Source organism: Methylocapsa sp. S129 (assembly GCF_009765995.1).
In the GTDB taxonomy this organism is placed as follows: Bacteria; Pseudomonadota; Alphaproteobacteria; order Rhizobiales; family Beijerinckiaceae; genus Roseiarcus.
Genome location: NZ_LMUI01000004.1, coordinates 1 through 55908 on the forward strand (window position 1 = coordinate 1; position 55908 = coordinate 55908).

Annotated in this window: 54 protein-coding genes and 1 pseudogene (1 of these 55 only partly in view); 17 read left to right on the forward strand and 38 right to left on the reverse strand. The window is 63.1% G+C overall.

Annotation, left to right across the window (positions count from 1 at the left end):
• Positions 1-92 precede the first annotated feature (92 nt).
• The 7 genes from GSQ90_RS00035 to GSQ90_RS00065 form a co-directional block, all read right to left on the reverse strand.
• Complete coding sequence (locus GSQ90_RS00035; RefSeq protein WP_158812434.1) at positions 93-878, reverse strand: coniferyl-alcohol dehydrogenase; 786 nt, start codon at positions 876-878, stop codon at positions 93-95.
• Between the two features lie 265 nt (positions 879-1143).
• On the reverse strand, positions 1144-2187 hold the full coding sequence (locus GSQ90_RS00040) for a branched-chain amino acid ABC transporter permease (RefSeq protein WP_158812435.1): 1044 nt from the start codon (positions 2185-2187) through the stop codon (positions 1144-1146).
• Complete coding sequence (locus tag GSQ90_RS00045) at positions 2184-3080, reverse strand: branched-chain amino acid ABC transporter permease (RefSeq protein ID WP_158812436.1); 897 nt, start codon at positions 3078-3080, stop codon at positions 2184-2186. The genes GSQ90_RS00040 and GSQ90_RS00045 overlap by 4 nt, the downstream gene beginning before the upstream one ends.
• Positions 3077-3802, reverse strand: coding sequence for an ABC transporter ATP-binding protein (locus tag GSQ90_RS00050; RefSeq protein WP_158812437.1), 726 nt, complete (start codon positions 3800-3802; stop codon positions 3077-3079). Before GSQ90_RS00050 ends, GSQ90_RS00045 begins: the two co-directional genes overlap by 4 nt.
• On the reverse strand, positions 3799-4539 hold the full coding sequence (locus GSQ90_RS00055; RefSeq protein ID WP_246731339.1) for an ABC transporter ATP-binding protein: 741 nt from the start codon (positions 4537-4539) through the stop codon (positions 3799-3801). Before GSQ90_RS00055 ends, GSQ90_RS00050 begins: the two co-directional genes overlap by 4 nt.
• A 22-nt stretch (positions 4540-4561) precedes the next feature.
• Positions 4562-5887 (reverse strand): ABC transporter substrate-binding protein, encoded by a 1326-nt coding sequence (locus GSQ90_RS00060; RefSeq protein ID WP_158812438.1) that lies wholly within the window; start codon positions 5885-5887, stop codon positions 4562-4564.
• Positions 5888-5934: 47 nt separating this feature from the next.
• The gene (locus GSQ90_RS00065) at positions 5935-7386 is read right to left on the reverse strand and encodes an aldehyde dehydrogenase (RefSeq protein WP_158812439.1); all 1452 of its coding nucleotides are present in this window, start codon (positions 7384-7386) and stop codon (positions 5935-5937) included.
• A 290-nt stretch (positions 7387-7676) separates the two neighbouring features.
• Here GSQ90_RS00065 and GSQ90_RS00070 point away from each other — a divergent pair, with 290 nt between their 5' ends.
• On the forward strand, positions 7677-8600 hold the full coding sequence (locus GSQ90_RS00070) for an AraC family transcriptional regulator (protein ID WP_158812440.1): 924 nt from the start codon (positions 7677-7679) through the stop codon (positions 8598-8600).
• A gap of 14 nt (positions 8601-8614) precedes the next feature.
• Here the strand turns inward: GSQ90_RS00070 and GSQ90_RS00075 are convergent, their stop codons facing one another.
• The 5 genes from GSQ90_RS00075 to GSQ90_RS00095 form a co-directional block, all read right to left on the reverse strand.
• Positions 8615-8938 (reverse strand): type II toxin-antitoxin system PemK/MazF family toxin, encoded by a 324-nt coding sequence (locus GSQ90_RS00075; protein WP_158812441.1) that lies wholly within the window; start codon positions 8936-8938, stop codon positions 8615-8617.
• Positions 8935-9156, reverse strand: a complete 222-nt coding sequence (locus tag GSQ90_RS00080) for an antitoxin MazE family protein (RefSeq protein WP_158812442.1) — start codon at positions 9154-9156, stop codon at positions 8935-8937. The genes GSQ90_RS00075 and GSQ90_RS00080 overlap by 4 nt, the downstream gene beginning before the upstream one ends.
• Before the next feature lie 170 nt (positions 9157-9326).
• A complete protein-coding gene (locus tag GSQ90_RS00085) occupies positions 9327-9968 on the reverse strand; it encodes a ThuA domain-containing protein (RefSeq protein WP_158812443.1) in 642 nt (213 codons plus the stop codon).
• Between the two features lie 52 nt (positions 9969-10020).
• Positions 10021-11118: a Gfo/Idh/MocA family protein gene (locus GSQ90_RS00090; RefSeq protein ID WP_158812444.1), complete on the reverse strand. Its 1098-nt coding sequence runs from the start codon at positions 11116-11118 to the stop codon at positions 10021-10023.
• Entirely contained in the window at positions 11115-12359 is a 1245-nt protein-coding gene (locus GSQ90_RS00095) for an ROK family transcriptional regulator (RefSeq protein ID WP_158812445.1), read from the reverse strand. Before GSQ90_RS00095 ends, GSQ90_RS00090 begins: the two co-directional genes overlap by 4 nt.
• Positions 12360-12569: 210 nt before the next feature.
• Between GSQ90_RS00095 and GSQ90_RS00100 the strand changes: the two genes are divergently transcribed.
• From GSQ90_RS00100 to GSQ90_RS00110, 3 genes are all read left to right on the forward strand, one after another.
• Positions 12570-13823: an extracellular solute-binding protein gene (locus tag GSQ90_RS00100; RefSeq protein ID WP_158812446.1), complete on the forward strand. Its 1254-nt coding sequence runs from the start codon at positions 12570-12572 to the stop codon at positions 13821-13823.
• A gap of 240 nt (positions 13824-14063) precedes the next feature.
• The gene (locus tag GSQ90_RS00105; protein WP_246731340.1) at positions 14064-14969 is read left to right on the forward strand and encodes a carbohydrate ABC transporter permease; all 906 of its coding nucleotides are present in this window, start codon (positions 14064-14066) and stop codon (positions 14967-14969) included.
• A 58-nt stretch (positions 14970-15027) separates the two neighbouring features.
• The gene (locus tag GSQ90_RS00110) at positions 15028-15876 is read left to right on the forward strand and encodes a carbohydrate ABC transporter permease (protein WP_158812447.1); all 849 of its coding nucleotides are present in this window, start codon (positions 15028-15030) and stop codon (positions 15874-15876) included.
• Positions 15877-15971: 95 nt separating this feature from the next.
• On the opposite strand, the gene GSQ90_RS00115 is transcribed toward GSQ90_RS00110, so the two are convergent.
• Entirely contained in the window at positions 15972-18449 is a 2478-nt protein-coding gene (locus tag GSQ90_RS00115) for a hypothetical protein (RefSeq protein ID WP_246731341.1), read from the reverse strand.
• Between the two features lie 419 nt (positions 18450-18868).
• Positions 18869-19528, reverse strand: a complete 660-nt coding sequence (locus tag GSQ90_RS00120; RefSeq protein WP_210254782.1) for a DUF2239 family protein — start codon at positions 19526-19528, stop codon at positions 18869-18871.
• A gap of 112 nt (positions 19529-19640) precedes the next feature.
• Here GSQ90_RS00120 and GSQ90_RS00125 point away from each other — a divergent pair, with 112 nt between their 5' ends.
• Complete coding sequence (locus GSQ90_RS00125) at positions 19641-19976, forward strand: GIY-YIG nuclease family protein (RefSeq protein WP_158812449.1); 336 nt, start codon at positions 19641-19643, stop codon at positions 19974-19976.
• Between the two features lie 598 nt (positions 19977-20574).
• Positions 20575-21336: a DUF2161 family putative PD-(D/E)XK-type phosphodiesterase gene (locus GSQ90_RS00130; protein WP_158812539.1), complete on the forward strand. Its 762-nt coding sequence runs from the start codon at positions 20575-20577 to the stop codon at positions 21334-21336.
• Here the strand turns inward: GSQ90_RS00130 and GSQ90_RS00135 are convergent.
• From GSQ90_RS00135 to leuD, 3 genes are all read right to left on the reverse strand, one after another.
• Positions 21248-21730: a DUF992 domain-containing protein gene (locus GSQ90_RS00135; RefSeq protein ID WP_158812450.1), complete on the reverse strand. Its 483-nt coding sequence runs from the start codon at positions 21728-21730 to the stop codon at positions 21248-21250. The two genes, GSQ90_RS00130 and GSQ90_RS00135, sit on opposite strands and share 89 nt — an antisense overlap.
• A 178-nt stretch (positions 21731-21908) precedes the next feature.
• Positions 21909-23087, reverse strand: a complete 1179-nt coding sequence (locus GSQ90_RS00140) for a lytic murein transglycosylase (protein WP_158812451.1) — start codon at positions 23085-23087, stop codon at positions 21909-21911.
• A 74-nt stretch (positions 23088-23161) separates the two neighbouring features.
• On the reverse strand, positions 23162-23767 hold the full coding sequence (gene leuD / locus GSQ90_RS00145) for a 3-isopropylmalate dehydratase small subunit (RefSeq protein WP_158812452.1): 606 nt from the start codon (positions 23765-23767) through the stop codon (positions 23162-23164).
• A 141-nt stretch (positions 23768-23908) separates the two neighbouring features.
• Here leuD and GSQ90_RS00150 point away from each other — a divergent pair, with 141 nt between their 5' ends.
• Genes GSQ90_RS00150 through GSQ90_RS00160 form a run of 3 tightly spaced genes read left to right on the forward strand, consistent with a single transcriptional unit; the run spans position 23909 to position 25400 of the window.
• A complete protein-coding gene (locus GSQ90_RS00150; protein WP_158812453.1) occupies positions 23909-24670 on the forward strand; it encodes a heme ABC transporter permease in 762 nt (253 codons plus the stop codon).
• The gene (gene ccmD, locus GSQ90_RS00155) at positions 24667-24825 is read left to right on the forward strand and encodes a heme exporter protein CcmD (protein WP_158812454.1); all 159 of its coding nucleotides are present in this window, start codon (positions 24667-24669) and stop codon (positions 24823-24825) included. Before GSQ90_RS00150 ends, ccmD begins: the two co-directional genes overlap by 4 nt.
• Positions 24822-25400 carry a DsbE family thiol:disulfide interchange protein gene (locus GSQ90_RS00160; RefSeq protein WP_158812455.1) on the forward strand — a complete coding sequence of 193 codons (579 nt, stop codon included), beginning with the start codon at positions 24822-24824 and terminating at the stop codon, positions 25398-25400. Before ccmD ends, GSQ90_RS00160 begins: the two co-directional genes overlap by 4 nt.
• Before the next feature lie 17 nt (positions 25401-25417).
• Here GSQ90_RS00160 and apaG read toward each other — a convergent pair whose 3' ends face one another.
• Positions 25418-25810 (reverse strand): Co2+/Mg2+ efflux protein ApaG, encoded by a 393-nt coding sequence (gene apaG, locus GSQ90_RS00165; protein WP_158812456.1) that lies wholly within the window; start codon positions 25808-25810, stop codon positions 25418-25420.
• A 110-nt stretch (positions 25811-25920) separates the two neighbouring features.
• Here apaG and argE point away from each other — a divergent pair, with 110 nt between their 5' ends.
• Positions 25921-27087: an acetylornithine deacetylase gene (gene argE / locus GSQ90_RS00170; protein WP_158812457.1), complete on the forward strand. Its 1167-nt coding sequence runs from the start codon at positions 25921-25923 to the stop codon at positions 27085-27087.
• A gap of 201 nt (positions 27088-27288) precedes the next feature.
• A complete protein-coding gene (locus GSQ90_RS00175; RefSeq protein WP_158812458.1) occupies positions 27289-27696 on the forward strand; it encodes a PilZ domain-containing protein in 408 nt (135 codons plus the stop codon).
• Between the two features lie 29 nt (positions 27697-27725).
• Here the strand turns inward: GSQ90_RS00175 and carA are convergent, their stop codons facing one another.
• Entirely contained in the window at positions 27726-28928 is a 1203-nt protein-coding gene (gene carA, locus GSQ90_RS00180; protein ID WP_158812459.1) for a glutamine-hydrolyzing carbamoyl-phosphate synthase small subunit, read from the reverse strand.
• Between the two features lie 129 nt (positions 28929-29057).
• Between carA and GSQ90_RS00185 the strand changes: the two genes are divergently transcribed.
• Positions 29058-29510, forward strand: coding sequence for a GatB/YqeY domain-containing protein (locus tag GSQ90_RS00185; RefSeq protein ID WP_158812460.1), 453 nt, complete (start codon positions 29058-29060; stop codon positions 29508-29510).
• 59 nt (positions 29511-29569) lie between these two features.
• Here GSQ90_RS00185 and GSQ90_RS00190 read toward each other — a convergent pair whose 3' ends face one another.
• The 5 genes from GSQ90_RS00190 to GSQ90_RS00210 all read right to left on the reverse strand — a co-directional run bounded on the left by GSQ90_RS00190 (position 29570) and on the right by GSQ90_RS00210 (position 34149).
• On the reverse strand, positions 29570-30997 hold the full coding sequence (locus tag GSQ90_RS00190; protein WP_158812461.1) for a S41 family peptidase: 1428 nt from the start codon (positions 30995-30997) through the stop codon (positions 29570-29572).
• Complete coding sequence (locus GSQ90_RS00195; protein WP_158812462.1) at positions 30994-32388, reverse strand: murein hydrolase activator EnvC; 1395 nt, start codon at positions 32386-32388, stop codon at positions 30994-30996. The genes GSQ90_RS00190 and GSQ90_RS00195 overlap by 4 nt, the downstream gene beginning before the upstream one ends.
• Positions 32389-32430: 42 nt before the next feature.
• On the reverse strand, positions 32431-32913 hold the full coding sequence (gene rlmH / locus GSQ90_RS00200) for a 23S rRNA (pseudouridine(1915)-N(3))-methyltransferase RlmH (RefSeq protein ID WP_158812463.1): 483 nt from the start codon (positions 32911-32913) through the stop codon (positions 32431-32433).
• A 61-nt stretch (positions 32914-32974) separates the two neighbouring features.
• Positions 32975-33304, reverse strand: a complete 330-nt coding sequence (gene rsfS / locus GSQ90_RS00205) for a ribosome silencing factor (protein ID WP_371418313.1) — start codon at positions 33302-33304, stop codon at positions 32975-32977.
• A gap of 245 nt (positions 33305-33549) precedes the next feature.
• Positions 33550-34149 carry a nicotinate-nucleotide adenylyltransferase gene (locus GSQ90_RS00210; protein WP_158812464.1) on the reverse strand — a complete coding sequence of 200 codons (600 nt, stop codon included), beginning with the start codon at positions 34147-34149 and terminating at the stop codon, positions 33550-33552.
• A gap of 339 nt (positions 34150-34488) precedes the next feature.
• Here GSQ90_RS00210 and GSQ90_RS00215 point away from each other — a divergent pair, with 339 nt between their 5' ends.
• Complete coding sequence (locus GSQ90_RS00215; RefSeq protein ID WP_246731342.1) at positions 34489-35466, forward strand: aldo/keto reductase; 978 nt, start codon at positions 34489-34491, stop codon at positions 35464-35466.
• A gap of 138 nt (positions 35467-35604) precedes the next feature.
• On the opposite strand, the gene GSQ90_RS32250 is transcribed toward GSQ90_RS00215, so the two are convergent.
• The 6 genes and pseudogenes from GSQ90_RS32250 to GSQ90_RS00240 form a co-directional block, all read right to left on the reverse strand.
• On the reverse strand, positions 35605-36060 hold the full coding sequence (locus GSQ90_RS32250) for a hypothetical protein (RefSeq protein WP_246731343.1): 456 nt from the start codon (positions 36058-36060) through the stop codon (positions 35605-35607).
• 252 nt (positions 36061-36312) lie between these two features.
• Positions 36313-37206: pseudogene (locus GSQ90_RS32790) on the reverse strand (methyltransferase domain-containing protein); the annotation flags it as partial.
• Between the two features lie 106 nt (positions 37207-37312).
• Entirely contained in the window at positions 37313-38560 is a 1248-nt protein-coding gene (locus GSQ90_RS00225) for a tetratricopeptide repeat protein (protein ID WP_158812467.1), read from the reverse strand.
• Between the two features lie 342 nt (positions 38561-38902).
• Positions 38903-39979, reverse strand: coding sequence for a peptide chain release factor 1 (gene prfA, locus GSQ90_RS00230; RefSeq protein WP_158812468.1), 1077 nt, complete (start codon positions 39977-39979; stop codon positions 38903-38905).
• A gap of 49 nt (positions 39980-40028) precedes the next feature.
• A complete protein-coding gene (ptsP, locus tag GSQ90_RS00235) occupies positions 40029-42293 on the reverse strand; it encodes a phosphoenolpyruvate--protein phosphotransferase (protein WP_158812469.1) in 2265 nt (754 codons plus the stop codon).
• Between the two features lie 278 nt (positions 42294-42571).
• Positions 42572-44158, reverse strand: a complete 1587-nt coding sequence (locus GSQ90_RS00240) for an ABC transporter substrate-binding protein (protein ID WP_158812470.1) — start codon at positions 44156-44158, stop codon at positions 42572-42574.
• A gap of 314 nt (positions 44159-44472) precedes the next feature.
• Here GSQ90_RS00240 and GSQ90_RS00245 point away from each other — a divergent pair, with 314 nt between their 5' ends.
• From GSQ90_RS00245 to GSQ90_RS00255, 3 genes are all read left to right on the forward strand, one after another.
• Positions 44473-45219, forward strand: a complete 747-nt coding sequence (locus GSQ90_RS00245) for an electron transfer flavoprotein subunit beta/FixA family protein (protein ID WP_158812471.1) — start codon at positions 44473-44475, stop codon at positions 45217-45219.
• 1 nt (position 45220) lies between these two features.
• Entirely contained in the window at positions 45221-46165 is a 945-nt protein-coding gene (locus tag GSQ90_RS00250; protein ID WP_158812472.1) for an electron transfer flavoprotein subunit alpha/FixB family protein, read from the forward strand.
• Positions 46166-46272: 107 nt separating this feature from the next.
• Positions 46273-47154, forward strand: a complete 882-nt coding sequence (locus GSQ90_RS00255; RefSeq protein WP_158812473.1) for a 3-hydroxybutyryl-CoA dehydrogenase — start codon at positions 46273-46275, stop codon at positions 47152-47154.
• Positions 47155-47163: 9 nt separating this feature from the next.
• Here GSQ90_RS00255 and hemW read toward each other — a convergent pair whose 3' ends face one another.
• Together hemW and GSQ90_RS00265 are read right to left on the reverse strand one after the other, a co-directional pair.
• Positions 47164-48363, reverse strand: coding sequence for a radical SAM family heme chaperone HemW (hemW, locus tag GSQ90_RS00260; RefSeq protein WP_158812474.1), 1200 nt, complete (start codon positions 48361-48363; stop codon positions 47164-47166).
• Positions 48364-48421: 58 nt separating this feature from the next.
• A complete protein-coding gene (locus GSQ90_RS00265; RefSeq protein ID WP_158812475.1) occupies positions 48422-49396 on the reverse strand; it encodes a S1C family serine protease in 975 nt (324 codons plus the stop codon).
• A gap of 211 nt (positions 49397-49607) precedes the next feature.
• Between GSQ90_RS00265 and GSQ90_RS00270 the strand changes: the two genes are divergently transcribed.
• Positions 49608-50840 carry an AGE family epimerase/isomerase gene (locus tag GSQ90_RS00270; protein WP_246731345.1) on the forward strand — a complete coding sequence of 411 codons (1233 nt, stop codon included), beginning with the start codon at positions 49608-49610 and terminating at the stop codon, positions 50838-50840.
• 23 nt (positions 50841-50863) lie between these two features.
• Here GSQ90_RS00270 and cysK read toward each other — a convergent pair whose 3' ends face one another.
• The 6 genes from cysK to ubiE form a co-directional block, all read right to left on the reverse strand.
• Positions 50864-51853 carry a cysteine synthase A gene (cysK, locus tag GSQ90_RS00275; protein ID WP_158812476.1) on the reverse strand — a complete coding sequence of 330 codons (990 nt, stop codon included), beginning with the start codon at positions 51851-51853 and terminating at the stop codon, positions 50864-50866.
• Positions 51854-51958: 105 nt separating this feature from the next.
• Positions 51959-52411: an Rrf2 family transcriptional regulator gene (locus GSQ90_RS00280; protein WP_158812477.1), complete on the reverse strand. Its 453-nt coding sequence runs from the start codon at positions 52409-52411 to the stop codon at positions 51959-51961.
• 1 nt (position 52412) lies between these two features.
• On the reverse strand, positions 52413-52874 hold the full coding sequence (gene dut / locus GSQ90_RS00285; protein WP_158812478.1) for a dUTP diphosphatase: 462 nt from the start codon (positions 52872-52874) through the stop codon (positions 52413-52415).
• A complete protein-coding gene (gene coaBC, locus GSQ90_RS00290) occupies positions 52871-54139 on the reverse strand; it encodes a bifunctional phosphopantothenoylcysteine decarboxylase/phosphopantothenate--cysteine ligase CoaBC (protein ID WP_158812479.1) in 1269 nt (422 codons plus the stop codon). The genes dut and coaBC overlap by 4 nt, the downstream gene beginning before the upstream one ends.
• Positions 54140-54185: 46 nt before the next feature.
• The gene (gene ubiB, locus GSQ90_RS00295) at positions 54186-55754 is read right to left on the reverse strand and encodes a 2-polyprenylphenol 6-hydroxylase (RefSeq protein ID WP_158812480.1); all 1569 of its coding nucleotides are present in this window, start codon (positions 55752-55754) and stop codon (positions 54186-54188) included.
• A gap of 2 nt (positions 55755-55756) precedes the next feature.
• Positions 55757-55908, reverse strand: partial view of a bifunctional demethylmenaquinone methyltransferase/2-methoxy-6-polyprenyl-1,4-benzoquinol methylase UbiE gene (ubiE, locus tag GSQ90_RS00300; protein ID WP_158812481.1) — the end only. Its footprint extends 610 nt past the window's final position; the window shows 152 of its 762 coding nt (coding positions 611-762); its start codon lies beyond the right edge, outside the window — the gene reads right to left on this strand; its stop codon occupies positions 55757-55759.

The window sequence follows — 55908 nt, forward strand, 5'->3', positions numbered from 1 at the left end:
CGATTGGCCGACTTGATCGAAGGATATGCAATCGCTCAACGCAAATCACTCGTGTGAATCCCGTAGCGCGAAGCGGGAGAAGGGCTGCTCGCTCAGAACCCCAGCGTCCCAGCGTTGACCACCGCCTCGAGCCCCCCGTCGACCGGCAGATTGGCGCCGTTGATCCAGCGCGCCCCATCCGAACACAGGAACAGAATCGCCGGCGCAATGTCCGACGCGACGCCAGCCCGGCCGACCGCCGAAATATCGCCATCGACGCGCGCGTCGCCGAACACCGCGCGAAATTCACGCAGGATCGGCGTCGCGACGGGCCCCGGACTGACCGCGTTCACCCTGACGCCGCGCGCCTTGAAGGGGTCCTGATGCGCGGCAAGCTGGGTCCACAGCAACAGGGCTTCCTTCGACACTGGATAGCCTTCCGCGTCGTTGATCGCATAATTGCCCGCGACTTCCGGCGCGTCGGGAAAGCCCGCGACGCCGACCAGCGCCTTGGCGCGTTCGAGATTCGCGCGCCATCCATAGCCGGCGATCGAGGCGACATTGACCACGGCGCCGCCCTCGCGCAGATGCGGCGCGGCGGCCAGCGACAAGGCGCGCAGGCCATAGAAATTGATGGCGAGCGTCTTGGCGGCGCCCAACGTGCCTGAAACGCCCGCGACATTGCAGAGCGCGTCAAAACGCGCCGGCAAATGCGCGACGATTTCATCGACGCCGGCCTGGGTCGAAAGATCGCCTTCGATGAAAGAAGCGATTGGCGCGGCGGGCATGCGTCGGTCGACGCCGATGACATCGGCGCCGAGCTGCAACGCGAGTTCCGCCGTACGGGCGCCGATCCCCGAGGAGACGCCCGTCACGATGATCGTTTTGCCATATAGCATGAACGTTTCCTCGTTGTGCGCGCATGGGTCAGCGCCCGTGCTGCTCTTCTCCCTCCCCCCTTGTGTCCCGACAAACGCGAAGCGTTTGCGGAGGGAGGGCCGGGGTGGGGGGGTCGCACTGGACTATCTGAAAATAATCTCGCCTCACTGCGATAGGTCAGCGCGACCCCCCTCCCTAACCCTCCCTCCGCAAACGCTTCGCGTTTGTCGGGACACAAGGGGGGAGGGAACACGTACTTTCCGTCACTTTAGTTCATAGACGCTATTACGTTGAACCTGACTCAGTCGACTTCGATGTACCCATCGGCGCAGTCTCGTCGATCTTCAACCAGCGGCCGACCGGCAACAGACGCAGGCCCAGACGCTGGTCGACCCAGCCCCAAAGGCCCTTGGGCAGAAACAGCGCGAACAGCAGCGCGGCGGCGCCAAGGCCGACGAGATACCAGACGCCGGTCGCGCCGAACCAGGCCTCGATCGCAAAGAACAGGATCGCGCCAAGAATCGGGCCCTCGAACGTGCCAAGGCCGCCAACCAGCACCATGAAAATCATATAAGCGGTCCATTGGACGCTGAAATAGGTTCTCGGCTGGAAGGTGATGGTGGTGGCGAGCCAGAGCGCGCCCGCCAAAGCGACGCCAAAAGCGGCGAGCACGAAGATGATCTGCTTGGTGCGCATGACCCGCACGCCGACCGACGCAGCCGCGTCTTCATTGTCGCGGATCGCCTGGATCGCGGCGCCGAGCGGCGAGCGCAGCAACGCAAAGAGGATGCCGATCAGGCCGACCATGGCGCCCAAAGCGGTCCAATAGGTCAAAGCGTGGCGAGTCTCTGCGGCGTAAGCGTTGAGCGCGATCAGCGAGGTGCCCGTTTCGCCGCGCACCAGATTGTCGAGATTGACGAGCAAATGCGCGAGCGCCGCGACGACCCACATGCCGATTGCGAATTCGCCCGCCTTCAGGCGCAACATGAAGACGGAAATCGGCCATGCGATGAGACCGACAAGGACGGCCGCGAGCACGAGCGCGGGATAGACGCTGACGCCCGCATCCGCCAGACGCACCGCGCCATAGGCGCCAAGACCGAAGAAAGCCTGCTGGCCGATCGAGACAAGGCCGCCATAGCCGGCGAGCGCGTTCCATGTGACGGCGAGAATGACGTAGATGAACAAAGTCGTCAGCTTGTCGATGGCATTGGCGCCGAGAAAGAGCGGCCCAGCGGCCAATAGGATCGTCAACGCCACGGCGACGGCGACCGAGCCGATCGACAGGCCGCTCCAGCGCACGACGCGAATGGGGCTCTGGCGGCTCATGCGCTGCGCCTCAGAGAATTCAGGAACGCTGCGCCGGCGCCGCCCCAGAACAGGCGCGCGAACAGGATGACGAGAAATATCCCATGGCCGGCGATGAAGAAGCCTTGCGGATTGATCTGCGCGCCAATGTTTTGCGCGACGCCCAGCACAATGCCGCCGATCAGCGTGCCCCAGAGCGAACCGGCGCCGCCGATCACCGCCGCCTCGAAGGCGAAGATCAATTGCGGCGCGCCGGCATAGGGATCGAAAGTCGCGCGCATCGCCAGCGCCGCCCCGGCAAGGCCGACGGTCGCCATCGCGATCGCGGCCGCGGTGGCGTTGACGAGGCGCGCATTGACGCCGATGAGGCCGACCGTGTCGGCATCCTCGGCCGTCGCGCGGATCGCCCGCCCCAGCTCGGTGCGCGACAGAAATAGTTGCAGGCCGCCGAGCAGGATCACCGCGGTGGCGAAGATCAACGCCGAGAGCTGCCCGATTTCGATATCGTCGCTGAGCGACCAGGAATCATAGGAGAACGAGCCGATATAGGGCGCCAGCGAGCGCGTGTCGGCGCCGAAGAATTCGAACAGCAGATTGTCGATGACGATCGACAGGCCGAAAGTGCTGAGGATCGGCACGAGAATGCCGGCGCGGGAGCTTCGCTCAAGCACGGCGCGCTGCAGCGCCCAGCCGATCGCCGCCATCGCCGGCACGACGATGATGAGTCCCAGGAACGGCGATACGCCCCATTGGTCGGCCAGCAAGAACAATCCGAATGCGGCCAATATCGCGAAGCTGCCATGGGCGATGTTGATGATTCCCATCACGCTGAACATAAACGAAAGGCCGCAGGCGATCAGCGCGTAATAGCCGCCGAGCAGCACGCCCTGGATGATCTGATTGACCCAGATCATGCAGCGGCTCCCGCGCCCGTCTTGTTGAGGCCGAAATAGGCTTGCGTCACCTGTTCGCGCGTGAGATCGGCAGCCTTCCCCTCTAATGCGATTCTTCCCTCGAGCATGCAGATCACCCGTCCCGCGACGCGCAGCGCGCGGGTCAGATCCTGCTCGACCAGAACGATCGTCGTGCCCGAATTCAGCAGCGTCTGCAGCGAGGCGTAAACGCGATCAACCGCCAGCGGCGACAGGCCGAGAGAGACTTCGTCAAGCATGAGCAGTTCGGGATTGGTCATCAAGGCGCGCCCGATCGCGGTCGCCTGCTGTTCGCCGCCTGACAAAGTTCCCGCGCGCGCGTTGCGGCGCGCCTTGAGGTTGGGAAAGGCCTCCATCACCGCGTCGATCGTCCAGGCGCCCGGCCGCCCCGCCGCGCGCGCCAGCATCAGGTTCTCCTCGACGCTCATTTTGGCGAACAGGCGCCGCCCTTCGGGCACGAGCGCAATCCCTTGCGCCACGCGGCTATGGGCTGGCATATGCGTGACGTCAGCGCCGTTGAAGGACACGCGCCCGCCTGTCGCGGCATGCGCCCCGGCGATCGCACGCAGCAGCGTCGTTTTCCCCGCGCCATTGGCGCCGACAAGCGCGATCGTCTCGCCGCGCTCGATGTTGAAGCTGACCGCGCGCACCGCCTGCAAAAGACCATGGCGGACATCGAGCGCATCGACCGCGAGCAGGTTCAATGCACGCTCCCGCCGAGATAGGCCGAGATCACCGCGTTGTCGGCCATCACGGCGCGCGGTTCGCCGTCTGCGATGATGCGCCCGGCATCCATGCAGATCAGCCGCTCGGCCACTTGCAAAAGAATATGGACGATATGCTCGATCCAGACGATGGCGAGGCCGCTGGCGTGCAATTGACGGATCGTCGCGACGAGTTCACTCGCCTCGCCGTCGGTGAGGCCGCCGCCGATTTCATCGAGCAGCAGAACGCTGGGATTGGCGCCCAGCGCACGGGCGAGCTCAAGCCGCTTGCGGTCGAGCAGGCCGAGCGTTTCGGCGCGCCGATTGGCGAGGCGCATCATGCCGCATAAAGAAATAGCCTCGATCGCGCGCGCATGCGCCGCCTCGCGATGCAACTGGCCGCCGTTGGTCGCGGCGACGAACACATTTTCGAAGACGGTCATGCCGCTGAACGGCTGCGGGATCTGATGGGTGCGCACAATGCCCAGCCGGCACCGCTCGGACGCCGGCAGGCCGGTCACGTCGGCGCCGCGGAAATGGATCGTTCCCGATGTGGGGGGATGCGCGCCGGCAAGGACGCTGAGCAGGGTCGTCTTGCCCGCCCCGTTCGGCCCGACGATGCCGACGGCCTCATGGGATCGCAGCGAGAAATCAATCGCGTCCAGGACCACAAGCGCGTTGAAGCGCTTGTGAATCCCGGACGTCGAAAGAACAACGCCGTTTGACTCCGCCGTCACCGCTCTCTTTTCCGCGTCCCGATCACTTCTGATTATAAGCTATCAGCTTGGTCTCGATCGGCACATTCGGATCGGTCACATGCTCGGTGATGACGAGATCCAGCTTGAACTTCGAGCCGGCTTTCGCCTTCACCCATTGCCCGCCGATGATCGGCCCAGGCGAGATATTGGGGAACGGCCCAGAGGTGAAGTCGACCTTGCCTGCCATCGTCACGGTATTGAGCGCGCCAAGCGCCTTGGCGACGCTGCCCTTGGCTTTGGGATCCGCGCTCGCCTTCAGCGCGGCGACGCCGGCGTCGAGCAGCGCCATGCTGGCGCCAAGCTGCTGGGTCCATTGCTTGCCCGAGGATTTCTCGTAACCGTCGGCCAATTCATCGCCCGAAACGCCGGTGAGCGACGATTTGTAGGGAAACGCCTTATGCCAATAGGCGGCAGTGGCGAGGTTGAAGCCGAGGTCGCCGAGCGAATCGACCTGGCTTGGGAACAGGCCGGTCTTGGCGACCTGCGCGATTTTCACCATTTTCGTATAGCCCTGCTGGGCCGCCTGGCGCCAGAAAGCGGCAAAGTCCGGCGGAATCGGAAACGTGTTGAAAATCTCACATTTCTCCGCCTTGAACTTGGCGATCTGGGCGGAATAATCGGTCGTGCCGTCCTCGTAGGGGCCGGGATCGACGATGGTGAAGCCCGCTTTGGCGAGGCCTGGCGCGAGGTTTTCGCGAATGGCGTTGCCGTCGGCGTCGTTGGGATAGAGCACGCCGACTTTCTTGTTGGTCTCCAGGCTGTTCCACAGCGAGACATAGGTCTTGAAGAATTCGCCGCCGCCAAAGCCGAAATGATAGGTCCATTTGAACGGCGAGGGCTGGCCCGGCTTGCCGCCGCGCCCGAAATACCAGGCCTCCCAGGGCATCACCGTCGACAGGCATGGCACGCCCGCCGCCTCGCAGGCGTCGGCGACGGGATTGATCGTCTCGGGTGTCGAGATCGGCAGCATCAGGTCGACCTGATCGCTGTTGATCAGCGTCTTGGCGAGCTGGCTCGCGCGTGAGGGATCAGATTGCGTATCGCGGTCGAGGATCTGGACCTCGTAAGTCTTGCCGCCGATCGTCAATCCACCGGCCAGCGCCTTGCGCGCAAGCTCCAGGACATAGCCGTCCGTTTCGCCAAAACCCGCCAGGGCGCCGGTGCGCGGACTGACGAAGCCGATCTTGAGGACATTCTCCGCGCCGGCGGCGAAAGCGCCGCGGCCGCCAAGACTGAGCGCGAGACCGCCGGCGCCGGCCCCGGCGAGCAATTGGCGGCGCGAGGGTCCCCGCCCGGCGCCCAAGGATCCAATCAAATCATGCGTCATGTTCCTCTCCCTTTTCTTCGTCATTGAAGCGCCGCCAGGCGCTCGTTTCAAATCGGATAATGCCCAGGCAGGCTGGCGATCGTCAGCCAGCGCAGTTCGGTGAACTCATGGATCGCGGCCTTGCCGCCGAAGCGACCATAGCCGGACGACTTCACCCCGCCGAACGGCATTTGCGGTTCGTCGTTCACCGTCGCGCTATTGATATGGCAGATGCCCGATTCGATCCGGCGCCCGACATCGAGCGCGCGTTGGACATCGCCGCCGAACACCGCCGCCGCCAGGCCATATTCGGTGTCGTTGGCGACGCGGATCGCCTCTTCGACGCCCCTGACGCGAACGATCGCGGCGACAGGCCCGAAGGATTCCTCCGTATAGATTCGCATCGCTGGCGTGACGTGATCGAGCACGGTCGCGTCCATCAGAATGCCGTTGGCGTGACCGCCGGCCAGCAATTGCGCGCCTTTCGACACGGCGTCCTTGATCAGTCGGTCGATGCGCTCGACCGCCTCATGGCTGACGATCGAGCCGAGCGGCGTATTGCCTTTGCGCGGATCGCCGGCCACCAAAGTCACGGCTTTCTTTGCAAATTTCGCGGCGAAAGCGTCGCCAACGGCCTCGTCGACGACGACCCGTTCCGTCGCCATGCAGATCTGACCTTGGTTCATGAAGGCGCCGAAAGCGGCGGCTTTCACCGCTTCGTCGAGATCGGCGTCGTCAAGCACGATGAACGGCGCCTTGCCGCCGAGCTCCAGCAGGACCGGCTTTAAATGACGCGCCGCCGTCTCGGCGACGAGCCGCCCGACGCGCGTCGAGCCGGTGAAATTGACGCGGCGGACCGCGGGATTGGCGATCAGCGCCTCGACGACCCTGGGCGCGTCAGCGGGCGCATTGCTCAAGACGTTGACGACCCCCTCGCCAAGCCCCGCGTCGCGCAAAGCCTCGCCGATGAGCTGATGGGTGCGCGGGCAGATCTCGGAGCTCTTCAGCACCACCGTATTGCCGCAGGCGAGCGGCATCGCGACGGCGCGCACGCCGAGGATGACCGGCGCATTCCAGGGCGCGATCCCCAGCACGACGCCGACCGGCTGACGCACCGCCATCGCGGTCATTCCTGGCCTGTTGGAAGGGATGATCTCGCCGCCGATCTGCGTCGTCATCGCCGCCGCCTCCTGCAGCATGCCGACAGCGAGGTGAACGTTGAAATGCGCCCAACCGGCCGTCGCGCCGATCTCCTGGGCCATCGCCTCGACAAAATCAGGGGTGCGCGCTTCGAGATTGGCGCCGGCGCGGACGAGGCGGGCGCGGCGCTCGCCGGGCCCGAGCGCCGACCATGCGGGAAAGGCTGCGGCCGCGGCGGACACGGCGCTCGCGGCGTCGGCGATCGTGGCGGCGGCGGCGCGCGTCGCGATTTCCCCGGTCATCGGATTGAGCCGTTCGAATGTCGCGCCGTTCGAAGCGGGAAGGTCCTTGCCCTGAATCATCAGCGCGACATCGGTCATGGCGTTTCTCCCTCGGCGATGCGCAATCGATCGCCAGTTGTTCGGACACGCAGCGGCGCAACTAACGCTTGAGCGCGCAGGCGAGGCGAGGCGTCGTAAGATGGATCGATGAGAGAGGGTCGGACGAGCCATAGCTCAGACCGACTTCTCCTGGCTGGCGTTTCCTCAAGTTTTTCGGCCCCGGCGCTTTGTCCAGATTTCGAAGACACTAAGCCTCAGGCTTCGTGATGCCGTAATGCATTATTCTACAAAAATATTGCACTTTCCTCCAAGTTGTTCAAAAACCGGCTATGACCGCCGCGTCGCCGCTCCGTCCTCCTCGCCCATATCGCCCTTTGGGTCCGGTCGGCTCGGTCGTCATCGGCTCGGCTATGGAAGCCGCCTTCGTGCGGCGAACGTGGTCGATCGCGCCTCAGAAGCAGGGGCCGCGCGGCCATGCGTTTTTCGTCGTCAACGGCCGCGCCTCCTTTGGCGGGCGAGATGGCGAGGCGATCGCGCTAAAGGCGCCCTTCACGCTTTGGCTGCCGTCCTCCTCACACGGCGAATTTCGCCTGGAGGCGGGCGGCGAGGGGATCGCGCTTTCGGTGCTTGACGATTTTCTGTGGCGTATTGTCGGCGGCAGCGGGCTCGCCGCGCATTTGCGGCCGCTGCTCGATCGGATCGCGATCGCGACAGCGGACCGGATCGCGCCTCATCTCCATGAGCTTGAGACCTCATTTTCGGCGCTTGCGCGCGAATCGCACGACCAGCAGCCCGGCGCATCAGAGATGATGGGATTGCACCTCGGCGTCATTCTGATCGGCTTGTGGCGCGCGTCAGGACTCGACGCCTTGGGCGACCTGCGGGGCGCCGGCGCCGGCACGGCGCAGCGTTTTCGCCAGCTTGTCGAACTTCACTATCGCGAGGGATTGAGCATCGGTGGCTTCGCGCGCCTGCTTGGCGTCACACGCTCGCATCTGCATGACGCCTGCGCGCGCAGCGTCGGCGCGACGCCGCTCGGGCTGATCCATGCGCGGCTTATCGAAGAAGCGTGCCGGCGCCTGAAGGAGACGGAATTGTCGGTCGAGCAGATCGGCTACAGCCTGGGCTTTCGCGATCCCGGCTATTTCAACAGGTTCTTCAAGCGACAGCGCGGCCTCGCGCCCGGCGCCCATCGCAAGGCGGCGCGGACGCGCGGCGGCGAGGACGCCTCGTCTTTCGCCGCGTGGCCGTGAACGCGCCCAAAAGATCAGGCGAAGCCGAAGAACAGGGCGAGCGACCGGTTGACGGAAATCATGGTTTCATCATCAACGCGGCCGAACGGTTCTGCGAGCTTGTCACGCTTCACTGTCATGGCCTTGTCCACCATAATCTGCGATGGTTTGCGAAGGCCGTTCCCCGGCGTCGGACGCACAGTCAAACGGATCAAAGGCGCATCGACCAGCGTGCCGGAAAGCAACAACACCGTGAGCGTGGCCGTAGTGGCGAATTGATCCGACTGCACGACAAGGGCGGGACGGGGCTTGCCGAAATCTCCGGACATGGCGACAGTCACGAGATCGCCGCGCCTCATTCGTCCGTCTCATCCAGATCGGCAAGAGCCGCGGCCATGAACTCCTGCAAATCCCGATCGGCGGCGTCGGCCTTCGCCACCACTAGGGACTGACGGCGGCATTCCTCTGCGAATCCGGGCCTCCGGGTGTCGGGAACCCAGATTTGCAACGGACGCAGCCCCGCGGCCCGCAGGGTTTCCCGGCGCTTCTGAACCCGCTCACTTACGGGCGTTGGCATGGCGTCACCTCCGGGTAATTTCGTTACATGTAACGACGCGATGCGCCGTCGTCAAGGAATCACTGCTTTTTTGTCGCGGGAGCCGATCGCGAAAGTCAGGAATTCCGTTTCAGGCGCAACGCCGCTTCCCACCCTCCGCGGCGTTTCAAACGGACCCCAGACGAGCAGCCTCAGCGCGCCGCCCAAAGCAATCCGCGATGCAGGATCGTGCGCATTTGCGGCACGTCGAATTCGCTCGCGACATGGCCGAGCGAAGAATAGAACACGCGGCCCGCGCCATGTCGGCGCTTCCAGACGACCGGCATGACGACGCCTTTCGTCCAGGGCGCATGTTCACCCGAAAAGGTCGTGGTGGCGAGAACCTCATTGGAGGGATCGACATGCATGTAATATTGCTCTGAACGATAGGGGAAGCCGGTCACGCCCTCCATGATCGGATCGTCCGGGCGCGCGATGTCGACGCGATAGTCGATGATATTGCCGGGATGGGCGACCCATTGGCCGCCGCACATGAACTGGTAGTCGACCGCCTCGCGGAACGCGTCGCACATGCCGCCGTGATAGCCCGCCAGACCGACGCCGCTACGCACGGCGGCGGTCAAATTGTCCAGCTCCTCCTTCTCGATCTTCGACATCGTGTAGATCGGCACGATGAGGCTCATGTCGGCGATGGCCGGATCGGCGAAAGCCTCGGTGGTGTTTTCGACATAGACCTTGAAGCCGTCGCCCTCGAGCATGGCGCCGATGATCTCGGCGCCCTTTTCCGGCTCGTGCCCGCTCCATCCGCCCCAAACGATCAGCGCCTCGCGCATGTCTTCACTCCTCCGTTTTTTCGTCTGTTTCGACGCGCCTTCGGCCGGCGCCTCAGTCGAGTTCGCCTGCGGCGAGCCCGATCGGGAGCATCGCCGGCCGCTCCGGACGGCTTTCGATCGCAACAACGGCGCCGGTATTGGACGAGCGTTGGAACGCCTCCATGACCTCCAGAACATGGAAGGCGAGCGCGCCGCTCGCCCGGTGCGGACGATTGGCGCGGATCGCATACGCCATATCGGCGACGCCGATGATGCGGTAATTGCCGTCGGCATAGGAATCCTCGGTGGGGATGACGCGCCAATCCTCGCCAATGCCGGCCATTTCGATGTCGCCGCCAAAATAATTGGGATCGGGAACGATGAGCGAGGCCTTGTCGCCGTAGATTTCGATCGGCGCGTGCTTGTGCTTGGGAACATCGAAGCTCATCGTGACGGTCACGACAGCGCCGCTGACGAAGGCGAGCGTTCCCGTGACATGGGTCGCCACCTCGACCGGAATAGTGGTTCCCTTGAGGGGCTCGCTGGTAATCAGGCGCTCACTGCGAAGTCGCGTCGCCATGCCGCTGACGCGCGCGACCGGGCCGAGCAGATTGACGAGATCGGTGATGTAATAGGGGCCCATGTCGAGCATCGGGCCGCCGCCGCAGAGATAGTAAAACCCAGGATTGGGGTGCCATCTTTCATGGCCCGGGCACATGAAGAACGCCGTGCCGCCGATCGGCTGGCCGATCGCGCCCTCGTCGATCAATTTGCGCGCGGTCTGATGGGCGCCGCCCAGGAACGTATCGGGCGCGCAGCCGAGCCGAACGCCTTTCGCCTTGGCGGCGGCGATCAGCTTGCCTGCCTCGTCGACATTGATTCCGAGAGGCTTTTCCGAATGAACATGCTTGCCGGCGGCGACCGCCCGCAGGCCGACCTCGACATGCGCTTTGGGCACGGTGAGATTGACGACGATCTCGATCGCGGGATCGGCGAGAAGCGCCTCGATCGATCGCGCGGCAAGGCCGAATTCCTTCGCCCGCGCCTCGGCCGCCGCCGGATTGGCGTCGGCCAGCGCCAGAATATCAAGGATTGGAAATCCTTTCGCCGCGTTCAGATAAGCGGGGCTGATGTTGCCGCAGCCGATGATGCCGACGCCGACGCGTTTCAATGCGAGTCTCCTGTGATCAAGCCAAGCGGGCCGCGATTGGGCGCCGGCCCCGTCGTTCCCCAGGGCGCGCCATAGAGGTCGCGCAAGGTCATCGCCGCCGCCCCGCGCCCCCAGATGCCGTCGCTCCATTCGCGCACGACGATTTCGGCGACATCGGCAAGGCTGGCGGGAACCAGCGCGGCGATGGTTTCGCGCAAAGGCCCAATGAAAAACGCGCTCGCCGCCATGGCGCGGCCCGCGACGATGACTTTGGGCGGCGCGAAAAGCGTGATCAGGTTGGCGATCGCAAAGCCGAGCGCCTCGCCGGCCGAAGCCAGGATGCCGATGCAGCGCTGGTCGCCGGCGGCGGCCAATTGCAACAACAAAGCCATGCCGCGGCCGTCGCGAAACGCCGCCTCATGCCCGCTGCCGCGCAAGGCGGCCTCGACCTCGCTGAGAACCGAGGCTTCGGAGGCCCAGGCGGAGAGGCGCCCGCCGCCGCTGCCGGGCGGGCGCACCATGACGTCGCCGAAATCCGGGCTGAGGCCGTTGGCGCCGCGAAACAATTCGCCATTATGCAGGATGCCGAGCCCCAGGCTGTGCTCGACGCTGACCACCAGAAAATCATTGAGGCCGCGCGCCTGACCGAACCAATGTTCGGCCAGCGTGACAAGATTGACATCGCTGTCGATCGAGACGGCGACGCCCAGGCGCTTTGTCAGGTCGGCGCCGAAATTCACATCGCGCTCGCTGAAAATCGGGCTCTGCCGGCAGACGCCCGCCGCCCGCTCGACAATTCCAGGCAGGCCGACGCAAATTCCAGCGATTTTCGCCATCGGCAATCGGGCGTCGCTGACGCATTGGCGCACGCCATCCTCGACGAGATCGGCGATTACCGGCGCCGGTTGCCGATCGATGCGGATCGGCAGGGTCAGGCTCTGCAAAACATCGGCGCAGAAATTGGTGGTCGCGACCGTGATCTGGTCGGGCGCGAGCTTCACGCCGACGACGAAAGCGGCTTCGGGATTGAGCCTCAGCATCACGCGCGGTCGGCCGCGGCCGGCGTCGCGCAAAGCGCCCTCCTGGATCGGTATGATCAGGCGGTCGTCGAGCAGGGCCGCGGTGATCGCCGAGACGGTGGTCGGACTCAATTCGGTGAATTGCGAGATTTCGACGCGCGAAATCGGTCCGAACCGGCGGATCGCGTCCATCACATGGAAGCGATTGATCGCACGCATCAACTCCGGGTCGGCGGTTTTCATCGCGTCTCTTGATCCGCTTTCACCGGCTATTTGTTTTGGCGCCGGAATTAATTTCACTCCGCCGGAAGGGTGTCAATGGCTGATACGGCACATTCTTTAGGGAATCGTGGACCGTCGCTTGACAGGCGTCGCAACTCAGGACAGATTTAATACGCATAGCGGATAAATACAATCAACGTCCGCCGCTGAACTTTCTCCGGGGAGGAGACCATGATTTTTCGGAAACTCGCGCTCGCATCACTCGGCGCCGCCCTTGGGGCGACCGTCGCCTTCGCCGATACGACCATCCGCGTCCTGCATGTGAACGACAACACCGCCGCGGTCGACCTCTGGAACAAGATCGCCCGCGACTTCGAGGCGCAAAACAAGGGCGTCAAGGTCGACATCCAATATCTGGAAAACGAGGCTTTCAAGGCCAAGTTGCCGACGCTGTTGCAGTCGGAAGAACGGCCGAGCATCATCTACAGCTGGGGCGGCGGCGTCATGCGCGCGCAAGCCAAGGCCGGCTTCCTCGACGACATCACCGCCGAGGCCGCGCCCTGGGCGAACACTTTGAGCGCGACCGCCGCCAAGGCGTTTCAAGTCGACGGCAAGACGGTCGGAATTCCTTTCGAAACCGGCGAGGTCGGCTTCTTCTACAATAAGAAGCTGATGGACAAGGCCGGCGTGAAGGCCGAGGACATCAAGAGCTGGGACGATTTTCTCGCCGCGGTGAAGAAGATCAAGGCCGCCGGCATTACGCCGCTCGTCGTCGGCGCCGGCGAAAAATGGCCGATCCATTTCTATTATTCCTATCTTGTCATGCGCATCGGCGGCGCATCGGCGCTGGCCGACGCCGCGGCCGGCAAGAACGGCGGCTTCAAAGGCGCGCCATTCGTCGAAGCGGGCGTGCGCCTGCGCGAACTCGCCGCACTTGAGCCGTTCCAGGCCGGCTATATCGGGACGACCCATACCCAGGCGGAGGGCATGTTCGGCGACGGCAAAGGCGCGATGGAGCTGATGGGCGAATGGCTGCTCGACTCGCAGGCCAGCAACGCGGCCGACGGCAAGGGACAACCGATCGACAATATCGGGCTGTTGTCCTTCCCGCTCGTTCCCGGCGGCAAGGGCGTGGCGACCGACATCCTGGGCGGCATCAACGGCTGGCTCGTCACCAAGAATGCGCCGAAGGAGGCCACCGCGTTCCTGAAATTCTTCAGCCAGGACAAATACCAGCGCCAGGTGGCGGCCAAGGGCTATTACATCCCGGTCGTCAGCGGAACCGAGACGGCGATCCAAAACCCCGTCGTCAAGCAGATCGCCAACCAGCTCGCGGCCTCGACCTATCATCAGAACTTCTTCGACCAGGATCTGGGTCCCTCGGTCGGCCGCGTCGTCAACGACATCTCGGCCGCCGTCGCCGCCGGAGAAATGAAGCCGGAAGCCGCAGCCGCTGCGATCCAGGATGCGTGGGACCAGCAATAGGATTGTCGTCCCGGCCAGATCCGGCGATTCTTTTGCTTGCGTTAATTTAAGAATCCATCCCCGTCATGGCCGGGCTTGTCCCGGCCATCCACGCGGCGCCGCCGCCAAAATCGAGAAACGTTAGCCGCGGCGTTACGGCGTGGATGCCCGGCACAAGGCCGGGCATGACGGGTCACGAGATGATCGCACGGCCCCGCCTTGTTCGGCGGGGCCGCTCATTCAAAGAGGCAAGACGCGGCATTGGCGACAACCCTAGCGAGCTCTGTCGAAACCTCGCGCCGCCCTGGCGGTCGCGGCTGGCTGACGATCCTGATTTTCCTGCCGCCCGCGCTGCTGCTGTTCACGATCTTCGTCGCGATGCCGATGGGCGAGGCCGCCTGGTACAGCTTCTACAATTGGAACGGTTATGGCCGGCCCGAGAATTTCATCGGCCTGAAAAACTATGCGTCGCTGATCGGCAATCATGCTTTCACACAAGCGCTTCTCAATAATTTCCTCATCATCGCGGTGTCGCTGGCGATCCAATTGCCGCTCGCTTTGGGCGTCGCGCTGATCGTTTCCAAGAAAATCAGGGGGGCCGTCGCGTTCCGCATGATTTTCTTCCTGCCCTATATCCTCGCCGATGTGGCGGCCGGCCTGATCTGGCGTTTTGTTTACGACGGCGATTATGGGTTGGTCTCGGGCATGACGAGCCTGATCGGCGCGCAACCGGTCTTCCTTCTCGCCGACAAGAACTGGGCGTTTTCGGCGGTGCTGGTCGTCATCGTATGGAAATATTTCGGCTTCCACATGATGCTCTACGTCGCCGGGTTGCAGAGTCTCGACAAGGCCCTGCTGGAGGCGGCCGAAATAGACGGCGCCAACGCCGTTCAGCGCTTCCGCCACATCACCTTGCCGCTGCTCGGGCCGATGATCCGCCTGTCGATTTTTTTCTCGGTGGTTGGCGCGCTGCAATTGTTCGACATGATCGTGCCGCTGACGGGCGGCGGTCCGTTCGACACGACCAATACGATGGTGTCCTATCTCTATTTCTTCGGCATCACGCGTATGCGGGTCGGTTTTGGATCGGCGGTCGGCGTCGTGCTGTTCCTTTTCTGCGTCACTTTCGCCCTCGGCTACAGACGGTTCTTCATGCGCGATGACTGAAAGCGGCGTTTCCCACCCATTCGTCATGCCCCACCCGCCCATCGCGTCGCGAAGGCCAATGACGCGATGGTTTTCGCAGCGCCCGCGCGGCGGCCTCGCCAGTCTCGCGCAATTCGCCGTGCTCGTCATCATCGCGGGCATCGTGCTCGTACCGCTTGTCGCGACTGTGCTTGGCGGCTTCAAGGAGCTGGGCGATCTGCGCGCCAATCCGTTCGGCCTGCCCAAGGTCTGGGTGTGGCGCAATTATTGGGACATCCTGTCGGGCGTGCGGTACTGGCAGATGCTCGGTAATTCGCTGGTCATCGCGCTGCTCACCGTCTTCCTGACGCTGGCGCTATCCTCGATGGCCGCCTTCACTTTCGCCCATCTGCATTTCTTCGGCGAGCGCTTCCTGTTGAGCTACATGCTGCTCGGGCTGCTGTTTCCCGCGGCGACGGCGATTCTTCCGCTGTTCATCAAGATTCGCGACCTTGGCCTGCTGAACTCCCATTGGGGCATCGTGCTGCCGCAAACAGCTTTTGCTCTCGGCATGGGCATTCTCCTGCTGCGCAACGCCTTCAAGCAATTGCCGGGCGAGCTGCTCGACTCGGCCTTGATGGATGGCTGCGGCTATTTCCGTTATTTCTTCTACATCACGCTGCCGCTATCGACGCCGATCCTTGCGACCGTCGCGGTGATCGCCTTTGTCAGCAGTTGGAATAATTATCTTTTGCCGCTCGTCGTTCTCAACAGTGAGAACCGCTATCCCTGGACGCTCGGGCTGATGGCCTATCAGGGCGAATATTCCACCGCCTGGCAATTGGTGCTCGCCTTCATCACGCTGACGATCCTGCCGGCGATCGTCATGTTCGTGATGGCGCAAAAATATATCGTCGCCGGCTTGACCGCCGGCGCGGTCAAGGGATGAGCGGCAGCGCGACTCAAGGTCGGACCGCGGATGAGGAATCCACTCTTGCGCGGCGCCAGGCGCTCCTCAGCAATCTGGATTAGTTGGCGCGAGGCCTACGCCGTTTGGATCGACGGTGGCGAGGCTGGAGCGGCCGTGGAGACTGCCTCGTCCCGGACCGCCGATCCCTGCCCCGTGAACGATGTGGCCGTCGGCGCGCTAACGCTGTTCGCCTGGCGGCTTGCGATTATTACGACGGCGCAGACGACATAGAAGCACGCGCCGAGCGCATATGTCTTGGCGATGCCGATTTCTATGGACAAGGCCATGCCCAGCACCGAAGCAAACATCGACGTAATTCCGTTGGCGCTCCAGAAGAACGGCAGAAGCTCCGCGTGACGGCGCCAGAGGCTTAGCCCGAGCGGGAACATCATCCCCATGCAGAACGCCGGAGGCGCCAGAAGCAGCACGGACACCAGAATGCGCATGTCGGTCGCTTCCGACCTTGCCCATGTGGTGATCAGAGGGGTCAACAACCCCGCCGCCACAAGCGCGGCGAGGAGGGCGACGATTCGAGCGATGACCGCGCTCGGCCTGGGCGCGTAGGCGCCGACCGTGGCGCTTCCTATTCCGCTAAAAAGGAGGATTGTGAAAAGCACGACGCCCAGCGCATAGACGGGATGTCCGAGGAAGACCATCAGCCGCTGCATCTGCGATATTTCGATCAGCATGAAGCCCATGCCGATCGCGCTGAAATAGGTTACGGGCGGAGTCAGCGTCGACAGCGGCATCCGCCTTGCGAGACGGACGAAGGGGATGACGATATAGTACACGCAGGCGAGAAGCGCGGCGATGACGAGCACCCCCGTCATGGTGATCGCCGCATTGTTCTTCATAGAGATCGGCGCGTGCATGGCGACAAGATCCCGGAAACGCGCCGTATAGAAGAAGAATGGATTGTCGTCGGTCGAGGGCGCGATATTTTCCGGCAACGACTCAAAGAAAGCGGCGTCCGCGTCGCCGGACAACAATGTCGACGTCACGGCGTCATAAGCGACGTCAGGCCCCAATAATATCTTGAAGCCTTGCGCCGCAAGCCTATCGCGAGCGCCTTGCCATTGCGCATCGGTGAAGGCGTCGGGGCGGGTGATCACCGTCACGATGTCGCCGACGTTCAGTGCGATGACATGCCGGGGCAGTTCGGCGGCGGACACGCCTTCGCGCTGGAGTGCGCTCGCCGCGATCGCCACCAGGCGATAGAACTCGCCGCGATGCGTGTCCGGCCTATACCAGCGAGACACTGACAACAGCCCGCCGGGCTTCAACGCCCGGTAGAAATCTTCCCATGCCTCCACGGTATAGAGGCGGTTTTCCGTGAGCGTCAGTCCTCCAGCCGCGGTGGCGGCCCAGGTGTCGATCAGCGAAATCTGGACCAGGTCATAGCGATCGGGTGAGTGGTTGATGTAGCTGCGCGCTTCAGCATTGACCAACGACACGCCGGGCTGACGATCGAGATGGCCTGAGAAATCGGCGAACTTGTCGGTGAGGACTTCGAAGATCGCCGGGTTGATCTCAATTCCGCGTATATGCTTGGCGCCGAAAAAGAGGCCGGAAAGAACATCGCGGCCGCCGCCGACGCCGACGACTGCAACGTCAACGGGCGGTTGCACCAGATAGGCGGCATTGATGACGTCGTCTTTCAAGTAGGAGAGTCTACCGATATCGCCATCCAGCCGCGTGATGACCGTGGCCGCATCCGCGTCGATGTCGAGGTAGTCCTGGTCTATTTTCATCTGCGGTGTGTGGGCGGCGCCCCAGCCGAACGGAGCGCTCTCTCCCCAAGCCGTCACTCTTACGCGCGAATAGGTGTTCCAGCGCTCGAACAGCGTTCCCGTCTGCGGTTTCCCTTTGGCCCAGAAGACGCCAAGATGGCTTTCGCCGGAAACCGCAAGCCCGGTATGCACGGCGGCCGCGGCGGCCAGCGTGAGCGCGACGACACCGCTCAGGCGCAGGCTGCGAACGTCGCCGCTGTCCCGCGCCGCTACCCACCCCGCGCCGGCCGCGAACGCGCCAATCCATAATGTGGCGCTCACCGGATCGACCACGAGCAACGCCAAGATGACCCCGAGGCATCCGAGCGCCGCTCCTGAAAGGTCGGCCGCGTAGAGCCATCCGCCGCCATAGGGCAGGCGTGTCAGCAACAGCGTTATGCAGATTCCGCTTTGGGTGAAAGGCAAGACGAACGCTAACGTCGTCATCGCCAGCACCGCCGTCAGGTATTCCCCGGGGACGATGGGCGGCAGACATAAGAAGGCGATCATTGCGCCAACGCCGCTGATCGCGAACCACGACGCGTGGCGCGCGAACTCCACTCCGACCCGTTCAGGGGCGTAGCGGGCGGGCTTGCTGTAAACCTGCATCGCTCCGCGCGTAAGGCCGAGCATGGCGAGCGAAATGGCGGCAAAGGCGAAGTGATAGTACAGCATGACGCTGAAAAAACGGGTTATCAGCACCTGATAAGACAGAGTCGCGGACGCCAATACGAAAATTGCAAAATAATAGCGGGGCTGGATGCGAGGAGATGCTTGAAGCAAGATAATGCTCCTCAATGGCGTTTTCGATCAATCGGCGCGGCCGTTCGCGCGAAGACTGAACGAAACTTCCTAATAAACCGATGACGGCGCTCCTCTGGCGCCGCCGATCTCACGAACGGCAAGCTTCCGTCGCGGTCCCTCTAAGCAGGCCCTGCAAGACGCGGCGGACTCAGGCAAGGCGGCCGTCAGCGGCGGCGCGAGCGGCGCCGGACGGAAATCCTCGATGGCGGCGCTGCGATGCTTGATGGCCGCCAAGCAGGCGTCGTCCAATGCGAAGGCCATGAACCTCGCGCCGATTTCTGCCGCACCTGCATCGCCCGGTCCCTTCGTTCGTCGTCCGGGCTGATCAGGAAGGCGCAGCCTTCGCCCAGAATCTTGCGCCGGGCGAACTGTTTCCTCCATCGGTTCGAGATCGGTCTTCATGGCTCCGGTCTTTCGGATCCCGCCGCGGCGGCTTCGCCCCACGCCAGCCTCTCGGCATAGGCGCGAACGTCCGCCGGCCATGTCGTCGTGTGCGCCGCGAAGCGGTCCCGATCGCTGGCGAACAAGGCGCGCGACGCCTCCTCGAAACCGGCGAGGTCGCCTGCCATCGCCGACATGAAGCGGTAGGCGGCTTCCTGCGCGGCGCGCGCGCGGCGCTCTCCGCCATTGTCGCGACGCGCCTCGTCCACCAACCGGCGCAGCGCCGCGGACGCGCCGCCCGGTTGTGAGGCCAGCCATTCCCAATGGCGCGGCAGCAACGTCACCTCGCGCGCGACGACGCCCAGCCTGGGGCGGCCGCGTCCCGGCGTCGGCGCCGCCTCGCTCATCCCGGACCGGGGTCGCGGCCGGGCCGGCCGATCCGCGGCCCTCGCTCTCTCGGCGAGGCGCGCGACGATCTCCGCTGTCGTTCCCCTCAGATCCAGATCGACCACGGCGCCGGTCGCATCGTCGAAGGTGAGGAGGGAGGCCTCCGCATCGCCCTCGGCCGCCGCCTTCACCGCCAGCGCGACATCGATCAGCGTACCGCTCGCGATGCGGCGGGAACCGTCAAAGGCGGTGCAGGGCTTGGACAGAAGATCGGACAAGGCTGGCTCCATCATCGGCGTCAGTCAATACCCGGATTAAAATAGATTTTCAATATTATCCGGCTATAATTGACAAATTCCGACGGGCGACGCTATGAGACGCCATTTGGAGCGGAGAACGGCGATGAAGAACGCGGACAGAAAGGCCGCCGTGGCGAGCTATAAGGAGCGCAAGACGGCCGCCGGCATCTACGTCGTCCGTTGCGCCGCGAGCGGCCAGCAATGGGTTGGCAGGGCCCCCGACCTCGCCACAATGTGGAACCGCCTTTCGTTCACGCTGCGCCAGAGCGCCAATACCCATCGCACGCTGCAAGCGGCCTGGCGCGCGCACGGCGCCGAAGCCTTCACCTTCGAGGAAATCGAACGTATTGATGATGAAGCCCTCGCCTATGTCCGTGAGAGGATATTGAAGGAGCGGCTCGCCTATTGGTGCGCGACCCTCGGCGCCGAAGCCATCTGAGTCTTCAACGTCAATTCCGCGCGAACGAAGAAACAGAGGCGGGACCGGGAGGCGCGAGAGCGGCGAATCTCAAGAGCGAGATGAGAATTGATTGAATCGAACCGATATCGGCGACGGCTTCGTTATTGAGCCATCGTTTCGCATGGCGGAGCGTGTTTCACCCTCGACCGTTTCAATCAAAAGTCACCAGGCTCTGAGCCAAGCCTCCGATTTTTTCCTGGCGCAATCCGCGTCGACAGTGGATCAATTCTCTCTCTCGTATTCTATTTTATAGAAATATTCCTGGACAGAACGGTTTTTGCAGAACATACTTCCGGCGCGCTTTCTCGTAGGCCGCAGCCGGGCCAACTTGTTTGGATCGGCTTTGGATCGGCGAAAAAAACGGCGTGGAAGGAAAACATGACTTAAGCTGTTGGAATCCTACGAAACGCGGAAGCTTTCGGTCCTTCCCGCAGGCAAATATCAATGACTTAGCGCCTGTTCGGCGCATCCCTTTCGGTTCATTTGCAGCATTTTGGAAGCCGAAAGCTTCCCAAGCGTATTTCGTCTCGGCGTTTGATTCTCGGCCCATGCGCCTGTCGCGCCGGAGGCTTTCTCCCTGGAAACTTCGCTCTATCTACCCGTCAAGCGCTTCCTCGAAGGCCTCGGTTTCGCCGTCAAAGGCGAGATCGGCCATTGCGACCTGGTCGCACTCGGCGCCGACGCCGCGCCCATCGTCGTCATTGGCGAATTGAAGCTCAGCTTCAATCTTGAGCTTGTGCTGCAAGCCGTGGAGCGCGCGCCCGCCTGCGATGAGGTCTGGCTCGCCGCCCCGCTCTCGGCGCGCGGCAAGGGGCGCGAAAACGACGCCCGCTTCCGCAATCTATGCCGGCGGCTCGGCTTCGGGATGCTGGGGGTTTCGCAGAACGGCGAGGTCCATATCCTCGTCAGTCCGGCCGCGCCGGAGCCGCGTCGGAATCCGCGCCGACGATCCCGGCTGGTCGAGGAACATCGGCGCCGGCAAGGCGATCCCGTCGCGGGCGGCGGATCGCGCGCGCCGGTCATGACCTTCTATCGCCAGCAAGCGCTCGCCTGCGCGGCGGCGATGACGCGCGGTCCGCGCCGGCCGCGCGATCTGAAGCCGTCGATCCCCGACGCCGCCAAAATCCTGCAAGGGAATGTCTATGACTGGTTCGCGCGCGCCGAGCGCGGCCTCTATGGCCTGACCGACGCCGGCCGGGCCGCGCTGGAGCGATGGCCCCAGCCGCAACCCGGGGAGAATGACGCCCTGGTCAGCGACCGGGACGAAGCGTCAGCGACGCGACGCCCGCGGCGAGAGCCAGTCCGGTCTGCGTCTGAATCGACAAAGGCTGGAGGGTGAACGAGCGATCAAGACCGCCGACCAGCGCGTTGGCGCCAATGCCCGCTCCGACCGTCGCCGAAGCGTCGACGCCGGCATAGTCGCCCGCGAGCGCATGCCGCCTCGGGCCCATCGTCGGGGCAAAAACGTCCCACGCCAGAGTGCCTCGATTGGTCTGGCCGATATCGAGACCGAATTTCCGGATCGTGCCGTAATAATGCTCGGTATAGCCGCGCGCCGAAGTGAACCGGCACTCCATTTCCTTGCTGGAGGCGATGATCATGCCCAGGCCTGCTGCGACTTCGCATCGCAACGCCCCAACCTTGACGTTCGACTGCTGCTGCGCAGACGCTGGCGATGCGGCGGCAACCGTAGCGGTCAAAGCGGCAATGCATAAAGCGGCGCGAATACTCATGGAAATCTCCCCGATTGGAGCAAGCCAATGCTGCTCAAGATCACAAAACACCGTGCACCCGAAAAAGTTCCATGCGCAGCGCGAGGATAGGGGGCGACTATGACGCGCGTCCGACACGAGATTCCTTGAAAACGCGCACGATTTGCGAAAAACCGGCGCCCAATTTTCGCCGTGCGTTCTAGCGTCGAAGCGCGGCGAGCACTTTGGCTGACGGACGCCCGTCGCGCTCGAGGCCATTCTTGCTCTCGAAATCGGCGATCGCGTCTTTCGTCTTTTTGCCGACCGAGCCGTCCGGCTCGCCAACGTCATAGCCGCGCGCGTTCAGGAGCTTCTGCAATTCGCGGCGCTCGGCGCGCGACAATCCCGGATCGTCGGTCGGCCATGGCGTCGCGAAGGGCCGGCCGCCGGCCAGCCTGTCGGAGAGGGAGGCGATCGCCAGAGCATAAGATTCCGAAGCATTGTAGGAGTAAATCGCATCGAAATTGCTGGTGACGAGAAAGACCGGACCATTGAGCCCGGCCGGGGCCAGCAGGCCCGCTTCGCCCTCGCCAAGCGGACGCCCGTCGATCCGCGTCAGGCCGCGCGCCGCCCATGTCGACATCGGGGCCTTGTTGCGCCGGCCCGACGGCCCGGAATAGCCGGCTGGCAATTTAACTTCGAACCCCCAGGGCGCGCCGGGCCGCCAGCCCGATTTGCGCAGGTAATTGGCGGTCGAGCCCAAAGCGTCGGCCGCCGAATCGACAATATCCCGCCTGCCGTCGCCATCAAGGTCGACCGCCAGCCGCAGGAATGTCGAGGGCATGAATTGCGTCTGTCCGAATGCGCCGGCCCATGAGCCGTTCAACCGGTCGGCCGGAACATCGCCATTGGCGATGATCTTGAGCGTCGCCATCAGCTCGCCGCGAAAATAGCTCGCGCGTTCGCCCAGGCACGCCAGGGTGCTGAGCGATTGCACCAGTGGCCGCTTGCCCATCGAGCGGCCAAAATCCGACTCGACGCCCCAGACGGCGGCGATCACATAGCGGTTGACGCCATAGCGCTGCTCGGCCGTGGCGAGGGCGGAAGCCTGTTCGGCCATCCGCGCTTTGCCGTCCGTCACGCGCTCTTCGTCGACGAGGGTCGCCAGATAGTCCCAGACCGGCGTCTTGAACTCCGGCTGATCCTTCTGGAAGTCGAGCACCTTCAAATCAGGCTGAAGGCCGCCGAACGCCGCGTCCAGCGTCGTCGCGGGTACGCCGGCGCGGCTCGCATCGGCGCGCAGCGACGCCACGCAGGACGAGAAATCCGCGTGCGCCGGGGCCGACAGAGCGAGGAGCATCGCCGCGGCTTTGGCCAATCGAAGACAGGCTCGCTTCATCGGCAGATCCCCAGCGGATTTCACGGCAACCGAACGCTATCGCCGACCCTGTCCAAAAGCGGCGCGGCCGGATGTCAGTTCCAGGGACGCGCCGACGCGGCGTTGCTTTCAAACGACTTGATGGCGCCGGCCTCGACCATCGTCAGACCGATATCGTCCAGCCCCTCGATCAGGCAGTGCTTGCGAAAGGCGTCGATTTCGAAACGCACCGTGCCGCCGTCGGGACCCTTGATTTCCTGGGCTAGCAAATCCACGGTCAAGGTCGCATTCGCCCCGCGCCGCGCGTCATCCATCAGCTTCTCCAGATCTTCGGGAGAAACCTTGATCGGCAGGATGCCGTTCTTGAAGCAATTGTTGTAAAAAATGTCGGCGAAATCCGTCGAGATCACGCAGCGGATGCCAAAGTCCAGCAGCGCCCAGGGCGCATGTTCGCGCGACGAACCGCAGCCGAAATTATCGCCCGCCACGAGAATCCTCGCTTTGGAATAGGCCGGCTTGTTGAGAACGAAATCGGGATTGGGCGAGCCGTCGTCGGCGTAACGCATCTCCGAAAAGAGGCCGGCGCCGAGCCCGGTCCGTTTGATCGTTTTCAGATATTGCTTGGGAATGATCATGTCGGTATCGACATTATCGATCTCAAGTGGCGCCGCGACGCCGGTGAGGGTCGTGAACTTATCCATTGCGCATGGGTTCCATCGATGGCCGATAACGAGCGGCCCTTGGCTCGCCGCTGTATCAAATGTCGCCCCGCCGCGCAAATCCGGGGACGCCGCGCGCCTGGCGTCATTGCGGGCCGCGCGCCGCAAGGCTAAAATACAATCATGTGGAATTTGGCCAATCCGACGGTCTTCATTGCGCTCACGCGGCGGGCCCTGCCCTGGCTCGCCGTCGCGACGGCGATGCTATTCGCCATCGGCCTCTGGCTTTCCTTCGCCGCGCCCCCTGACTATCAGCAAGGCGAGACGGTGCGGATCATGTATCTGCATGTTCCGGCGGCGTGGATGTCGACCTTCATCTATGGCGTGATGGCGCTGGCGGCGCTCGGCACTTTGGTCTGGCGTCATCCGATGGCCGACGCGGCGCAGAAGGCCGCGGCGCCGCTCGGCGCCGGCTTCACCTTCATTTGCCTCGCCACCGGCTCGCTGTGGGGCAAGCCGATGTGGGGAACCTATTGGGTGTGGGACGCCCGGCTGACCTCCGTGCTTGTCCTGTTCATTCTCTATCTCGGCCTGATCGCGCTCTGGCGCACGATCGAGGACGCCGGGCGCGCCGCGCGGGCGGCGGCGATCCTGACGTTGGTCGGCTGCGTCAATCTGCCCATCATAAAATTCTCGGTCGATTGGTGGAATACGCTGCATCAGCCGGCGTCGGTTTTCCGGCTCGGCGGCCCGACCATCGCGCCCGAATTGCTGTGGCCGCTGCTGATCATGTCGCTGGCTTTCACGCTGCTTTTCATCACCCTGCATGTGATGGCGATCCGCAATGAAATCCTGCGCCGGCGCGTCGCCCGGCTGACCATGATGGCCGCTGCGCGCGACGATCGGCTGGCCCCGGGCCTTGCGCCGGCGGGGATGCGCCCATGAGCGATTCGCCGCATTGGGGTTTTGTCGCCGCGGCCTACGCGACCGCGGCGCTGACGATATTGGGAATGATCCTCGCCACGCTCGCCGATTTCCGGGCGCAGAGCGCGGCGCTGCGCCGCCTCGAGGAGACGCGCGGAAGCGGCGGCGAGTCTTGAGCGACACCGAGGGGCGGACGCCCCGACGCCGCAATCTTCTCACTTTAGCGCCCCTGCTGATTTTCGCTGCTCTGGCGCTGCTGTTCTTTGTCCGTCTGTTTGCCGGCGACGCCTCACGCATCCCCTCTGCGCTGATCGGCCAGAGCGCCCCGCCTCTCGATCTGCCCGCGCTCGACGGCGCCGCCGGCCTCAGGGACGCCGATCTGCGGCAGGGTCATGTTTCAGTCATCAATATCTTCGCGTCCTGGTGCCTGCCCTGCCACGAGGAGCATGCCATCCTGCTTGATCTTGCCGCCGACAAGGCCCTGGCGGCCAAAGGCGTCAAACTGATCGGCGTCGCGCAAAAGGACGATCCGGAAAATGTGCGCCGTTTCCTTGGCGCCAAAGGCGATCCCTACGCCAACGTCGGCGTCGATCGCGACGGGCGGGCCGGCATCGACTGGGGCGTCTATGGCGTGCCGGAGACCTTCATCGTCAAGGGCGATGGAACCATCGCCTTCAAACTGGTCGGGCCGATGAACGCCCAGACCCTGGCCAGCGTCGTGCGGCCGCAGATCGAAAAGGCGATGAACTGAGCGGGCCGCGGGTCAACCTAATTCAGCATCCGTTTCGCATGAGGACTGTCGAGCGAAAAGGCCGGTATCGCGACGTCGAACGCTTCGCCGCTCTCGTCGATCATCCGATAGGTTCCCACCATGATGCCGCTCGGCGTCTTCAGCGGGCAGCCCGAGGTGTAACTGAACGCGTCGCCCGGCTTCAGCTTGGGCTGTTCACCGACGACGCCGGGGCCGCGCACTTCTTCGCGGCGGCCATTGGCGTCGGTGATCTCCCAATGGCGATGGGTCAGTTGCACGATTCTGTCGCCGACATTGGCGATTTCGATGGTGTAAGACCAGAAATAGCGGCTTTCGTCAGGCTCGGATTGCTCCTCCAGATATTTTGGACGAACGGTGACTTTGATTTTGTTGCTGACGGCCGTGTACATGGCCCCATTCTAGCAAGGCGCGGCGGGCCGTCGAGTCCTATCGTATGTCCCGGCGCGCTTTCGATTTCACCCGAATTCGTCCTATGTTGGAGCCTGGAAGGAAAAGCGGAATGAGCGACGACCTCAAAGCCAGCGCCATTGCTCTTCTCGAGCGCCTGGCGGCGTTCGACACCGAAAGCGACAAGAGCAATTTGCCGCTGATCGATTTTGTCGAAGATTACTTGCGGGCGCAGGACATTCCCGTGCTGCGCGCGCCCAACGCCGCCGGCGACAAAGCCGCGCTGCTGGCGACGATCGGGCCGATGGTCGAAGGCGGGATCGTGCTCTCCGGCCATACCGACGTCGTGCCGGTCGAAGGACAGAAATGGACCAGCGATCCCTTCACGCTGCGCGGCGCTTCCGGCCGCCTTTATGGGCGCGGCTCATGCGATATGAAGGGGTTCGACGCCATTGCGCTGGCCATGATTCCCACTTTCAAGGCGGCCGGACTGCGGCGGCCGATCCAAATCCTTCTGAGCTACGACGAGGAGACGACCTGCGAAGGATCGCTCGATTTCATCCGGCGTTTCGGCAAGGACCTTCCGCGCCCCGGCGCGGTGATTGTGGGCGAACCCACCATGATGGAAGTCGCGGACGCCCATAAAAGCATCGCCACCTTCCGCACGACCGTGACCGGCCAGGAGGCCCATTCGGCCAAACCGGCTCTGGGCGCCAATGCGGTGGCCTGCGCCTGCGATATCGTGACCGAAATCTATCGCGAGGCTTTGGCTTATGAGGCTCCGGACCGACTTAATTCGCGCTTCGACCCGCCCTATTCGACGCTGCACGTCGGCACGATCCATGGCGGAACGGCGCGCAATATCCTGGCGCGCGAATGTATGTTTCATTGGGAGTTCCGCGGCCTGCCCGGCGCATCGACAATGGCGCCGCTGCGCCACATCCAATCGTACATCGACAGCGTCGCTTTGCCGCGCCTGACGCGTTTTGTCGCGGGACCGAAAGTCGAGACGATCATCGAGGTGGACGTGCCCGGTCTCGACGCCGAACCTGGCTCCCTGGCCGAGACCCTTGCTTTGAAGCTCACCCGCTCCAACCGGACGAATGCGGTCTCCTATGCGACGGAAGCGGGACAATTCCAGCGCGCCGGCCTGCCGACCGTCGTTTGCGGGCCGGGCTCGATCGATCAGGCGCATAAGCCCGATGAATTCCTCGAAGTTTCGCAGGTCGAGGCCTGCATCGGCTTCATGCAGCGCTTGGCGCAGGAAATGGCGGAATAGGCGAGTTTTTGGGGTTTTCTCAAAACAAAGCGAATTCGATTGCGTCATATTTGGGTAATAATGATTCCAGAAATGCCATTTGATTGATAGGTTTTCGGCGACGCCATTTAGCGTTAATGAACAATCGTCAGGCAGCCTCGCCCAAAGAGAAATAGCGGCCGGCGTTTGTGCTGTTGGAAGGTCTTTATCGAAGAGGGTAAGGTGGCCGACAGTTCTGCCGACACGAAGTCCATCGAATCGCGCCGCTCCCCTCGGGTGCGGACCTTCTTGCAGGCGCGCATCAGCTATAGCGATGGCGCCATCTCGACAGCCTGCACCGTCAATCAATTGTCGGAAGTCGGCGCGCGCATCAATCTGGCCAGCACCTTTTCGCTTCCCGAAACGTTCGAAATCACCATCCCGCAGAGGGGAATTTCACGGCGCGCGAGGCTGGTCTGGCGAAGGGACGACCTGGCCGGAGTTGATTTTCTGGGAGGCGAAGAGAGCCAATCGACTTCCGCGACCGCCGATCCCACGGCCAAGATAAAGGCGCTTGAAGCGGAGAACGCCAAGCTGAAGGCGCAGATCGGCACGCTGATGCAGCAGATCCATCGCCTCACCGAAGAGTAAATGCCGGCGCGCAATGCTGACGCCGGCGATCAACCGGGGACGCGCGCCTTTTCCATCGTCTCGACGAAGCGCTTGAACAAATAATGGCTGTCGCGCGGACCTGGCGAAGCTTCCGGGTGATGCTGAACGGAGAAAGCCGGGCGGTCGGTAAGGGCGATGCCGCAATTTGAGCCATCGAACAGCGACACGTGGGTTTCCGCCGCGTTCGCCGGCAAGGTTTCGCGATCCAGGGCGAAGCCGTGGTTCATCGAGACGATTTCGACCTTGTCGGTCGTGAAATCTTTCACCGGATGGTTGGCGCCATGATGGCCCTGTTTCATCTTGAGCGTATGTGCGCCCACCGCCAGCCCTAGCATCTGATGGCCAAGGCAAATGCCGAAAATCGGCACGTGCTTCTCCAGCAGCGCCTTGATGACCGGCACGGCATAATGGCCGGTTTCGGCGGGATCGCCCGGACCATTGGAAAGGAAGACGCCGTCGGGCGCCATCGCCAATATGTCCTGGGCTGAGGCGGTCGCGGGGACCACAGTGACCGCGCAGCCGGAATCGGACAGAAGACGAAGGATGTTGCGCTTGATGCCGTAGTCGATCGCGACGACTTTATATTTCGTCTCGGCCGGGCGCCCATAGCCCTGGCCAAGCGTCCAACTGGTCTCATCCCAATCATAGCGCTGGGCCGAAGTGACGCCTGGCACCAGATCCATGCCGTCAATGCCCGGCCATGCGGCGGCCTCAGCGAGGAGCGCGCTCCGGTCGAATTGACCGTCTGGTTCGTGCGCGATGACGGCATTGGGCATGCCGCGCTCACGGATCAGCGCCGTCAGCGCCCGCGTATCGATCCCATAAAGCCCGATGATGCCGCGCGCCTTCAACCAGGCGTCGAGCCGACGCGTCGCCCGGAAATTCGACGGATCGGTGACATCGGCCCGCACGATGACGCCGCGCGCGCCCGCCGACGCCGCCAGGTTGACCGTTTCGATATCTTCTTCGTTCGTGCCGACATTGCCGATATGGGGAAAGGTGAAGGTGATGATCTGGCCGGCGTAGGAGGGATCGGTCAGAATCTCTTCATAACCCGTCATCGCCGTGTTGAAACAGACTTCGCCGACGGCAACGCCTGTTGCGCCAAAGCCAAACCCTTCCAATATGGTTCCGTCGGCCATGACCAGCAAAGCCGTCGCCTTGGGAAGGGTCCAGCCGTCCGTTTCGGTATCGCCTTGAACAGAGGTCATGCGCGCTCTAGAGTCGCCGAGAAACAAAATCGCCCCGTGCTTATGCGCCGGGCGGGCGCCGCGTCAAGTTTCGACCTCGCCTGAGCCAGCAACCGCCAACGGGCGACCTAACGACAAGGCATGAAAACAATGCGCGAGATTTTGGCTCAACAGATGAAAGACGCGATGAAAGCGGGCGACAAGGTCCGCGTCGGCGCCTTACGGCTCATCATGGCCGCGCTGAAAGATCGCGAGATCGAAATGCGAGGGACCGGAAAGATCGTCAGCCGCGCCGATGAATTGGCTCTCCTCACCAAAATGGTGAAGTCGCGCCAGGAATCGCTCGGCATTTATCAGCAGGCCGGACGCCAGGAACTGGCCGATCAAGAAAGCGCCGAAATCGCCGTCATCAGCGAGTTCCTGCCCAAGCAGATGGACGAAGCCGCGATGAAAACAGCGGCTGACGCGGCGATTGCGCTGACCAGCGCGACCAGCATCAAGGATATGGGCAAGGTCGTCGCGGCCCTGAAGGACGCCTATCCCGGCCAGATGGATTTCGCCAAGGCGAGCGCCATCGTCAAAGGCCTGCTCACCGGCTCATAACAAACGAACACCCGCCCCTCCGGTTGACAGAGGAGCGGGCGATTGGCGATGCAGGCCGCTCAGTTCGGCTTGGCCGGATCGGCTTCGGGAACGGCCGGCGCCGGCGTCGCGACAGGCGGCGTCGGCTGCGCGGTCGGATCCGTCGCCGGAGCAGCAGGCGCAGGCGTGGCGGCGGCAGGCTCGGTCGGAATAGCGGCCGCCTTCTTGACGCCGTGCAAGAGATCGACGGCGGCGATCAACTGCTTGTCGTTCTTGACGTCGGGCGGCACATAGGCCTGCGACCCCGTCTTTTCATCGTCGCCATTCTTGAGATGGCCCTTCAGCGAAGCCTCGCCCTTGGTGTCATCCTTGCCCTTCAGCTCGTCCGGCACATCCTCGAGAATCTCGATATCCGGCTCAATGCCCTTGGCCTGAATCGAACGGCCCGACGGCGTATAGTAACGCGCGGTCGTCAGTCGCAAGGCGCCATTCTGGCCAAGCGGGATGATCGTCTGGACGGAGCCCTTGCCAAACGAACGTGTGCCCATCAGCGTGGCGCGCTTGTGGTCCTGCAAGGCGCCCGAAACGATCTCGGACGCGGAAGCGGAGCCGCCATTGATGAGAATGACCATGGGCTTGCCATGCGAAAGGTCGCCGCCCGGCCGCGCATTGTAACGCTGGGTCTCATCGGCGTTGCGCCCGCGCGTCGAAACAATTTCGCCGCGATCCAGAAATGCGTTCACGACCTCGATCGACTGGTCGAGCAAACCGCCCGGATTGTTGCGCAGATCGAGAATGTAGCCCTTGAGCTTGTCGCCCGGAGCGTCCTTCTGGAACTTGTCCATCGCGCTCTTGAGACCGTCGTAGGTCTGTTCGTTGAACTGGGTGATGCGGATATAGCCGAGGTCGTCGCTCTCGACATGCGAGCGCACCGATTGAATCTTGATGACGTCGCGGACGATCTTGATCTCCTTGACATCCTTTTTGGGGCCACGCGCGATCTTCAGGGTGACCGCCGTATTGATGGCGCCGCGCATCTTGTCGACCGCCTGATTGAGGGTCAGCCCCTGCACAGCCTCGCCATCGATGTCGGTGATGATGTCGCCCGAGAGAATGCCGGCCTTCGCGGCAGGCGTATCGTCGATCGGGGTCACAACCTTGATCAGCCCATCGTCTTCGGTGACTTCGATGCCAAGACCGCCGAACTCGCCTTTGGTCTGCACCTGCATGTCCCGGAAGCTCTTGGCGTCCATATAGCTCGAATGGGGATCGAGCGAAGACAGCATGCCGTTGATCGCCGCCTCGACCAACTTGCCCTCATCGGGCTTTTCGACATAATCGGTGCGGATTTTCTCGAACACGTCGCCAAACAGATTGAGCTGGCGATAGGTGTCGGCGGCCGCCGCGCGCGCGCCGGTGCTGATGAACAGCGCCGACTGCGGGCCCAACGAAACTGCCGCCGCGCCAATCGCCGCGCCCAAAACCAGATAAGAAACCTTGCGCATCATCCGCGTGCCTTTTCGATGTCCGTCTTCGCCCACCACGGCCCCGGATCGATTGCCGCTCCGTCTTTTCGCACTTCGATATAGAGAATAGGTTGCGCGGCGCCAATAGCTGCCGCGGCGGCCGTCCTCGCCGAACCGTCGCCCATCGAGGCAACCGGCTCGCCCGCCAGGACGAACTGACCGACCCCCACATTGATTCGGTCCATACCAGCCAGCACCATATAATAGCCCCCACCAGCGTTGATTATCAAGAGTTGCCCATACGTCCGGTAAGGACCGGAAAAGGCGACCCAACCGTCGATCGGCGAGGCGACCGTCGCAGCGGCCGGCGTGGCGATGGAGACGCCCGTTTCCGCCCCCCTCCCAAATGCGTCCGGCGCCCCGAAAGCCTTGAGGATCGTTCCGGCCGCCGGCAACGCGAGCTGGCCCCTGGCGTCGGCAAAAGCGAGCGCTGGCCTCAACCGTGCGGGATCTTTGGTCTTGGCGGCGCTGGCGCGCGTCTCGACATCGGCCGCGGCTGCTTCATCGGCCGCGTGCGAGGCCGCCGCCTCCGCCTTGGCGGGAGCGATCTCCGATTCCATGCGCGCGATCAACTCTTTGAGATTGGCCGCCTGACGCGCGAGTTCGGCGGCGCGGTCGCGCTCCGAGCCCAAAGCCTGCTCGGCGTCCGCCAACGATTGCTGGCGGGCGACGACCAAAGCGGTCAGCCGCTCCTTGTCTTTCGCAAGGCTTTCGGCGCGCTGGCCAAGGCTTTCCCGCTCGCTGGCGATGGATTTTCGCAAATCGGCCAGTTCATCGAGGTCCTGGGCGAGCGCGACGGTTTCCGATTTCAGGTCGGGCAGGACCGAGCCGAGCAACATCGCGGCCCGGATCGCCTGCGTCATGTCCTGCGGGCGCACCAGAATAGCGGGCGGGGGGCTGCGCCCCATGCGCTGCAGCACGGCAAGAACATCGGCGATCACCCCGCGCCGGCTTTCAAGCGACCGACGCAACGCGTTCTCGCTGCCGACAAGCGTCGTCAGCCGCGTATTGGCCGCATCCATCTGGCGCTCGGTGTCCTGCACTTTGGCGGTTGTCTCGATCAAAGCCGCATTGAGCCGCGCGCGATCGGCGCGGATCGTCTCGATGTCGGCTTCGATGCGCCGGCGCTGGTCTTCCGACGCGCGCATCGTGTCCTCGACGCCGCGCAACTGCATTTCCTGCGTCGCCTTGTCGTCGCTTTTGGCGGCGGGAGGGGCGGGATCGGCAAAGGCGCATGGAGGAAAAGCAACGCCCGACAAGATCAATAGCGCCAGCGCGGCGAAGCTGGGCGCCAGCGCGGCGAAGCTGGGCGCCAGCCCCGCCCTGCCGCTCGCCGCCAGCGTCTCCCCTCTCGACAACCCGCGAATCTTCATCCCTCGATTCTATCGTCCAAGACCGCGACAACAAAGCGGCTTTCACGCCCGATGATAGGGATGGCCGACAAGAATCGAGAGCGACCGGTAAAGCTGTTCGGCCGCCATGACGCGCACAAGCTGGTGCGGCCACGTCATCGCGCCAAACGACAGGACGCTTTGGGCCTGGCCGCGCAAAGAGGGGTCGAGCCCGTCGGGACCGCCGATGACCAGAGCATAGGCGGGCGCCGCGCTGTCGCGCGCCTTGCCAATTTCGCTCGCCCATTGCGTGCTGGAAAGGGCTGCGCCGCGCTCGTCAAGCAAAGCGAGGCGGGCCCCTCTGGGCAGGCTCGCGAGAATCAAACGAGATTCTTCGGCCTGGCGGTCTTCGGGCCGTCGCGCGCGCCCTTCCTCGATTTCGCGCAAATCGACGCCGGAAATCCCTGACGTTCGCGCGAGATCGGCGAGCCGCTTGAAATAACGCTCGAATAATTCTCTTTCAGGGCCCGCCTTGAGGCGACCGACGCCGATCAGCATCAAACGCACAATCGCCCTCGCGAAAAATGCCGGCCGCTTGCGCGCATCCGCCGCGCGATGGCGCTCAGGTTCAGACCAATTTCAACTGGCGCTTCTCGCCAGGCCGATCGGCGCCCCACATCTTTTCAAGATTGTAGAACTGGCGCACGTCTGGCTTGAAAATATGAACGATGGCGTCGTGGGCGTCGAGCAAGACCCAATCGCAATGCGGCAGGCCCTCAATGCGAGGGGCGGCAAAGCCAGCCGCCTTGCAAGCCTTCACGACGCGATCGGCGATGGCGCGAACGTGAACGTTGGAGCGTCCCGTCGCAACAATCATGAGATCGGCGAGCGTTGTCTTGCCGCGCAGATCAACCGATACGATGTCCTCCGCTTTGGCGTCTTCCAGGCTTGTCAGCACGGTTTGCGCGAGTTGGTCGGCGTCCTGTTGCTTGGGCCGGACCGCCGGGGCAAGCGGCGAAAGCGCCGCTTCGTCATGGGGCGAGAATGTCAGCGTTGGAATCCTCCTGCAGGGCGCCGGACCGCCGGCGCCACTATACGAAGATGATCCCTCTTCGCCTTGTTTTCAACTGGCCGTCTCCGGGAAAAGCGGTCAATAGCGGAAACGGACGTTCAGGGCGGCTGGGACGCGGCGCCCTGTCTCTCTTACGCCGGTCCGACGCGCCGAATCGCGGTCGAAGACATGGCGGAGCGCGGCCCATGCAGGAAGATGAACGCGGGCGCGCGCCGATCCGCAAATCCCGCCGCGTCGCTTTCAGCGACCTGAAACGGCGCGAGCGCGGCGCCGGCGTGGCTGCTCAGCGCGCGCAGCGTCGATCCCGGGCGGTCCACCACCGCTATGGGCGCGAGCCGGGCAATGTCCCGCCAGCGCCGCCATAAATGGAACTGGCGCAAATTGTCCGCGCCCATGATCCAGACGAAATGGACGCCCGGCGCGCGCCTGACGAGCCAGGCGATCGAATCATGGGTGAAGCGCGCGCCGATCTCGGCCTCAAAGCCCGTGACGGCGATGCGCGGATCCCTGGCGAGCGCGCGGGCGGCCTCGATTCGCATGGGCAAGGCCGGCAATCCATCGACTGGCTTGAGCGGGTTGCCCGGCGTCACCAGCCACCATAATCTGTCGAGTTTGAGCCGCTGCAACGCCAGCCGCGAGACAAGCAAATGGCCTTCGTGCGGCGGATTGAAGGACCCGCCCATCAGGCCGATCCTTTGACCCGGCGTCCAGCGCGGCAGACGCACGGTCATCCCCAGGACTTCTCCAACAAGGCGAGAATCTTATGCATCGGCGAGCGAGCGCGCACCATGCGCAACGAATGATCCGAACTATGCGAAAAGCATGCAACCGGCAAGGCTTGGCTGGCAATAGGTCATCGATGATGTCTTAACAGACAAGACCTCGGGTCGCGTCGCCGCGCCGATCACAAAGTCGCGCAACAAGCGCCGAGGCCTTTGCTCACCTGCCGCCGGCCGCTAAAGAAGCTGGCGCCGCATATCGGGCAAATCAGGACGAAGCTCATGGTTGGAAATGAAAAGCCGGCTGCGGAGGCCGCCGCTCTCCCGACGCGGCCTCTCGGCCGAACCGATATGAAAATCACGCGTGTCGGTTTTGGCGCCTGGGCGATCGGCGGCGGCGGCTGGGCCTTCGCCTGGGGAGACCAGGACGACCGCGAATCGATCGCCGCGATCCGCCACGCGGTCGAACGCGGAATCAACTGGATCGATACGGCGGCCGTCTATGGTCTGGGCCATTCGGAAGAACTGGTGCGTCAGGCGCTCGCCGAAATCCCTATGAGCAAGCGCCCTTACGTATTCACCAAGGCCGGTCTCGTCTGGGATGAAAACGACCGCAAGGCGCCGGCCAAGCGGGTCGGCGCGGCGGCGAGCGTCCGCCGCGACCTGGAGGCGTCGCTGAAGCGCCTCGGCGTCGAGCAGATCGACCTCTACCAGATGCACTGGCCGCCCAACGATGGCGCGCCGATCGAGGAATATTGGGGAACGCTTCTCGATATGAAAAAGGAAGGAAAGGTGCGCGCCGTCGGCTTGTCCAACCACAATGCGGCGCAAGTCGAGGCGGCCGAGCGCGTCGGGCATGTCGATAGTTTGCAGCCGCCTTTCTCGGCGATCCGCCGCGGAATCGCCGAAACCGAACTGCCCCTCTGTCTTGCTCAAGGGACCGGCGTGATCGTCTACAGCCCGATGCAGTCGGGCCTGCTGAGCGGACGGTTTAACGCCGAGCGCGCCCAGTCCTTGTCCAGCGACGACTGGCGCTCGCGCAATCCCGAATACTCAGGGGAGAACCTGGCGCGCAATCTCAAATTGGCCGCGGCTCTCAAGCCAATCGCCGATCGCCGGCAAACCACGGTCGCGGCGGTCGCCGTGAGTTGGGCGCTTGCGTGGCCCGGCGTCACCGGCGCCATCGTCGGCGCCCGCGGGCCAGCCCAGGTCGACGGCTGGCTGGACGCGGCGACGCTTGAACTCTCGAAACAGGATCTGGCGGAGATCGCCGCCGCCATCGCGGCGACCGGCGCGGGGAGCGGACCAATGTCGCCGGCGGCGTCATAGCCGCTGTGAGAAATTGCGTCTCGTAACCCGGGGCAATCCGGGACGGGATGATGTGTGGGCGAAACAAAACGAAAGTGTTCGTATTGGGCGAACTGCACGCTGGCTTCGATGGGCGCAGACGCCGGCGCGCGCAGATTTTCAGACTATTCCAGCGTCAGAGCGACGTTCCGCAATGTCTGTGATGACAGGCAGCCCATGTTCGCTCCAAAAGCAGGCGTTGCGTTGATGGAGTTTCTCCGGAGGCCAGAGGAACGAGGAAGTCTCGGAAAAATTCTCATAGTGAACGTGAAGGCCGCCCGCGCGCTCCTGAGGCGACCAGCGCGCTTGGCGTTCCCTCAAGACCTTGCGGCGTCCGTGCTCGACCGAACGGATCGGATAATGCTGGAGCAGAAACTTATAGCGAAAGTCTACGGCGCCTGGGAAAGCGGCGATGTGACCGCCGCTTGAAACGAGGTCGACGGTATCTGCGCCCTGCAGCCACGCTTTGGACTGAACAAAATGCCCGTCGCGCCGCGTTCCGTATTCGAAATACGAGAAGCGGCTTTTTAATGTGCCGGGCTGAAATGGAGCCGGGTCGATCGGTCGAAAGTTCATCACGTTGAAATCCACGCGGTTCGCGCCGACGCTTTGTGCGATATAGAGGCCTTCCGCAAGCGTGAGGCCCGGGAACGGCGAGCGCCGAAGCTCGTCGGCATCCGAGTGAATGATCCATCGGCCGCGGAACTGGCTCGCGATCCATGCCTTGAAATGAAGAATTCGGCGCCACTCAGAATGCGTCGCCGCCACTTCCGGAAACCGTTCAATTCGCACGCGCGCGGGATAGCGGGCCGCCAGGGCTTTAAGGACGTCCCATGTTTCATCCGTCGACCAATTGTCAATCGCGATCAGGTCGCATCCCTGATGGATAAGGTCCTCGCCTGCTTCATCAATGACATCCGCCTCGTTATAGGCCGAGACAATCGCGATCGGCCGATTCTGCGCGCCCTCGGAAGCAGCCTTCCTTTGATCAATGAACGGCTCGACCGTCGCGCCTTGGCGGCGCTGTGCGACAACGGCGCAAGCGCGATCGACGGCGATGTCATGGATCGTGATAATTGTCTTGAGTTCGCGCTCGACATTGTTGTTGAGCGTGTAACCGGCAAAGATGGGTGGCAAACCGTGACCGGCAAGAAATTCGGCATATTCAGCGAGCGCCCACTCGCGAATATGCGAAGGGTTTGGCGGCGACCCTCTATGGTGGACGCCGCGTACCCGAATTCGATCGGGCGTGCTGGTCAGTACGATGGCGCCTTGACGATAGCAGGCCGCCAGAAGCGCCACCAGCGGCTCGGGGTTCAAGAGATGCTCGACCACATCCGCGCAAACCACGACCGTTTTTTCGTCAGCAAGTTCAGAAATTGCAAGGCAATCTGCGCTGGAAAAGTCCGCTTCGATCCATTCGCCCCATTCGCCGAAGAGTTTTCGGCAAAGAGACAGGTTGGATCCAAAATCAACGCCGATATGGCGACCCGCCTCAACGCTCCGCAGTTTTCGACCATTGCCGCAGCCAACGTCAATGATCGTCGTTCTTTGGCCGCCCTTCAGAAGGTAGTCAGCCGCCTGATAGACTTCCGGCTGATGAATGATTTTGCTTTCAACATAGGGGGCGTCATCAAAATATATCGGCGCTGGACGACTGACGTAGTTGGGAGGCAACCCAAAACTCGACAGATTAGGCGCTCCGGTTATCGACTGGTCCACTTTCTTGGCCTCCTCGCGCCATCAAACGGTCTTGGCTGTGTCGAACATTGAGATGCATTTTTAGCCACGCGCGATGTCGACCTGACATCTGGCCCAAACATCAGGCTCAGTCCCCCCACTTCCTCAAGTAGGCGTCATAGCCTCTCCTCCATTCCGGCGAGGCATAATTGCCTTCGCTTTGATGGACGGCGCCCAAAGGAATGGCGCCCAGGGACAGATTTCGTTCTTCCGCCTGACGGCAAAGATCGAGATCATAAAAATGAAAATCAAACCGCTCGTCGAAGCCGATGCCGCTCTTTTCGAAAGTGGATTTTCTGGCGGCCAACATGACGCCATCGAGCAGCTTGCATCGCTGCCCCGGGCGGCCATAGACGTCGAATCCCACCATGCCGCTCAGTTGGGAAGACTGATCGCGCGTCAATTGGTCATCGATGAACATCCAGCCCGGCTGTCGCGGCAATCGTCTCTTGTTGCCCGCCAATCCGAGAATATCGAATCTCTCGAGGCCCCAGATCAGTTTGTCGATCCAGAAAAAATCGGCAAGCAAGATATCGTCATGAATAAACACCAGGATTTCTTCTGGATTTGTGGTGTTCGCGATCGCATCATTGTAGCAGGCTGAAAGAGATTTCGCGTTGGACGGATAAATTCTCGATTTCACGGGAAAGGCTGAATATGTCTGCGAAAGCGACTGTCCCATCGCCGATTTCAAATAGAAATCGGCTTCGCTGTGGCGCGAGGCGCTGACCATAGTCACAGACGCGGCCTTTAATTTACCTTTGTCCGCTATCAGGCTTCGAAGATCCTGGCTCTCTTCTGCGCGGTCTTGCATGAGCGCCAGTGCGCGACCGAAGGAATTCGCGGCCTCGGCGAGCTTGCCCTGGCGGCTAAGCGCGATGCCGAGATTGCGGTGAGCAAAAGCATATAACGGCTTGATCGCCAGGGCGCGTCGACAAGATATCTCAGCCTTCCCCGTTTGTCCGAGATCGGCGAGGGCGGAGCCGAGAGCGCTATGCGCCTCCGCAAAGTCCGGCTTCAGCGCCAATGCTCGTTGATAGCATTTCGCGGCTTCGTCCGCCTTACCCTGGATTTTAACGGCGTTGCCAAGATTATAATGCGTAATGTTATCGGTGGGCGCGAGCGCCAAGGCCCGTTTGTAGGAAGCCGCCGCGTCATCGAATTTGCCAATATTCATGAGCGCCGCGCCCAGACTGCGGTGCGCTTCGACAAAATCAGGTTGATCGGCCAGGGCCCTGGCGATCAGATTTACGGCAATTTCGTTATGGCCAAATTGGGTGGCGATGAGGCCTAAGTTGTGGTTGGCGTACGGATGCCCGGGCTCAATAGCCAGCACTTGGCGATAGAGAGGCTCCGCCTCTCCGCCAACCGTCCTGCCTGATGGTGAGCAATCGCCATAGCCAACAGTGAGGGCGCCTGCGAAGACGTTGCCGCTCTGGATGTCTTCTGGCCCCTACTTTCGGCGGCCCGTCGCTGCAGTCGATTCATCCAGGCGGCCTGATTTCTGAGTCTCGGCGAGAGATATCATCCGTAGCTTGCGTCAAGATTGCTCATCGCCATCTTCCTTTCGGCGGCGACGTGACGATCTCCGAAGCGGCGTAAACAGGCGAAGCAGGTCCGATTCGACCTGGCGTAACGTTCGTGGCGAAACCGATTCAAGCGGGCGGACGGCCGCCCTTTACAGCGCCCCTTGCGCCGCCAGCAGCTCCGCCTGACGCTCGGCGGTCAGCGCGTCGATGATTTCGTCCAGTCCCTCGCCCTCGATCACTTTGCTCAACGTATAGAGCGTGAGGTTGATGCGGTGGTCCGTCACGCGCTCCTGCGGGAAATTATAGGTGCGGATGCGCTGCGAACGATCGCCCGAGCCGACTTGCGAACGACGGTCGGCGGCGCGTTCATCGTCCGCCCGCTGGTTCTGGGCGTCAAGAATGCGCGAGCGCAGTACGGCCATCGCCTTGGCTCTGTTGCGATGCTGCGAGCGCTCTTCCTGCATCGCCACGACGACGCCGGTCGGCAGATGGGTGATGCGAATCGCCGATTCGGTCTTGTTCACATGCTGGCCGCCCGCCCCGCTGGAGCGCATCGTATCGATCTTCAGGTCTGATTCGTTGATGACGAGGTCGATTTCCTGCGCCTCGGGCAGCACTGCGACGGTGGCGGCGGAGGTGTGGATGCGCCCCTGCGTTTCGGTCGCCGGCACGCGCTGCACGCGATGCACGCCGCTTTCGAATTTCATCCTGGCGAAAGCGCCGCGCCCGGCGATCTCGGCGACAATTTCCTTATAGCCGCCCGCCGCGCCTTCGCTCATCGAAAGGACTTCGACTTTCCAGCGTTTGGATTCGGCATATTTGAGATACATACGAAAAAGGTCGCCGGCGAACAGCGCCGCCTCGTCGCCGCCGGTGCCGGCGCGCACTTCGAGGATGACATTGCCTTCGTCGGCGGCGTCTTTGGGCAGCAGCGAAAGCCTGATTTCCTGCCACATCGCCGCGGCTTCGGCCTCGGCGGCTTCGAGCTCCTCGCGCGCCATCGCGCGCATTTCGCCGTCGGTGGCGGCGTCGGCGACCAGGGCCGCTAGATCCGCGCGCTCGCGCTCTTTGGTCCGATAGGCCTTGATCGCCGCGACGACGGGGTCGAGTTCGGCCAGTTCGCGCAACAGCGACGCATAATCATTGCCGCCGCCGCCTTCCGAAAGGCGCGCGCCGATCTCCTGATGGCGGCGCAGGATCAGATCGAGATTGTCGTTCGGCGGCATGGCGATGCTCAGAGACCCCAAATGGTCGGCTCTATGGGATAGGGACGCGCTACAGCCTGACGCCGAGCCGTTCGCTCAAAGCGCGCAAGGGCCCGCGCAACGAGGCGGCGTCGCCGCTGTCGGCCAGCAGCGTTTCGACCTCGCGCGCCGCCTCTGCGGCGTCAAGCGACAGCACCATGGCTTTGACCGGCCCGATCGCGGCGGCGGACATCGACAGGCCTCGATAGCCCAAAGCGACGAGCGTCATCGCCTCGAGCGGGCGTCCGCCGATCTCACCGCACAGCGTCACCGGCTTGTCATGGCGGCGCCCGGCGTCGGCGATCGCCTTCAAGGCGCGAAGGAAGCCGGCAGACAAGGTGTCGAATCGATTCGAAACGCGTTTGTTGTCGCGGTCGGCGGCGTAGAGATATTGCAGGAGATCGTTGGAGCCGACCGACAAGAAGTCGGCCCGCGCGGCGATTTCATCGAGTTGCCATAATAGCGAGGGCACCTCGACCATCAAGCCGACCTCCAGCTTGCGCGGGCGTTCTCGCCCGCAGCGATCGGAGAACAAGAGTTCCCGCTCCAGCAAAGCCCGCGCCGCGACGAATTCGTCGACGCTGGAGACCATCGGCAGCATGATGCGCAGATTTCGCCCGGCGCCGGCGCGCAGCATCGCGCGCATCTGGGTGCGAAGAAGCGCGGGCTTGTCGAGCCCGATGCGAATCGCGCGCCAGCCCAGAGCCGGGTTTTCCTCTTCCGGCCCCTTCATATAGGGGAGCACTTTGTCGCCGCCGATGTCGAGCGTGCGGAAGGTGACGGGCCGATCGCCCGCCGCGTCGAGCACGGTCCGGTAGAGCATTTCCTGCGCCGACAGGCGCGGAAAGCGCAGGGCGAGCATGAACTGCAGTTCCGTGCGGAACAGGCCGATGGATTGCGCGCCGCTCTCGTCAAGATGCGGCAGGTCGACGACCAGGCCCGCATTCATGTGCAATCCAACCTCGACCCCGTCGCGCGTCACCGAGGGCGTATCGCGCAAGGCCCGGTATTGATCCTGGCGCCGGGCGCGCAGGCGCGCCTTATCGCGATAGGATTCCTCGATATCGGGTTGCGGGCGCAATTGCACTTCGCCCGTCAAGCCGTCGACGATGATCGCATCGCCATGTTCGACGATTTCCGAAATATTGGCGACTTCGCTGACCGCCGGAATGGAGAGCGCCCGCGCGACGATCGCGATATGGCTGGACGCCCCCGCCTCTTCCAGCACGAGGCCGCGCAAACGCGAGCGGTCATAGTCGAGCAAGGCCGCCGGCCCCATGGAGCGGGCGACCAGAATGGCGTTCTCGGGCAAGGCGCTGGGCAGCAAGGTCAGACTCTGGCCCGCCAATTGATGCAGGAGTCGGTTGGCCAGATCGTTGAGATCGTGCAGCCGGTCGCGCAAATAAGGATCGGTCTGGCGTTGCAGCTTGGCGCGCGCATCGTTCTGAACGCGCTCGACCGCCGCCTCGGCGGTCAGGCCGCTGCTGACCGCCTCGCGCAACCGGCGCAGCCAGCCGCGATCATGGGCGATCATCCGGAAAGCTTCCAGCACCTCGACGTGCTCGCCCGGGCCAGCGTTGTCCGACCGTTCGATGAGTTCGTCGACCGAAACGCGCATCGCCTCGATCGCCGTCTCCAGCCGCACCATTTCGCTATCCACGTCATCGGCGACGAGCCGGGTGACGATGATTCGGGGCTGGTGCAGCACGACATGGCCGAGCCCAAGCCCCTCGGCGATCGGCGATCCCTTCAGCGAAAGCGGACGACGCAGCGCTATCTCGGCGCCCTGGCCAGCGACCGATTGCAATTCCCCCGACGCGATCAATTCGGCGAGCAACATCGCCGTCGTTTGCAGCGCCTCGATCTCTTCTTCTGAATAGCTTCGCCGCGCCCGGTTTTGCACGACGAGCACGCCCAGCGTATTGCCGCCGCGCAAGACCGGCACGCCAAGGAAGGATTGATAAATCTCTTCGCCCGTCTCGGGTTTGAATGAAAAAGACGGATGATTCTGTGCGTCGGACAATGCCAGGGGTTCGGCGCTCGCCGCGATCAGGCCGACGAGCCCCTCGTCCGGGCGCATCGTCGTCAGATGCACAGCTTCGCGCTTGAGGCCTTCGGTGGCGAACAGCTCCAACGGCCCGTCGGCCCGCGAAACATAGAGCGAGCAGACCTCGGCCACCATGTTGGAGGCGATAAGGACGACGATTCTGTCGAGTCGCGCCTGTGCGGTGACGGGCTCCGCCATCACCTCGCGGAGCCGCCGCAACAGAAGACGCGGTCCGCCGGGCCCACGCATGAGTCTTCCCTATCCTGTTCCGCCGATCGCTTCCGACTGGCGCCGGAAAATCAAAAGCGCCGCCTGGAGCGCGATCCGATCGACCAGACCGGATGTCGCCGTGATTCCTTAGAAGTGATGCTTAACCTTTCCCCGCAAGTTCGCAACGCGTCGAGGTCATGCCTGAGCCGTATAGCCAATGAAGGGCGCGCGCGGCAAGGGCGAGAGCTCCGGACTCGCCTCCCCCGCCGTTTCGCGATCGGTCTGTTCCACTTGAGACATACCAAGGCGGCCGTCGATCAAGCCTTGAAGAAAGCCTTGTCGAGAATATAGCCATTGTCCATTTCGAAGCCGCCGTGCGGCGTGTGGCCGCCCAGAATGTCGCGACTGGCGTCGATCCAATCGCGGAACACGGGAATGACAGCGCTGCCGTCCTCATGCAGGATCGCCTGCATCTCCCAGATGTAGCCTTTGCGCTTGCCTTCGTCCGTTTCGCTTCTGGCGTCGACTAAAAGCTGTTCGAACCTGTCGTTTTTCCAATGAGATTCGTTCAAAGGCGCACCGGCCCGGTAGACATCCCACAGAATCTGAGTCGCGGCCGCGCGCCCTTTCCAGCAGTTTTCGACAAAAGCCGCCTTGAGCCACACATTGTCCCAAAAACCGTCGACCGGCTCGTTCTTGAGTTCGATCTTGAGTCCGGCCTTGCCCGCGCTGGACTGCACGAGCGCGGCGACGTCGACGGCGCCCGGAAAGGCCGCGTCGGAGGCCTGCAGCAGAAGCGTCGGGTCCAGGCCGGACTTTTTGAGATGGAAGGCGGCCTTGTCCGGATCGCGCTTTCTCTGCGGCAGGTCCTTGTTGAAATAAGGATCGCCTGACGGGATCGGGTGATCATTGCCGAGCGCGCCATAACCACCGAACAGGGCTTTAAGAATCTGTTCGCGATCGACCGCATATTTCAGGGCCAGCCTGATATCGAGATTGTCGTAGGGCGGCTTGTCCATCTCCATCGCCAAAACCGCGTGCCAGCCGCCCGGCGCGACGATGACGTTCAACCTGGGCGTCTTGGCGAACAGCCCGACGGTCCTGTGATCGACCCGGTTGACGATGTCGGCCTGACCGGAGATCAAAGCGTCGAGGCGTTCCGACCAATCGCCGATCACCGTAATTTCGGCCGCGTCGAGATGGCCGCGGCCCTCTTTCCAGTAATCGCCAGCCCTTTTGAGCGCGATGCGGACGCCCGGATCGAATTTGTCGAGCACGAAAGCGCCGGTTCCGATCGGCCGGGACCAATCCTTAAAGCCGTCGGGCGCCATCAGCAGATGAGGGTCGGTCAGGACGGCGGGGAAGTCGGCGTCGGGCGCGCCAAGCGTGATCTGGATTTGGTTCTTGTCGAGTTTCTTGATGTCATTGACCGCCTTCATCGCGGCGCTGGCCCGGGACACGCTCTCGCCGCGGTGCAGGTTCAGGGAATAGATCGCGTCATCGGCGGTGAATTCCTGGCCATTGGAGAATTTGACGCCCTTGCGTAAGTTGAAAACCCAAACAACTGCGCCGTTCCGGGCCTCCCAGCTCGATGATAATTCCGGCGCGAGCCTGCCCTCGGCGGTGAGTTCGACAAGCCCGTTGAACAGGCCGCGGCCGACCGAAATCATTACCGAATCCGCATAGCTGGCCGGTTCGATGCGATCGGTTCTGCTTCCGCCCGCCAGAGCGAGGCGCAGCGTTCCACCTCTCTTGGGCGTTTCAGCCGCAGGGGCGCCCAAGCTGCCGGTTGCGCCAATGGCGAGCGGCGCGGACAGGCCAAGCGCCGTCGCACGCGCCATGAACGCGCGGCGCGAAATCGCCCCGAGCCTCAGTCTTTCCGTCAGACAATCCCATTGGCTCATCGCCGCCGCCTCCCCAAGCGGATTATCGCTATTTCGACGAGGCTGACGCCTGCTTCGCCGCGACGCGCGCGCAGCCCATTCCCTAGCCATATCAGAGCGGCATGATCCTGCCGATATTTCAGCGACCGAACTTTGGCCGACGTGCGAACGCGTCTCGGGCAATGGCCTCGCCAGCCCCACCGTCCCACTTTGCGTCTTCGCGTTCTTGGCAAGCCCGGTCTCGTTGACTTAGCCGGCCGCCGCGATTAGGGGTTCAGGCCTTATTCGCCAAGGGCCTGCGCGCCCATAGCGCCTCGACGGAGCTCGCGACAGAGATGAAAATTCTTGTGCCCGTAAAAAGGGTGGTCGATTACAACGTCAAAATTCGGGTGAGATCGGACGGCTCGGGCGTTGAGCTCGCCAACGTCAAAATGTCGATGAACCCGTTCGACGAAATCGCCGTCGAAGAGGCGCTTCGCCAGAAGGAAGCGGGCAAGGCGAGCGAAGTGATCGTCGTGTCGATCGGTCCGGCGCAGGCGGCCGAGACGTTGCGCACGGGTCTGGCCATGGGCGCCGATCGCGGCATTCTCATCAAGACGGACGGGCCGGTCGAGCCGCTGGCGGTCGCCAAGATGCTGAAGGGCGTCATTGAAGCCGAACAGCCGGGCCTGGTCATTCTGGGCAAGCAGGCGATCGACGACGATTGCAACCAGACGGGCCAGATGCTTGCCGCGCTGACCGGCTGGGGACAAGGCGCCTTCGCCTCAAAGGTGGTCATCGGCGAGGGGTCGGTCGAAGTGACGCGCGAGGTCGACGGCGGCCTGCAGACCGTCGAATTGAAGCTGCCGGCGATCGTCACCACCGATCTGCGCCTGAACGAGCCGCGCTACGCCTCGCTGCCCAATATTATGAAGGCGAAGAAAAAGCCAATCGACGAGAAGACGCCCGCCGATTACGGCGTCGATATCGCGCCGCGGCTCAAGGTTCTCAAGACGACCGAGCCTGGCGGACGCAAGGCGGGCGTCAAGGTCAAGAGTGTGGCGGAGCTTGTCGGCAAACTTAAAGAAGCGGGAGTGATCTGACGTGGCGACCCTCCTTTTTGCCGAAGTTTCGAATGGCCATTTGGCCGACATCACCGCGCGGGCGCTGACCGCCGCGCTTGAACTGGGCGGCCCGGTCGATGTGTTGATCGCGGGAAGCCATGTCGCGAGCGCGGCGGAAGCCGCCAGTAAGCTGGCGGGCGTCGCCCGCGTTCGCGTCGCCGACGATGCGCGATACGAACATGGGCTCGCCGAACCGCTGGCGGCGCTGATCGTCAGCCTCGCCGGCGATTATTCAGCCATTGTCGCGGCGTCCAGCCCCTATTCCAAGAACGTCTTGCCGCGCGTCGCCGCGTTGCTCGACGTCATGCAGATTTCCGACATCACCAAAGTCGTCGCGCCCGATACGTTCGAGCGGCCGATCTATGCCGGCAACGCGATCCAGACGGTTCAATCGACCGATCCCAAGCTGGTGATCACGATCCGCACGCCGTCCTTCGCCGCCACGGGCGCGGGCGGCCCCGCGCCGATCGAAGCGGCGAGCGCTGCGCCCGATCCCGGCCTTTCGTCATTCAGGGGCGAAGCGCTGGCCAAATCCGACCGACCCGAACTGACCTCGGCCAAAATCATCATTTCGGGCGGCCGGGCGATGCAGAAGGCAGAGAACTTCAAGACCTATATCGAACCGGTCGCCGACAAGCTCGGCGCGGCGATGGGCGCTTCGCGGGCCGCGGTCGACGCCGGTTACGCCCCCAACGATTGGCAGGTCGGCCAGACCGGCAAGGTGGTCGCGCCCGATCTCTATATCGCGGTGGGCATTTCCGGCGCGATCCAGCATCTGGCCGGCATGAAGGATTCGAAAGTCATCGTCGCGATCAACAAGGACGAAGAGGCGCCGATCTTCCAGGTCGCCGATTACGGCCTCGTCGCCGATCTCTATGCCGCGCTGCCCGAACTCGCCGAGGAGCTGACAAAAATCGGACGATAGGCCTTTGTTGCAACGCGTCAATCGGCTATGGATGCTGATGCGTCCATGTTCGCTACCGCTAGCATCGGATGCGTCGTCTTGGGCGCCAGGCGCCGCCGGATGAGAAAATGACGTTTACAATCAACAAAGTCGGCGTGATCGGCGCCGGACAAATGGGCAGCGGCATCGCGCAGGCCTGCGCCCAGGCCGGCCTTGAAGTCGTGATGAACGACATTGCGGAAGAGCGGCTGCAGGCGGGTCTGGCGACGATCAACGGCCTTCTGGCGCGTCAGGTCGCCAAAGGCCAGATGGACGAAGCCGAGCGCAGCGCGACGCTCGCGCGCATTGCGACCGCGTCGGGTCAAGACAAGCTCGGCGATTGCGATCTGATCATCGAGGCCGCCTCCGAAAACGAGGACGTGAAGCGCAAAATCTTCACGGGCCTTCGCCCGTTCCTCAAACCCGATGCGATCGTCGCTTCCAATACGTCGTCGATCTCGATCACCCGCCTCGCCTCGGTAACCGAACATCCCGAGCGCTTTATCGGCATCCATTTCATGAATCCCGTGCCGCGCATGCAACTTGTGGAGTTGATTCGCGGCATCGCTACCCAGGACGACACGTTCGAAGCGGCTAAGGCGTTCATCACGCGGCTCGGCAAGACGTCGACCATGTCGGAGGATTTTCCCGCCTTCATCGTCAATCGCATCCTGCTGCCGATGATCAACGAGGCGATCTATACGCTCTATGAAGGCGTCGGCTCGGTCGATGCGATCGACACCGCGATGCGCCTTGGCGCCAATCATCCGATGGGTCCGCTGCAATTGGCCGATTTCATCGGCCTCGACACGTGCCTGGCCGTCATGCAGGTGCTGCACGAGGGCCTCGCCGATTCCAAATACCGACCCTGCCCGCTGCTGGTGAAATATGTCGAGGCGGGTTGGCTGGGGCGCAAGACGCAGCGCGGTTTTTACGACTACCGCGGCGAGCACCCCGTACCGACAAGATAGGCTGGCGCTTCACGCCGCCAGATCGGCGACCACCGAATCAAGCAGCGGAAAGCCCAGCGGCGTGACGCGTACGCGCCCCGCCTCGTCGGCGACAAGAAAGCCGTCCGCCGTGAGCGTGCTGATCTGGCGTTCATCCAGCGTGCGCCCGCTCAGCGCTTTGAAGCGCTCGGGATCGATGCCCTCGGTCAAGCGAAGCCCCATCAGCAGAAATTCGTCGCCCTGTTCCTCGGCGGTCAGCAGCTCATTCTCGATCAGGCCGTGCCCCTCGCTCTCGACTTGCGTGAGCCACATCTCCGGATGCTTCTCGGCCGATTGCGCGCGCCTTCCCGCCGGCGTGATCAGGCGCCCATGCGCGCCGGGACCAATGCCGGCATATTCGCCGTAGCGCCAATAGACGAGATTATGCTGGCTTTCGGCGCCGGGCCTGGCGTGATTGGACACTTCATAGGCCGGCATCCCGTGCGCCTGCGTGATCTCCTGCGTCGCGTCGAACAATTCGCGTCCGAGATCGGCGTCGGGAACCGCCAGTTTGCCGGCCTTCCACAAGCGCTCGAACATCGTGTCGGGTTCGATCGTCAATTGATAGAGCGAGAGATGCTCGCCCGCCAGATCCAGCGCCTGGGCGAGTTCGGCGCGCCACGCCTCCAGACTCTGTCCTGGACGCGCATAGATGAGATCGAACGAATGGCGCGAAAAGATCGAAGCTGCGATTTTCAGCGCGGCGAGCGCTTCCTCGACATTGTGGCGACGCCCAAGGAATTTCAGATCGGCGTCGTTCAGCGCCTGCACGCCGATCGACAGGCGATTGACGCCCGCCGCGCGATAGCCGCGAAAGCGCCCGGCCTCGACGCTGGTCGGATTGGCCTCAAGCGTAATTTCGGCGCCTGGCATGACGCTCCACGCCTCGGCGATGGCGTCGATGATCGCCTGCACGGTCTGCGGGCGCATCAGCGAGGGCGTGCCGCCGCCAAAGAAAATCGAGCGCACGATGCGGCCTGGCGCGATTTCGGCGCGATGCCTGATCTCGGCGCGGAAGGCGGCGACATAGCGATCTTCGTCGATCGCCGTCGAGCGCACATGGCTGTTGAAGTCGCAATAAGGGCATTTGGCGAGGCAGAACGGCCAATGGACATAAAGCGCGAAGCCCGGATCGGAAGCGCCGTCCTGGGCGGCAGGCGCGTGCGGAGAGAGATTCGCGGCGACGGTCATCCCGCCTTATGCCATTTTGTCGCGGCCGGCGCCAGAATGTTCCATTTTGGCCCGCCCCTCAATGCAACGGCGGCTTTTTGAGAAAGGCGTCGCGGTCGGCCGAGTTGATGCGCAGCCAATGGCTGCGCTTGTTGCGCACGACCTCGATGGGAATCTCGGCGCCGGCGGGACCGGAGCTCCAGACCTTGCGATAGAAATCGCCGAGGCTTTCGACGCTGGAATCGCGTACAGAGGAGACGATGTCTCCTTCACGCAGGCCGGCGGCGGCCGCCGGTCCACGTTCGGCCAGATTGAAGACGACGATCCTGCCTTCGATATCGGCCGCATAAACGCCTAGCCAAGGCCGCGGCGGTTTATTGACCCGGCCATAGGCAAGAAGATCGTCGAGGATCGGCGGCAGCAAGTCGATCGGCACGATCATGTTGATATCGCGCCGTGAGCCCTCCTCGGCCTCCTGTTGGATGTGGAGCGAGCTGATGCCCAGGAGCTTGCCGTCCTGTCCGATCAGCCCGGCGCCGCCCCAGAACGGATGAGCGGGCGCCGTGAAGATCGCTTCGTCCAGCAAATATTCCCAATAGCCCGCAAACTCCTGCTTGCCGATGACGCGGGCGCGCACCGATTGCCCCCGGGCCCCGCCCGCGACGACGACCGGATCGCCGGGCTTGGCCTCGCTCGAGCGGCCGAAATTCAGCGCCGGCAGTCCGAGCCTGCCCAGGGCCTGCACCAAGCCGAAACCGGTCGTCTGATCATAGGCCAGCGCATGGGCGGGAGTAACGCGACCGTCGGCGCTGGTCAGCCAGACGCTTTCCGCCTCGGTGATCAGGTAGCCGATGGTGAGGACCAGCCCGCTCTCGCGAATGACGACGCCGCTTCCCGCTCTCTCGACGCCCAGAATGGGCGCAGTGAAGGCGTCCGGCGGGATCGCCGAGCGGATCGCCACGATGGATTCGAGGGCGTGATCCAGATCGAAGCCGAACTCCTCGGCTCTGGGCTGATCGGGCGACGAAGCTTCCCAACGCGATTTCTCGGCCATGAACTCTTCCTGTGCGAAACGAACCAGTGATTTAGGTATGACGCGACCGTCGAACAACCAGTCGCCAGCTTTTTCGATCAGGCCGCGCATGTCGACATGATTTGGCGTCGCCGTCCCTTGCGCGCCCTCCCTTGTCCTCTTCAACGAAATGCCCGATCTTGCTTCGCGCGTCCGGCGCCGGGACCGGCAGCATCGGGAGGCCGTTTGGTCAATGACAGATATGTCCGCCGCTTCTCCGCCATGGCGTCAAAACGACGGCCACCGCCGCTGGCTGCAGAGCCAGGCCGACGACCTCTTCACGTTCTTCGAGAGCGAATCGTTTAATCCCGCCGGCGGTTTCCACGCCATCGACAATGCGGGCCATGCGATCAAGAGCGACGCCGTTCGCCCTTTGCACGCGACCACGCGCATGGTCCATTGCTCCGCCATCGGCCATCTCCTGGGGCGGCCGGGCGCCGGTGATTTCGTCGACCACGGCATGGACGCCATCCTCAATCGCCATCGCGACGCGAAGAACGGCGGCTATTTCTGGTCCTTCGACGACAATGGGCCGCGCGAGCGCGAAAAGCTCGCCTATGGCCACGCCTTCGTGCTGCTTGCCGCCTCGAGCGCCAAACTCGTCGGCCATCCGCTCGCCGACAAGCTTTTGGCTGACATCAGCGAGGTGCTGGAGAAACGCTTCTGGGAAGCAGCGCATGGCGCGAGCGCCGAGGAATTCGCGGCCGACTGGTCGCCGATTTCAGCCTATCGCGGACAGAATTCCAACATGCATCTGACCGAAGCGCTGATGGCGGCGTTCGAGGCGACAGGCGAGCGCGGCTATCTAGAAAAAGCGGAGAGCATCGCCGATCTGATCTTGCGGCGCATGGCGGGATCCGAACAATGGCGCGTGCCCGAGCACTACCATAGCGACTGGACGATCGACCGGGAATATAAGGGCTCCGACATGTTCCGCCCTTATGGAACGACGCCCGGTCATTGGCTCGAATGGTCGCGCCTCGCCATGCAATTATGGGAACTGGGCGAGCGCCGGGTCGATTGGCTGCCAGGCGCCGCCAAGGGGCTCTTCGTCCAGGCGACGAGCGTTGGCTGGGACGCGGCGACTGGCGGCTTTTATTACACGCTCGAGTGGAGCGGCGCGCCCCGTATCCGCGACCGGATCTGGTGGCCATGCTGTGAAGGAATCGGCGCGGCGGCGTTTCTGGCGGCGCATGAAAGCAGCGCTTTTTATGAGGACTGGTACCGGCGCATCTGGAGCTTCTCGGCGCGCCATTTCATCGACCGGCGCCAGGGCGGCTGGATTCCGCAACTCGACGATTCGCTGAGTCCCATCGACGGATATTTCGTCGGCAAGCCGGACATTTACCACGCCCTGCAGGCCTGCCTCATTCCGCTCTATCCGGCCAATTCGAGCCTGACGCGCGGCATCGTTCGGACGCGCTGAGCGCCCGAACGACGCCTTCGATCTCACAATCCTTCAAACAGCGCCGTCGAAAGATAGCGCTCGGCGAAGGACGGGATGATGATGACAATGTTCTTGCCAGCGTATTCTGGGCGTCGGCCGACTTCGATCGCGGCGGCGATGGCGGCGCCAGAGGAAATGCCAACCGGAACGCCCTCAAGGCGAGCGACCAGCCGCGCCGTGTCGAAAGAGGTCTGGTTGCCCACTGTGACGACCTCGTCGATCACGCTGCGATCAAGGATGGCCGGCGCAAACCCCGCGCCGATGCCTTGAATCTTGTGAGGGCCCGGCTGGCCGCCCGACAGAACCGGTGAATCTTCCGGCTCCACCGCGATCATTTTGAGGCCGGGCTTGCGCGCCTTCAGCACCTGACCGACGCCGGTGATCGTTCCGCCTGTGCCGACGCCTGAAACGATCGCGTCGACCTCGCCATGGGTGTCGTTCCAGATTTCTTCAGCGGTCGTGCGACGATGGATTTCCGGGTTAGCCGGGTTTTCGAATTGCTGGGGAATGACGGCGCCAGGCGTCGCGGCGACGATCTCCTGCGCCTTGGCGATTGCGCCTTTCATTCCTTGCGGCGCCGGCGTCAGGACGAGCTCGGCCCCTAACAGGGCCAGCATCTTGCGCCGCTCGATCGACATCGATTCCGGCATGACCAGGATCAGTTTGTAACCGCGCGCCGCGGCGACAAAGGCGAGCGCGATCCCCGTATTGCCGGAGGTCGGCTCGACAAGCACGCCGCGCCCCGGCGCGATTTTGCCTTGCGCCTCCAGAGCGTCGATCATCGCCACCCCGATACGGTCCTTGACGCTGGAGATCGGATTGAAAAACTCGAGCTTGGCCAGAAGATGCGCGCCGACGCCCTTCTCCTTCGCGATTCGATCAAGACGGACGATCGGCGTGTCGCCGATTGTGTCGGTAATCGAATCATAAATACGCCCTCTGCCGGGAGCGCGCGCCCCAGGCTCAGCGCCTTTCGAATGAGCGTCGGCCATCACGAATCCTCCACTGCGCCGCCGATGTCTACAGCCGGCGACTGACGCTGCGAATGCTATCAGCAATGGACAGAGTGTCTATATGCAATGCGTCCAACCGCATTGTCAGATCGCAAAATCCCCGCCGGCTTTATCGTCTTCAAGGATTCGGGCGGTGACCGCCTCGGCGCAAAGGTCTTCAACGGTGATGGCGTCGAGATTGGCGAGAAATCCGTCCCCGGCTTTTCGAACGCTAGGTTCGATAACTTTCTTGACGAGCTTGGAAGAGGCGCCGATTTCGCTCGGATCAGCCGCGCTCAAGGCCAAAGCGGTGCGCACGATTTCGCCTGCCGTGATCTTGCGTCTTTCGCGAGCGAGCTCATAACCGCCGCGAGGCCCGCGCACACCCTTCAGGATATTGGCTTGAACGAGCCCCTGCAGCAGCGTTTCAAGATGGCGCGGCGGCAAATGATGGCGCGCGGCGAGCGATTTAGCTGCAACCGGCGTGGGCCGGGCGTAAAGCGCCACATCCACGACTGCGGCGATCGCAAGCATGCTGCGCCTCGATAAAAGATTCATGCTATTTCTCCGTGCCGCGTCCAGTTGACCCAAATCCACCCGCGCCGCGGGCGCTGCCTTCCAATCCGTCGCTCTCCACCAGCGCAACGCGCTCAACAGGAGAAACGACAAGTTGCGCGATTCGCGCGCCGCGTTTGATCACAAACGGATGACTCCCGAGATTTATCAATATGACCCCGATCTCTCCACGGTAATCGGCGTCGATGGTTCCGGGACTGTTAAGGACTGTAACCCCGGAATGAAGCGCCAACCCCGAGCGGGGTCTGACCTGCGCCTCATAGCCCCGTGGCAAGGCGATCGCAAACCCCGTGGGGATCAGCGCTCTTCCGCCAGGTTGGAGGACGATGTCGGCATCCGCCGCCGAAGCAGCCATCAGGTCAAAACCGGCTGCATCTTCAGTATGATAGATCGGTAGCTGCAAATCCGCCGCGTGCGGAAGCCTCTTGATCGGAACATTGATCATGACTTGTTATGCAGCATAGCGGCCAGTCGATCAACCAGTCGCGCGGCTACCTCCTGCTTGCTCATTGTCGGCCAGGCTTCCACCGCCGTCGGCGTTACGAGATGGACGGCGTTGGTCTTTCCGCCGAATGTTCCAGACCCTTCGGCGACGCTATTGGCGAGGATCAAATCGCACCCCTTCTGCTCTAATTTACGACGCGCATTTTCGATCAGATTTTCCGTCTCGGCGGCGAATCCGACAATCAACGCGGGACGACTGTTTAAGTTGCGGCCAATCGCCGCAAGAATGTCGGGGTTCTCGATCAGGGTAAGACGCGGCGGTCCGCCCGCGCCTTTTTTCATCTTTTGCGCCCCCGAATGCTCGACGCGCCAATCGGCCACCGCCGCCGCCGCGATGAAAATGTCGGCGGGCATGGCCGCCTCCACCGACGCCAGCATTTCGCGGGCGCTTTCGACATGGACCGTCTCGACGCCCGCAGGGTCGGCGATGCAAACCGGCCCGCTGACGAGCGTCACTCTTGCGCCGGCCTTGGCCGCCGCCTGGGCGATAGCGTGACCCTGTTGGCCAGAGGAGCGGTTGCCGATGAAGCGCACGGGATCAATCGGTTCATGAGTTGGGCCTGAAGTCACCAACACGTGTTTGCCGGCAAGCGGCCCTTTTGGTTCCTTATCGGTGCGCCCAACCCCTGGGGGCAGCGCAAGGGTGGTCGGCCTGGACAAGGCGTCTTCGATCGCCGCGACGATCGCCATCGGCTCGGCCATTCGGCCCGGGCCATATTCGCCGCAAGCCATGTCCCCGTCGTCGGGCCCAACAAACAGAATTCCATCGTTGCGAAGCACGCCGACATTGCGCTGCGTCGCGGGGTGAAGCCACATGCGCAAATTCATCGCCGGCGCGACCAGAGTTTTCTTGTCGGTCGCCAGCAGCGCCGTCGTCGCCAGATCATTGGCGAGGCCATTGGCCATACGCGCCAGCAGATCCGCAGTGGCCGGCGCGACGACGACCAGATCGGCCTCGCGCGATAATTCGATGTGACCCATCTCGGCTTCGTCGGTCAGCGAGAACAGATCCTCATAGACCTTATCGCCGCTGAGCGCCGCCGCCGAAAGAGGCGTGATGAATTGCCTGGCGGCCGCCGTCATCACGACGCGCGCGTGGGAGCCCCGTTCATGCAAGCGGCGGATGAGCTCAAGCGCCTTATAGGCCGCGATGCCTCCGCCAATGACGAGGAGAATGCGGGAGCCCGACAGAGAAGTTTCAGTCATCGATCGACACCATCGACAGGAGGGACCTTAAAACGCCGCAAGACCATCATAGGCGATAGGCGATCCAGGCGAGGAGCGCCGCGATCGCAACAAGAACCGCCATCGGCGCGAAAGCCAAACGCCGCTCGTCGCGCAATGCGATCTTTTCAAGACTGTCGAACAGGCTGCCCGACGCCGCCGCGTCTTCCCAATGCTCGATCAGGCGGCCGAGCCGCTCCAACTGTTGCGGGGCGCCGGCGATGACTTTGGCGAGTAGAGAAAGATTGCGGCCGAGGTCCTCGATTTTGCCGCGCGGCCCCAGATTCTCGGCGATCCAGGCGCCGACGACCGGTTCGGCGGTCGCCCACATATTGAGCCTGGGGTCGAGCTTGCGCGCGACGCCTTCGACCACGACCATGGTCTTTTGCAGCATGACCAGTTCGATGCGCGTCGCCATGTCGAAGAGAGCCGTGATTTCAAAGAGCAATGTCAGCAACTTGGCCATTGAAATCTGGTCGGCGGTGCGCGAATGGATGGGCTCGCCGATAGCGCGAATAGCCTGCGCGAAATCCTCGACCCGATGCGTTTGCGGGACATAACCAGCTTCGAAATGCACTTCAGCGACGCGTTGATAATCACGGGTGATGAACCCGTAAAGTATCTCGGCGAGAAACCGTCGCTCCTTCAGCCCGAGACGCCCCATAATGCCGAAATCGACGGCAGCGATGCGCCCTTGCAGATCGATGAACAGGTTGCCCTGGTGCATGTCGGCATGAAAGAGCCCGTCGCGAAGAGCGTGGCGCAGAAAGGACTGGATAAGCGTGCGCCCCAGTTTGGCCGGATCGAATCCGGCGCCGGCGAGCCGGTCCGGATCGGACAACGGCAGGCCGTCGATCCACTCCGTCGTCAGCACCTCGCGCGTAGTGCGATCCCAGTCGATCGCGGGCACGCGAAACTCAGAATCGTCGGCCGTATTTTCGGCGAACTCGGAAGCCGCGGCCGCCTCAAGGCGAAAATCCATCTCAATGCGCACCGAACGCGCGAGGGCCTCGACAATCTCGACCGGTTTCAATCGGCGCATATCCGGCGCCATGCGTTGAGCCAGCCTTGCGGCAAAAAACATATCGGAAAGATCGCGGGCGAAGCGCCGCTCGACGCCCGGGCGCAGAACTTTCACCGCGACTTCGCGCGTTCCCTCGCCGTCTTTGACGCGTGCGCGATGCACCTGGGCGATCGAAGCCGCGGCTACCGCTTCGCCGAACTCGACAAACAGAGTGTCGAGCTTCACGCCAAAGGCCGTCTCGATCGTCGCGACGGCGACGCTGCGCGGTTGAGGGGACACCCGATCCTGCAGCCGTTCAAGCTGTTCCACGACTTTGGGGCCGACAATGTCGGCTCGGGTCGAGACGAACTGGCCAAGCTTCACATAGGAAGGGCCAAGCCGGTCGATCGCGGCGGAGAGGCCGCCAAGGCCCTTGGCGCCGCGCCGCGCCAAAAGATTGGCGAGCGCAAGCGGCGCGCGCGCCAACGGCGGCAATATGTGCGGATCGATGTCGACGAACGCGCCTTCGCGCGCAAGCACGAAGCCGGCCCGGGCGAGGCGGGCGCAATGGCCGAGATTTGCAAAGGGCCGCAAATCTAGAGTTTCCAGCCTGAATGAATGGCGACCACGCCTCCGGACAATCTTGTAAAATCCACACGCGAAAAGCCCGCGTCGCCGATCATATCCGCGAAACGCTCGGGCGTTGGGAAGCGGCGGATCGATTCGACGAGATAGCGGTAGGGCTCGC

What these genes read in the sequence shown, in the direction of transcription:
- GSQ90_RS00035 (WP_158812434.1), bottom strand. Translation starts at nt 878, where the DNA reads ATGCTATATGGCAAAACGATCATCGTGACGGGCGTCTCCTCGGGGATC.
- GSQ90_RS00040 (WP_158812435.1), bottom strand. Translation starts at nt 2,187, where the DNA reads ATGAGCCGCCAGAGCCCCATTCGCGTCGTGCGCTGGAGCGGCCTGTCG.
- GSQ90_RS00045 (WP_158812436.1), bottom strand. Translation starts at nt 3,080, where the DNA reads ATGATCTGGGTCAATCAGATCATCCAGGGCGTGCTGCTCGGCGGCTAT.
- GSQ90_RS00060 (WP_158812438.1), bottom strand. Translation starts at nt 5,887, where the DNA reads ATGACGCATGATTTGATTGGATCCTTGGGCGCCGGGCGGGGACCCTCG.
- GSQ90_RS00065 (WP_158812439.1), bottom strand. Translation starts at nt 7,386, where the DNA reads ATGACCGATGTCGCGCTGATGATTCAGGGCAAGGACCTTCCCGCTTCG.
- GSQ90_RS00070 (WP_158812440.1), top strand. Translation starts at nt 7,677, where the DNA reads ATGACCGCCGCGTCGCCGCTCCGTCCTCCTCGCCCATATCGCCCTTTG.
- GSQ90_RS00075 (WP_158812441.1), bottom strand. Translation starts at nt 8,938, where the DNA reads ATGAGGCGCGGCGATCTCGTGACTGTCGCCATGTCCGGAGATTTCGGC.
- GSQ90_RS00080 (WP_158812442.1), bottom strand. Translation starts at nt 9,156, where the DNA reads ATGCCAACGCCCGTAAGTGAGCGGGTTCAGAAGCGCCGGGAAACCCTG.
- GSQ90_RS00085 (WP_158812443.1), bottom strand. Translation starts at nt 9,968, where the DNA reads ATGCGCGAGGCGCTGATCGTTTGGGGCGGATGGAGCGGGCACGAGCCG.
- GSQ90_RS00095 (WP_158812445.1), bottom strand. Translation starts at nt 12,359, where the DNA reads ATGAAAACCGCCGACCCGGAGTTGATGCGTGCGATCAATCGCTTCCAT.
- GSQ90_RS00100 (WP_158812446.1), top strand. Translation starts at nt 12,570, where the DNA reads ATGATTTTTCGGAAACTCGCGCTCGCATCACTCGGCGCCGCCCTTGGG.
- GSQ90_RS00110 (WP_158812447.1), top strand. Translation starts at nt 15,028, where the DNA reads ATGACGCGATGGTTTTCGCAGCGCCCGCGCGGCGGCCTCGCCAGTCTC.
- GSQ90_RS00120 (WP_210254782.1), bottom strand. Translation starts at nt 19,528, where the DNA reads ATGGAGCCAGCCTTGTCCGATCTTCTGTCCAAGCCCTGCACCGCCTTT.
- GSQ90_RS00125 (WP_158812449.1), top strand. Translation starts at nt 19,641, where the DNA reads ATGAAGAACGCGGACAGAAAGGCCGCCGTGGCGAGCTATAAGGAGCGC.
- GSQ90_RS00135 (WP_158812450.1), bottom strand. Translation starts at nt 21,730, where the DNA reads ATGAGTATTCGCGCCGCTTTATGCATTGCCGCTTTGACCGCTACGGTT.
- GSQ90_RS00140 (WP_158812451.1), bottom strand. Translation starts at nt 23,087, where the DNA reads ATGAAGCGAGCCTGTCTTCGATTGGCCAAAGCCGCGGCGATGCTCCTC.
- leuD (WP_158812452.1), bottom strand. Translation starts at nt 23,767, where the DNA reads ATGGATAAGTTCACGACCCTCACCGGCGTCGCGGCGCCACTTGAGATC.
- GSQ90_RS00150 (WP_158812453.1), top strand. Translation starts at nt 23,909, where the DNA reads ATGTGGAATTTGGCCAATCCGACGGTCTTCATTGCGCTCACGCGGCGG.
- ccmD (WP_158812454.1), top strand. Translation starts at nt 24,667, where the DNA reads ATGAGCGATTCGCCGCATTGGGGTTTTGTCGCCGCGGCCTACGCGACC.
- apaG (WP_158812456.1), bottom strand. Translation starts at nt 25,810, where the DNA reads ATGTACACGGCCGTCAGCAACAAAATCAAAGTCACCGTTCGTCCAAAA.
- argE (WP_158812457.1), top strand. Translation starts at nt 25,921, where the DNA reads ATGAGCGACGACCTCAAAGCCAGCGCCATTGCTCTTCTCGAGCGCCTG.
- carA (WP_158812459.1), bottom strand. Translation starts at nt 28,928, where the DNA reads ATGACCTCTGTTCAAGGCGATACCGAAACGGACGGCTGGACCCTTCCC.
- GSQ90_RS00185 (WP_158812460.1), top strand. Translation starts at nt 29,058, where the DNA reads ATGCGCGAGATTTTGGCTCAACAGATGAAAGACGCGATGAAAGCGGGC.
- GSQ90_RS00190 (WP_158812461.1), bottom strand. Translation starts at nt 30,997, where the DNA reads ATGATGCGCAAGGTTTCTTATCTGGTTTTGGGCGCGGCGATTGGCGCG.
- GSQ90_RS00195 (WP_158812462.1), bottom strand. Translation starts at nt 32,388, where the DNA reads ATGAAGATTCGCGGGTTGTCGAGAGGGGAGACGCTGGCGGCGAGCGGC.
- GSQ90_RS00210 (WP_158812464.1), bottom strand. Translation starts at nt 34,149, where the DNA reads ATGACCGTGCGTCTGCCGCGCTGGACGCCGGGTCAAAGGATCGGCCTG.
- GSQ90_RS00215 (WP_246731342.1), top strand. Translation starts at nt 34,489, where the DNA reads ATGAAAATCACGCGTGTCGGTTTTGGCGCCTGGGCGATCGGCGGCGGC.
- GSQ90_RS32250 (WP_246731343.1), bottom strand. Translation starts at nt 36,060, where the DNA reads ATGAACTTTCGACCGATCGACCCGGCTCCATTTCAGCCCGGCACATTA.
- prfA (WP_158812468.1), bottom strand. Translation starts at nt 39,979, where the DNA reads ATGCCGCCGAACGACAATCTCGATCTGATCCTGCGCCGCCATCAGGAG.
- ptsP (WP_158812469.1), bottom strand. Translation starts at nt 42,293, where the DNA reads ATGCGTGGGCCCGGCGGACCGCGTCTTCTGTTGCGGCGGCTCCGCGAG.
- GSQ90_RS00240 (WP_158812470.1), bottom strand. Translation starts at nt 44,158, where the DNA reads ATGAGCCAATGGGATTGTCTGACGGAAAGACTGAGGCTCGGGGCGATT.
- GSQ90_RS00245 (WP_158812471.1), top strand. Translation starts at nt 44,473, where the DNA reads ATGAAAATTCTTGTGCCCGTAAAAAGGGTGGTCGATTACAACGTCAAA.
- GSQ90_RS00255 (WP_158812473.1), top strand. Translation starts at nt 46,273, where the DNA reads ATGACGTTTACAATCAACAAAGTCGGCGTGATCGGCGCCGGACAAATG.
- hemW (WP_158812474.1), bottom strand. Translation starts at nt 48,363, where the DNA reads ATGACCGTCGCCGCGAATCTCTCTCCGCACGCGCCTGCCGCCCAGGAC.
- GSQ90_RS00265 (WP_158812475.1), bottom strand. Translation starts at nt 49,396, where the DNA reads ATGGCCGAGAAATCGCGTTGGGAAGCTTCGTCGCCCGATCAGCCCAGA.
- GSQ90_RS00270 (WP_246731345.1), top strand. Translation starts at nt 49,608, where the DNA reads ATGACAGATATGTCCGCCGCTTCTCCGCCATGGCGTCAAAACGACGGC.
- cysK (WP_158812476.1), bottom strand. Translation starts at nt 51,853, where the DNA reads ATGGCCGACGCTCATTCGAAAGGCGCTGAGCCTGGGGCGCGCGCTCCC.
- GSQ90_RS00280 (WP_158812477.1), bottom strand. Translation starts at nt 52,411, where the DNA reads ATGAATCTTTTATCGAGGCGCAGCATGCTTGCGATCGCCGCAGTCGTG.
- dut (WP_158812478.1), bottom strand. Translation starts at nt 52,874, where the DNA reads ATGATCAATGTTCCGATCAAGAGGCTTCCGCACGCGGCGGATTTGCAG.
- coaBC (WP_158812479.1), bottom strand. Translation starts at nt 54,139, where the DNA reads ATGACTGAAACTTCTCTGTCGGGCTCCCGCATTCTCCTCGTCATTGGC.